This window comes from Deinococcus actinosclerus (genome assembly GCF_001507665.1).
Classification (GTDB): Bacteria; Deinococcota; Deinococci; order Deinococcales; family Deinococcaceae; genus Deinococcus; species Deinococcus actinosclerus.
On sequence record NZ_CP013910.1, the window covers coordinates 1,721,229 to 1,778,123 of the forward strand.

Below are 56,895 nucleotides of genomic sequence, written 5' to 3' on the forward strand. Positions count from 1 at the left end.
CGGTCTGCTGCAGGAGGCCCTGGCGCTGACGCGGGAGCGGTTGCCGGTGCGGGCGTCGAACGTCCTGTACTGGCTGGGGTACGGCGCGTACCGGACCGGTGAGTTCGCGGAGGCCGAGCGGGCCTACCGCCAGTCGGTGGAGGTCCTGCCGCCCGGCACCCTGTCGCGCGGGCGGGTGCTGAGCCTGTGGAAGGTGGGGGCGTGCCTGCGCCGCCTGGGTCAGCTCTGCGAGGCCGCACAGGCGCTGCGCGAGGCGGACGACAGTGCCCGCACCCTGAACGCGGGCTCTGTCCGGGGGCTGATCGTGGCCGAGCAGGCGGCACTGGCCTTCACGCAGGGAGAATGGGAGGTCGCTTCGGCGCTGGCGGCTGAGGCGCAGACCCTCCTGACCCCGGGGGGCGAGGAGGGCTGGGACGTCCTCAATCCGCTGCTGGCCGCGCTGGCCACCGGGCCGGTCACCGCGACGCACTGAACAGGCAGAGGCCGCCGCCGGGACAGTCCCGTGCGGCGGCCTCCGTTCCGGCCGGTCAGGCGACGTCGATCTCTTCGAGCACCGTCACTTCCGGGGCGCTGGCGAACCACTCGCCGGCCTTGGCGCGGTACGCCTGGTAGTGTTCGCTGTCGCGGTGGGCCTGGGTGGCCTCGCGGTCGCGGTAGCGTTCCTGCACGTGGAAGCGCACCGTGCCGTCCTTCTCCTCGCGCAGCAGGTCGTAGCGGAGGTTGCCTTCCTCCTGACGGCTGGCCCGGACCATGTTCAGCATCTCGGCCTGCACGTCGTTCACGTGTTCGGGTTTCGGGGTGATGATGGCGTGGACGGCGATGACGCTCATGCGTTCACCGCGTCGCCCTTCAGCGCGCCGAGCAGGGCGGTGACGAATTCCTCGTCGCTCATGGGGTTCTGCCCGGTGATGAGTTCACGGTCACGCACGACGTGGCTCTGGTACTTGCCGCCGTTCTGCACGTCCATGCCGGCGGCGCGCAGGGCGTCGGCGGGGTAGTACTGCATGGGGGCCTCGAAGGTCTTCTCGGCGTCCTGTTCCTCGGGGGTGCTGAACACGGTGGCCTTGTAGCCGTCGTAGATGAAGCCCTGCGCGGCGGGCGTCTCGCCGTGCCGGAGGGCTGTCTGGTAGGCGGCGGCGTCCTGCTGCGCGGCGAGCAGCGCGACGGGTGCGTGGCAGATGAGCGCGGTGGGCTGGCCCTTCTCGTGGAAGTGGCGCAGCACCCTGCCCAGGTCGGCGTCGCGCATGAGTTCGATCATGGGGGCGTGCCCGCCGGGCAGGAACACCGCGTCGAACTGGTCGAGGTTCGCGGCGGCGTCGCTCAGCTTGTGGATGGGACCGCTGAGGGTCTGCTCGACGAAGGCCTTGATCTGCGCGTGCTCGGCCTCGTCCTTGAAGAAGTCCTTGGTGTCGCTGCCGTGGTCCATGGGGGGACGGTTCCCCTTGGGCGTGGCGATGGTCAGCGCGTAGCCCTCCTGGGTCAGGCGGTGGGCGGGCACGCCGAATTCGTTGAGGTAGAAGCCGGTGGCGTGCGTCTGGCCGCCTTTCAGGGGGAGCTGGTCTTCGCTGGACATCACGACGAGGATGTTCTTGGTCATGGGCGACACCTTAAGCGCCGCCGCCGGGCTGGACTGTCGAACCCCTTACTTTGCTTTTCAAAGCATTCAGGTTGGGTAAAGAGGTTGGGCGGCGCTCCCCTGTCCAAGCACGTCCCATCGGGCGGTGCAGGCGGCGCGCTATCCTCTGCACAACCGCGCCTGCCGGGCGTGGTCATCCAGAACCGCCGGAGGGAATTTTCTGCCCTGTGATGGCGTGGCAACCGGCCCTCATTGCGGCACTCGGTGCTTTCAGAGAAGACCCGCGTGGGTGCGCCGACGATGGCGCGAGCGGGGACGATGGCCCAGAAGCGGCGCAGCAATCGCGCAAGGACTTTCGAGGCCGCCCAGGGGCGGCTTTCTGCTGTACAGGGGTAGACCATGAGTACCGATATCCGCGCCGAGGCGCGCAAGAGAATCCTGATCCTGGACGGCGCGTGGGGCACGCAACTCCAGGGGGCCGGACTGACCGAGGCCGACTTCCGCTGGGACGGCGCCGATCCCCTGCGGATGTACCGGGGCAACTTCGACCTGCTGCAACTGACCAGGCCCGATGTGATCCGCGCCGTGCACCGCGCGTACTTCGAGGCCGGGGCGGATATCGCCAGCACGAACACCTTCAACTCCACGACGATCAGTCAGGCGGACTACGGCACGGAAAGCATGGCGCGCGAGATGAACGTGCAGGGCGCCCGGCTGGCGCGCGAGGTCGCCGACGAGTTCACCGCCCGTGACGGCCGGCCGCGCTGGGTGGCGGGGAGCATCGGCCCGACGAACCGCACGGCGACCCTCTCGCCGGACGTGGAACGCCCGGAATTCCGCAACGTCACGCATGACGATCTGGTGGCCGCGTACACCGAGGCCGCCGAGGGCCTGATCGAGGGCGGCGCCGACCTGCTGCTGCTGGAGACGGTGTTCGACACCCTGAACGCCAAGGCGGCGCTGTTCGCCTGCGAGGAAGCGTTCGCCCGCACCGGGGTTCAGTTGCCGGTCATGCTGTCCGGCACGATCACGGACGCGTCGGGCCGCACGCTGAGCGGGCAGACGCCGGAAGCGTTCGCGATCAGCACCAGTCACGCGAACCTGTTCAGCCTGGGCCTGAACTGCGCGCTGGGCGCGGACCTGCTGCGCCCGCACCTGCGCGAGATCGCCGCGAACACGGACGCGCTGGTGTCCGTCCACCCGAACGCCGGTCTGCCGAACGCCTTCGGGGAGTACGACGAGACGCCCGAGCACACCGCGAGCGTGCTGGCCGACTTCGCCCGCGAGGGTCTCGTGAACATCGTGGGCGGCTGCTGCGGGACCACGCCCGAGCACATCCGCGCGGTTGCCGACGCGGTGCGCGAGATCACGCCGCGCACCGCGCCCGAACAGCCTGCCGTGCTGCGCCTGAGTGGCCTGGAACCGCTGAACGTCACGCCGGAACTGAACTTCGTGAACGTCGGCGAGCGCACCAACGTGACCGGCAGCCCCAAATTCGCCAAGGCGATCCTGGCGGGCGATTTCGACGCGGGCCTGAAGATCGCGCGGCAGCAGGTCGAGAACGGCGCTCAGATCGTGGACGTGAACTTCGACGAGGGCATGCTCGACGGCGAGGCCGCCATGGTCAAGTTCCTGAACCTGCTCGCCGGGGAACCCGACATCAGCCGCGTGCCGCTGATGCTCGACAGCTCCAAGTGGGAGATTCTGGAAGCGGGCCTCAAGCGCGTGCAGGGCAAGGCGGTCGTGAACTCGATCAGCCTCAAGGACGGCGAGGCGAAGTTCCTGGAACGCGCCCGCCTCCTGCGCCGCTACGGGGCGGCGGCGGTCGTCATGGCCTTCGACGAGCAGGGGCAGGCGGACAATCTGGAGCGGCGCAAGGAGATCACAGCCCGCGCCTACCGCCTGCTGACCGAGGAGGTGGGGTTCCCGGCGCAGGACATCATCTTCGACCCGAACGTGCTGACGGTCGCGACCGGCATCGAGGAGCACGACCGCTACGCCATCGACTTCATCGAGGCGACCCGCTGGATCAAGGCGAACCTGCCGGGCGCGCTCGTGTCGGGCGGGATCAGCAACGTGTCGTTCTCGTTCCGGGGCAACAACCACGTGCGCGAGGCGATGCACGCGGTGTTCCTGTACCACGGGGTCCGCGCGGGGCTGGACATGGGCATCGTGAACGCCGGGATGCTCGCCGTGTACGAGGACATCGAACCCGAACTGCGGGACGCGGTGGAGGACGTGATCCTGGCCCGCCGCCCCGACGCCACCGAGCGGCTGCTGGAACTCGCCGACCGCTACAAGGGCGTGAAGCGCGAGGTCGGCGCGGGCAGCCCGTGGCGGGACCTGCCGGTGCAGGAGCGCCTGAAGCACGCGCTCGTGCAGGGCATCGCGGACTTCGTCGATCAGGACGCCGAGGAGGCGTACCAGGAACTCGGGTCGCCGCTGAAGGTCATCGAGGGACCGCTGATGGACGGCATGAACGTCGTCGGCGACCTGTTCGGCGCCGGGAAGATGTTCCTCCCGCAGGTCGTGAAGTCCGCCCGCGTGATGAAACGCGCCGTGGCGTACCTCACGCCGTACATGGAGGCCGAGAAGCAGGAGGCCGGCGGCAAGGGGAAGGTACTGCTGGCGACCGTGAAGGGCGACGTGCACGACATCGGCAAGAACATCGTCGGGGTGGTGCTGGCCTGCAACGGGTATCAGGTCACCGACCTGGGCGTGATGGTCCCCACCGAGAAGATCCTCGACGAGGCCGAGCGGATCGGCGCGGACGTCATCGGCCTGAGCGGCCTGATCACCCCCAGTCTGGACGAGATGGTCACCGTGGCCCGCGAGATGACCCGCCGCGGCCTGACCCTGCCCCTCCTGATCGGCGGGGCGACCACCAGCCGCGCGCACACCGCCGTGAAGATCGACCCCGCCTACCCGGGGGCGGTGGTGCACGTGCTGGACGCCAGCCGCGCCGTGACGACCACCGCCGACCTGCTGGCCGACCCGGCGGGCATGCAGGACCGCGTCCGCGCCGAGTACGACGCGCTGCGCGAGCGGCACGGCGAGCGGCAGGTGCGCCTGATTCCCATCGAGGACGCCCGCGCCCGCGCGCCGCAGGTCTCCCCCATCCCCGCGCCCGCCCCGCGCGAACCGGGCCGTCAGGTCATCGAGCAGCCCGTCGCGGAGCTGCTGGACTTCATCGACTGGACGCCGTTCTTCATCGCCTGGGAGATGAAGGGCATCTACCCGAACATCCTCACCGACCCCCTGCGCGGCGAGGAAGCCCGCAAACTCTTCGCCGACGCGCAGGCCCTCCTGCGCCGGGTGATTGACGAGAAGCTCCTGACCGCGCGGGGCGTGATCGGCTTGTGGCCCGCCACGCGCGACGGCGACGACATCGCCGTGCAGGTCACCCCCGACGTGACCCCCGGCGATACCCTCGACCACCACACGCACGAACTGGCCGCCGGACGCGAGGAGCTGCCCGGCGTGGTGCATCTCCACACCCTGCGCCAGCAGCGCGACCAGACCACGCCGAACGCGGCGCTCGCAGACTTCATCCTGCCGGACGGGGATCACATCGGGGCGTTCGCGGTGGCGATTCACGGCGCAGAAGAACTCGCGGCCGCGTTTGAGGCGCAGCACGACGATTACAACGCCATTCTGGTCAAGGCGATCGCGGACCGGCTGGCCGAGGCCTTCGCCGAGAAACTCCACCGGGACGTCCGTGTGCGGCACTGGGGCTACGCGCCCGGGGAAACGCTGGGCAACGATGACCTGATCCGCGAACGCTACCAGGGCATCCGCCCCGCGCCCGGCTACCCCGCGCAGCCCGACCACACCGAGAAACGCACACTGTTCACCCTGCTGAACGCCGAGGAGGTCGGCCTGCATCTGACCGAGTCGTGCGCCATGACGCCCGCTGCCGCCGTGTCCGGGCTGTATTTCGCGCACCCGGAAGCGCGGTACCTCGCCGTGGGCCGCATCGGCCGCGACCAGGTGGAGGACTACGCCCGGCGCAAGGGCCAGAGCGTCGAGGAAACCGAACGCTGGCTCGGACCGATCCTCGCGTATGACGCGGGAGCGGCAGATGGCGGAAGGCAGATGGCAGATGGCAGGGCCGCGCCTTCGACCATCGACCTTCAGCCTTCTGCGGCGGCCGGTGGCCGCCCATGACCCGCGTCTCCGTCGAGCTGGTGCCCCGGTCCCGTTCCGGCCTGCGCGCGGAGATCGCGGAAGTCGCGGGCGCGCTGAGCGGTGTGGATACCGTGAACGTGCCGGACCTGACGCGGTACTCGCTGCGCTCCTGGGTGGGATGTGGGTTTGCCCGGCCGGGCTTCGCGGCGATTCCGCACCTGCGCGCCGTGGATTTCAACCCGCGTGAGCCGCTGCCGTTCCTGCCGCTGCTGGAGGAGCACGGCCTCCGTGAGGTGCTCGTCGTGACCGGGGACGCGCCGATCGACATGAGCGCGAAGGTGTACGACCAGGACGCCGTGGACCTGATCCGCCGCCTGAACCGCGACGCGCCGCACCTGCGCGTATATGCCGGGCTGGACCCGTACCGGCAGTCGTTCGTCCGCGAACGCGACTACCTGGAGCGCAAGCTGGACGCGGGCGCAAGCGGGTTCTTCACGCAGCCGTTCTTCGACCGGCGCCTGCTGGACACCTGGGCCGACCTCCTGCCGGACGGCACGGACGTGTGGTGGGGCGCGACGAGCATCCTCACGGAGGCCAGCTTCAACTACTGGCGCGCCCGGAACCACGCGGTGTTCCCCCGTACGTTCACGCCCACCCTGGACTGCAACCGCGCGTTCGCCCGTGACCTCCTGACCTTCGCCCGCGAACGGGAGCAGCACGCGTACTTCATGCCGGTGAAGGTGAACGTGCTGGAGTACCTGGGCGGCATTCTCTGAGCGAGTGAGCTATGAGCTCTGGCTGTGCGCAACCAATGACCACCCCAGACTTCCGCTGAAGCAAAGAGTCGATCAGCTGAGCGAAGCGTCCCACCGCCCACCTGACCGCCGACTGCCACCGGCCGTCGTGCGCGCAGCGCGCGGGCCTTGCGGGGGGCGGCAGGATGGCGTCGAGGCCGGACCCGTCACCGCCCGACACAAACACGCCGCGCAAGTCGAAACTCTTGCCCAGTGCAACGCTGCTCCCCCTGCCCCCCTGGGGGACTCGTATGAGCCGCTTGCGGAGGGGGCTGGGGGGTGGGGCGACAAACGAAATGAGCCTCCCAGGAAATCCTGAGAGGCCCACATCCGGCTGAAGCTTCAGCTGTTGTCGATCACGACCGTGAAGCTCTTGCTGACCTTGCCCTTGGCGGGCACGTCGACTTTCAGGTTCGCGGCGCCCTGGTTTTTGACGGGGGCCATGGTGTCAATGATGATGACGCGGCCGCCGATGCGTTCGGTGATCTCGGCGCGGATGGCGCGGTCCTTGCTGCTTTCGAAGGCGTAGGTGACCTTGTAGGTGGTCTTGGTGACGTTGCCCTGGGCGTTTTTGGTCTGGGCGGTCTGCTGGACGGTGCGGGTGTAGTTCAGGTCGGGGTCTTCGCCCAGGTTGAAGTCGACGGTGCCGCCCTGGCGGGTGTCGGGGATGCTGGTCTGGCCGACGATGCGGCCGTCCTCGCGGACAGTGATGGGGCCGGCGGGGAGGCGCTGGTCGGCTGTCAGGCGGTAGGAGCGGTTGAGGTTGCCGTCGCGGGTGCCGGTGTCGAAGTAGGTCTGGAGGCCGGCGTAGCGCTCGAAGGTGCTGAGTTTGGGGGTGATGAAGGGGAGGGTGGTGACACTGTTGGCGGGAAGCTGGAAGGGGGTGGTGAGGGCGTAGCGGTAGAGGCCGCGCAGTTCGCCCTGGCTTTCGATCTTGGGTGCGGGGGCGGCGGTGGGCATGGCGACGTCCATGGCGGCGCCGCGCATCATGTAGGCGGCCTCCTGCTGGTTCTGGATGGTGACGTCCCCGGCGTAGAGTTCGGTGTTCTGGACGTCGTAGGCCTGTTCGGTGGTGTTGCGGATGTCGGCCAGGGCGCTCAGCTGCGCGCCGCCGCTGCTGGCCTTGAGGGTGTAGCGGGGCGTCCAGGTGACGGCGCGGGTGAGGTAGCTCAGGGTGCCCTTGCCGGGCTGCGCGAGGGTGTAGGTGACGCTCTGGGTGGGGGCCTGTGGGTTGGCGGGGGGCGCAGCGTCGAACTGGAGGTCTTCGTAGCGGGCGGTGAAGTACCGGCCCTGGGCGTCCTTGACGAGCAGGTCGCGGGCGCGGATCAGGGTGACGGGTTCGGTCTTGCCGTCGCGGCGCAGGTAGACGGTCTGGCCTTCGAGGCTGCTGAGCCAGTTCGCTTCCTGTTTCTGGATGGCCTGCGTGAAGCTCAGGCCTTCGAGGTCGAGGCTGCCGGACAGGATGTTCTGCCAGGTGTCGAGGGGCAGGTTCAGGCGGAGGGTGGTCGTGTCGGCGGTGACGGGTTCACGGACCTCACTGAAGCTGGGGTAAATGCGCAAGTCGGCGGCGCTGGCGGTTCCGAGGGCGAGGGCGGCGGCGGTCGCGAGGGCGACTGACAGGCTGTTTTTCATGTCTGGATGGTGACCCGCCGCTCAATATGAGATGTGAGAGCGTGCGTCAGGAACGGGACAGAAAACCCGCCGCCCCGGGGTGGGACGGCGGGCTGTTCGTGCAGACCGGACGGCTTACAGGATGTCGTCGCGGATGCAGGCCTTGAAGTGGCCGGGGCTCACCTCGCGCAGTTCGGGGACGATGTTCGCGCAGTCGGCGATCGCGTAGCGGCAGCGGGTGCGGAACACGCACCCCGACGGCGGGTTGATCGGGCTGGGAATGTCGCCTTCCAGGATGATGCGCTGGCGCTTGACGGTGGGGTCGGGCACGGGCGCGGCCGAGAGGAGCGCCTCGGTGTAGGGGTGCTTGGGGTTGCGGTTCAGCTGGCGGCTAGGCGCGATCTCCATCACGCGGCCTAGGTACATCACGATGATGCGGTCGCAGATGTACTCGACAACTGCGAGGTCGTGCGCGATGAACAGCACGGTCAGGCCCAGTTCTTCCTGCAGGTCCTGCAGCAGGTTCACGACCTGCGCCTGGATGGACACGTCCAGCGCCGAGACGGGCTCGTCGGCGACGATGAACGCGGGGTCCACGGCCAGGGCGCGGGCGATCCCGATGCGCTGGCGCTGCCCGCCGGAGAACTCGTGCGGGTAGCGGCGCATGTGCTCGGGGCGCAGGCCGACTTTCTGCAGGAGTTCGGCGATGCGGTCGACGCGCTGCTTGCCGGGGTGCAAGTTGTGGATCTGCATGGCCTCCCCGATGATGTCGGACACCGTCATGCGGGGGTTCAGGCTCGCGAAGGGATCCTGGAAGATGATCTGCATCTCGCGGCGGTAGTCACGCATCTGCCCCTTGGACAGCTTGGTGATGTCGGTGCCGTTGAACAGCACCTGCCCGCCGGTGGGTTCGATCAGGCGCAGGATGGCGCGCCCGGCGGTGGTCTTGCCGGAGCCGGACTCGCCCACCAGGCCGACCACTTCGCCGCGACCGATCTTGAAGGACACGTCGTTGACGGCCTTGACGTTGCCGACGACGCGCGAGAGCAGGCCGCCGCGGATCGGGAAGAATTTTTCGAGGTTCTGAACGTCCAGCAGGGTGTCGCCCGTGGCGGGCATGCTGCGGCGGGTCTGGTTGCTGACGGCGGTCATGCGGTCACCTCGCGCTGCGCCTGCGCGAACTCGCGCCAGCGGATGCAGCGGGCCATGTGGCCGTGCCCGGTGTCTTCCAGCGCGGGCACCGCCTTGGAGCAGTCGGGAACGGCGAACTTGCAACGGGGCTCGAAGGCGCAGCCCGGGGGCAGGTTCAGGGGGTTGGGGACGTTGCCGGGAATGGCTTCCAGGCGGCCCTTGGGCTGTCCGGGCACGTGCTCCTGCTCACCGGGGCGGGGAATGCTGTTGAGCAGGCCCATGGTGTAGGGGTGGCGGGGCGCCTGGAAGATGTCCACGACGTCGCCTTCCTCGACCACGCGGCCGCCGTACATCACGACGACGCGGTCGGCCATCTCGGCCACGACCCCGAGGTTGTGGGTGATGAACAGGATGCTCATCCCGACCTCTTTTTGCAGGTTGCGCATCAGGTCGAGAATCTGCGCCTGGATGGTCACGTCGAGCGCGGTGGTGGGCTCGTCGGCGATCAGCAGGGCGGGCTTGCAGCTCAGCGCCATGGCGATCATGACGCGCTGGCGCATCCCGCCAGACATCTGGTGCGGGTACTCGTTGACGCGCTTCTCGGGGGCGGGGATGCCCACGAAGCGCAGCATGTCGGTGGCGACGCCCATGGCGTCTTTCTTGTTCTTGCCCTGGTGCAGCATGACGGCTTCAGCGATCTGATCCCCGACGGTGTACACGGGGTTCAGGCTGGTCATGGGCTCCTGGAAGATCATGGAGATGTCGTTCCCACGGATCTTGCGCATGTCCGCTTCGCTCAGCGTGACGATGTTCTTCTGAACGCCGTCCTTGCCGGTGAAGAGGATCTCGCCCTCGACGATCTTGCCGGGGGGGTCGGGATCAGGCGCATGACCGAGAGGCTAGTAACGCTCTTGCCGGAGCCGGATTCACCCACGACGGCGAGGGTCTCGCCCTTCTTGATGTGGAAGGTCACGCCGTCGACGCTCTTCACGACACCGTCGTCGGTACTGAAGTAAGTTTTCAGGCCGTTCACGGCCAGCAGGACTTCACCCTGGTGGGTCATTGTTCCTCCGTTATTAACACGTTGGCAATCATACTACGTGGTCTAGGCGATTCGGCGTGTCAGCGGCGTCTGCGTGGGTCGAACGCGTCGCGCAGACCGTCGCCGACGAACTGCCAGCCCAGGACGGCCAGCACGATGAACAGCCCCGGCAGCATCACCCAGGGGCGCGCGTCGAGCGTCTCGAACCCGCCGGCCTGGGCCAGCGACAGCAGGCTGCCCCACGAGGCGTAGGGTTCGACGATGCCGATCCCGATGAAGCTCAGGCCGCTTTCGGTGAGGATGTAACTGGGGATGGCCAGGGACATGGCCACGATGATGAACGTGGCGCTGTTGGGCAGCAGGTGCTGGCCGATGATGCGGCTGTCGGACGCGCCGAGGCCCCGCGCGGCCTGCACGTAGTCCTGCTCGCGGCCGGAGAGGATCTGGCCGCGCACGACGCGGGCGATCCCGCCCCACGAGACGAAGGCCAGCAGGAAGACCACGATGTAGAACACCACGATGGGGTTGGCGTTCACGGGGAACATGGCGCGCAGCAGGATCAGGAGGAAGAGTTCAGGGATGGCGTTGAGCACCTCGACCAGTCGCATGATGACCGTGTCGGTCACGCCGCCGAAATACCCGGACATCCCGCCCAGGACGAGGCCCAGGCCCAGCGACAGCACGGCGGCCAGGATGCCGATGGTCAGGCTGATCTGCGAGCCGTACATGATGCGCGAGAACTGGTCGCGGCCGTAGTTGTCGCTGCCCCACAGGTACAGCTTGCAGGGGGCGTCCACGCCGAAGAGTTTCAGGTTGCTGGGAATGAAGCCCAGGAACTTGTAGCTGCGGCCCTCAATATCGGGGTTCCGCACGAAGAACTTCACGGGGCAGACCGTGGCGGTGTCCTCGACGTACTTGTCCCGGAAGGTCTCCATGTCGATGTCGCGTTTCAGGCCGTACACGTAGGGACCGAACTTGCCGTTGGCGTCACGCCAGTGCACGGTGGTGGGCGGCGCCCAGGAGATGCGCTCGCTGGTGCTGTACTCGGCCAGGCCGTAGGGCGCGAGGAAGCCCGCGAACAGGGCCAGCAGGTACAGGAAGGCCAGCAGCCCCATGCCGACGCGCGCCAGGGGGTTACGGAAGAACTGGGTGCGGACGATGCTCCACTGGCTCTGACTTTTCTTGGGTTGCGGCGTGGCCGCGGGGGTGGTGGTGGTCAAGGCAGGCTCCTTACGAGTACCGGATGCGCGGATCCACAGTGGCCAGCAGCAGGTCGGCGAGCAGGTTGCCGACCATGTACAGGATCGTGGCGATGGCCGTGACGGCCATCAGGATGTAGAGATCCTGGTTGTTCAGGGCGGTCAGCTGCAGCGGGGTCAGGCCGGGCCAGTTGAACACGATTTCCAGGAAGCCGGCGCCCCCGATCAGGGCCGGGAGCAGGCCGCCCAGACCGGCGATGGTGGGAATGACAGCCAGACGGAAGGCGTGCTTGTACACGATCTTGCGGTCCGCGAGGCCCTTGGCGCGGGCGGTGCGGATGAAGTCCTGGTTGATGACTTCCAGCATCTGGCCGCGGATGAAGCGGCTTTCGCTGCTGATGCCGCGCAGCACCAGGATGATGCTGGGCACCAGCGCGTGCAGGAACACGTCCCAGAAGCGGCGCCACTCGCCGATATCGGGTGAGAGCACCGAGCTCGACTTGCCGCCCAGCGGGAGGTCCCAGCCGAAGCTCTGCTTGAGTTTCAGCATGGCGTAGATGGCCAGCAGGCCGAAGAAGAAGGACGGCACGCCCAGACCCAGGTAGGCCATGGTGGTGAAGAAGCGGTCTCCGAGGCTGTAGGGCCGCATGGCGCTGTAGACACCGATCGGAATGGACACCGCGAAGTGCAGGACAGTGCTGATCGCCACGAGGATCAGGCTGTTCAGGAAGGGGCCGGCGATGATCTCGGTCACGGGCCGGTGGTACTGGAAGGATTCACCGAGGTACCCGTTGAAGAGCATGTTCTTCAGCCAGTAGAAGTACTGCACGAGCACCGGTTGATCCAGGCCGAAGCGTTCACGCAGCCGGGCGATCGTCTCGGGGCGCACGCTGGGGTTCTCCTTCAGCGCCGACAGGAAGTCCCCTGGCGCAGCCTGCGTGATCAGAAACGCCAGCAGGGTCGCCAGGAGAAAGGTGGGAATGAATTGCAGCACTCGCCGCGTGATGTATTGAAGCACGGTGACCTCGTTCAGCGTGAGGGGCGCGGAGCCTGTGCTGCGGCTCCGCGCCCCGATATGTGGTGATCGTCAGCTCAGGATGCCGCTCAGCGGTTGATCCAGGTCATTTCCAGCAGGCGCGGCCCGAACAGGGTGCTGGCGTTCAGGGAGTTCACGGCGGCGCGGGGCAGTTCGCCCTGGGTGCGGTTCGTCCAGCTGAAGTGCACGGTCTGCGCGGCGAGCTGGATGTAGGGCTGGTTGTCGGCTTCGATCTTCTGGATCTGGCCGGCAATGGCCTTCCGGGCGGCCAGGTTGAACTCGGCGCGGCCCTTCCAGTACAGGTTGATGGTCTGGGTCTCGAAGGGGAAGCGGCACTTGCTGCTCTGGTTGAACATGTGCAGGTTGCCGCCTTCGGGCAGGTCCTTGCACTCGATGACGTTGGGGCCGGACACGGGGAAGACCTTGCCGCCGCCCGTCAGGCCGATGATGATCGCGTCGAAGTTCCGGCGACCGAAGTTGTCGCGGGCGTCGAGCAGGGCGGTCATCTGGTTGAAGGCGATGAAGCTGGTGTTGACCTTCACGCCGACCTTCTTGGCCTCGTCCTGGACGATCTTGGCGAAGCCCTGACGGCGGGTGTTCTCCGCGTTGGTGATCAGGGTGAATTCGGCCTTGTTGCCGGCCTTGTCGACCAGGATGCCGTCGGCGCCCTTCTTGGTGAAGCCGATTTCCGCGAGGAGCTTGGCGGCGGCGGTGGGGTTGAACTTGTACTTGTCCAGGCCGCTGGGGATCCAGTCCTTGTACACGGGGTACACACCGGTGTAGGTGGGCTGGCCCAGGCCGCCGAGGGTCAGGTCGACCATGGCGTCACGGTTGATGAGCATGCTCATGGCCTGGCGGAACTTGACGTTGCTGAACAGCTTGGTCTTGAAGGTGGCGCTGTCGTCCATGTTGAAGACCATGAAGTCGCTGCTGGCGCGGGCGCTGGCGTTGGCGATCAGGTTGGCGTCGATCTTCTTGCCGTCGATGGCGGCCTTCACCTGGGCGAGCTGGTCGCGGTTGCCGGGGCTGTACACGTCGGCGTTGCCGGCCAGGAACTGGGTCAGCTGGGCGTTGGCGTCGGCCACGATGTTGATCTGGACGCCGTCCATGTAGGGCAGGCTCTTGCCGGCGCTGTCCTTGTTCCACTCGCCGAAGTAGGGGTTCTTCTTCAGCAGGGCGCGTTCACCGCGGACGTAGCGGTCGAGCATGAAGGGCCCGCTGGTGACGATGTCGGAGGGGCTGGTGCTGATCGTCCACATGTCCTTGATGCCCTGGGCACCCTTGGCCTTGAAGACGGGCATGAACACGTGGGTGGGTTCGGGTTCGAAGCCGGTCAGGAATTCCAGCGCGGTGACGTCGGGCTTGGGGAACACCACGCGGATGGTGTTGTTGTCGACCTTGCTGACCTTGATGGGCTGGTCGTTGATGAAGAAGGAGTCGTAGCTGTTGCTGCCGATGTCCTTGTTGCTGTGCAGGGTGTAGCTGGTGATCCAGTCGTCAGCGGTGATCGGCTTGCCGTCGCTCCACTTCATGCCGCTGCGGATGTCGAAGGTAAAGGTGCGCTTGTCGGCCGACTGGGTGTACTTCTCCGCCATGTAGGGGATGTAGTCGTCGGTGATGGGGTCCTGGGTCAGGAGCGAGCCCGCGTTGAGGGTGCCGCCCGAGCCGACCAGGCTGGGGCTCTCGGCCGTGACGAAGGGGTTCAGGGTCTTGAAGTCCTGAAGGTTGACGGTGCGCAGCGTGCCGCCGGTCTTGACGTCGCTGGCCTTGTTGCTCGTCCAGCTGGCGGGGTACACGAAGGGCGCGGCAGACGCGGCCGAGGTCAGGGCCAGGGCGGTCATCAGGAACAGGGCTTTTTTCATGGGGTCCTCCAGGGTGCGTGAAAGGAAATACGACAAGCTCCGGCGCGCAGCCGGGGTGCTTGGTTCCAGATTTCGTTTTCCAGCGAGCTCAATATATGGATTGACTTAGCTTCGGTCAAGATTGCCAGAGCATTCTCATGAATTCAGCCCGCATAAGTATCCCACGCCTTACAATCGCCATCAAAATTCTATCGGATCGGAGCATCCGCCAAGCACCCTACAAACAGTCAAAGCGAGACTCATCACATTCTCTTGCTTCAGACATGCATGAAGAGTGCCGTTCCATATCGGAACGACACTGTGAATGACTCCACTTTCGCAGTTCTACGTTATTGGCCTGCACTACTGGAGACAGGTCACATCTCTACGGTACAGATGGCCCGGATTCAGCCCTCCGGTCCCGGGTGCCTGCACCAAGCAGCCGTAGAGAACTCTGCGCGCCCCTACCTGGAAACGAGGTTGATCAGCAGGGCCAGGAGCATGAAGAAGCCGCCCAGGACGCTGGTGATCCGGACGAGGCCGCCCTCGACCCCACGGCCGCCCAGCAGCGACCCGCCGGACGCCATGCTGGCCGACAGCCCCGCCTGCTTGGGCACCTGGAGGAGCACGAAGAAGATCAGGCCCACGCAGACCAGAGCGAACAGCACAATGAACAGGGTCAGAATCATGAAAACCTCTTTCGGGCGTCCGGCCCGCGCTGCATACCTGTATATTCATGCAGGGGCTCACCCGGCGCCGGGGCATTGTAGCGCGTCCGCGCCCGCATGTCAGCGGCCCCGGACCTTGCGGTACCCCTTGCGCAGTCCGTGATCCGGCCGCACCCCATCCGCGATCAGGTGCAGCCACTGGCTCAGGTAGTAGCCCAGCAGCAGGGGCGCCACCAGTTTCCAGGCCACCGGCTGCGGCACGCTGGGCAGCGGCGCATCGGGCGCGACGAAGCGGATCAGGCCCGCGACCAGCGCCACGATCAGCGCCACGTACAGCAGGCGCGTCAGCGGCCCGATCAGCCAGCTGTGAGACCAGCCCCGGTGACTGAACAGCATGCCGTACGGCACCCACAGCGCGCCCAGGACGCCCCAGTGCCGTTTACTGTCCACCCGTCCCTCGGCCAGATCCAGATCCGGCGAGAGCAGGAAGGTACCGGCGGCGTAGGCCAGCGTGAAATTCAGCGCCTGGGCCGGCGTGATGATGAGCAGTTCCTGCCGCGCGGCGTACAGCGCGCCCGCCGCCAGCACGCTGTAGGCGGCGATATTGATCAGGTTGTGAACGCGTCCACTCGGCACGGGCGACATTGTGCCACCCCGCGTCATCCTCTTCATGTGCGGTCAGCTTTCTTGCGGCATGCTGTAGGGCACATGACACACCTGTACCGCGCCGCCGGGCTTGTGGCCATCGCCCTCGCCCTCTCCGCCTGCGATCAGCTGAGTTCGAAGTCGCCCCCGGACTCGGGCGCCCTGCAGGACCGCACGCTGGGTCTCGGGCTCAGCACGCAGCAGAAGGTCAACGTGCCGTTCGGCGGCTCCTGGCGCGTCACGGACTACCCAGACTGGCTGAAGGTGTCGCAGCAGGGCGGCACGGGCGCGGTCAGCTTCACGCTGACGGCCGACCGGCAGCAGGCCACCCGGGTCACGGCCGATCAGGCCAGCCTGAGTGGCGTGATCAAGGTCAGCTGGACTTCGGGCGAGGGCAGCGCCGCACAGAACGGCACGGCCAGCTGGACGGTCACCGCGCAGCAGTACGAACTCACGGGCCGCGCGGCGCTGCCCGCGCAGGTGACCGGCACCGATCTGGTCACGTCGGCCGCGCGGCCGGCAGCCGGGACCGTAGCGCCGCGCGGCGTGATCGTGAAATACCGGTCCGGCGCGCTGGAGACGCAGGCCACGGGCACCTCGGCACGGACCGCGCCGGGGCAGGGGGGCGCCAGCCGCGCCGCGGCCCTGGGGGCCCAGCGGCTGACCGGCGCGGGGCTGACGGTCACCCGCCGCGCACCCCTGGGCGAGCGCAGCGCCGCACTGGACGTGCGTGACGTCCCGGCGGCACTGGCCGCCCTGCGCGCCGATCCGAACGTCGAGTACGCCGTCCCGAACGTCGTGCTGCACACGCAGGCGACCCTGGCGCAGCCGGTGACGCCCGCAGATCAGTTTGCCCCGCTCCAGTGGGCCTACCCGCTGCTGGGGTACGGCGCCGTGTGGCGTGACATGGAAGCCGGGGGGTACACCCGGGCGATCACGGTGGCCGTGGTGGACAGCGGCGTGCGGTTCGACCACCCCGACCTGCAGGGGCAGCTGTGGCAACCCGGCGAGGGCGCGCTGGACGTCCTGACCGATCCCCAGAACGGTGACGGGGACGGCGCCGACACCGACGCCACCGATCCCGCGACCCCCGGCCGCACCGGCGGCAGCCACGGCACGCACGTGAGCGGCATCATCGCCGCGCGCTGGGGAACGAACGCGGGCGTCTGCGCCGGATGCAGCCCGTCGGGCGTGGTGGGCGCCAGCTACAAGGCGAACGTGAAGGTGCTGCCCGTGCGCGTGATCGACTCCAGCGGGGATGCCACCAGCGAGGACGTGGCGCTGGGCATCCGCTACGCGGCGGGGCTGCCGGTCGTGATCGGCGGGACGACCTACCGGACGGCGCACGCCGCGCAGGTCATCAACCTCAGCCTGGGCGGGGAGGTCAGCGCGGACGAGGCCCGGCCCATGTGCGAGGCGATCGCGGACGCCCGCGCGGCCGGGGCCCTGGTCGTGGCCGCCGCCGGGAACGGCTACGGCACCGCGCCGTACTACCCGGCCGCCTGCGAGGGCGCGGTGTCGGTCGCCAGCGTCACCCTCTCCGGCGCCAGCGCCCCTATGCACTCGCCCTTCAGCAACGCGTACCCGCAGGTGCAGCTGGCTGCCCCCGGCGGCGCCGATCCCTACAGCGGCGCGAAGTTCAACGGCGGCACCTTCAATGGCGCCGCGTTCCCGGACGTGATCCTCTCGACCAGCTGGGACTACAGCAAGAACGTCCCCAACTACGAGGCGGAGGTCGGCACCAGTCAGGCCAGCCCGCAGGTGGCGGCCCTGGCGGCGCTGATGCTGAGTAAGGGCGTCACGACCGGCGCGGACGACACGCTGACCCGCCTGCGCGAGACCGCCACCGACCTGGGTGCCGCCGGGCGCGACAACCTGTTCGGCTTCGGCATGATCAACGCGGCGGCCGCCCTGAACGCCCCGGCGGTCAGCAACGCCTTCGGTCTGCGGGTGCAGAGCAGCCGCGGCCTGAGCTTCCAGCCGAAGCTGGACAGTACCGGCGCGTTCCGGGCCTACCTGGGGGACGGCACCTACCGCGTGACGGCGGGCACGGACGCGAACGGCAACGGCGTCTACGGCGAGAGTGGCGAGACCCGTGACGAGCGCAGCGCGGCCCTGGGCGAGGCGACCCCGAAGGTGGAGCTGGGCACCCTGATTCCTCGCTGAGCCAGACAGCGCCGGGACGCGAGCACCCAGTCAGGGTCATCGCGTCCCGGCGCTGTCTGCGTCATCCGATCTCGATCACTGTGCGGCCCCGCACGCGCCCCGCGAGGATCTCGGCCGCCAGGGCGGGCACGTCCGAGAGGGGGTGGGTCTGCGTGACAGCGGCCAGGCGAGTGGCGGGCAGGTCACGCGCCAGCCGCGCCCAGGCGGCCTCGCGCCGGGCTGGGGGGCAGGTAACCGAATCGATGCCCAGCAGGTTCACGCCCCGCAGGATCAGCGGGAACACGGTCGCGTTCAGGTCGTGCCCGCCCGCCAGGCCGCACACGGCGAGGCTGCCGTGCGTGCGGGTCGAGGCGTACGCTCCGGCCAGCGTGGCGCCCCCCACCGTGTCCACCACGCCCGCCCAGCGTTCCTTCTCCAGCGGGCGGCTCAGGGCGGGCAGCTCGTCGCGCCCGATGATCCGCGCCGCGCCCAGGTCACGCAGGTAGTCCTCCTCCTGCGGGCGGCCGGTGCTCGCCACGACCGTGTGCCCCGCCCGGGCCAGCAGGGCCACGGCGGTGCTGCCCACGCCGCCCGCCGCGCCGGTCACGAGCACCTCGCCGCTGCCGGGGGTCACGCCGTGCTCCTCCAGCGCCATGACGGCCAGCATGGCCGTGAACCCGGCCGTGCCGACGCTCATGGCCCAGTGGGCGTCCGTGCCGGCGGGCTGCGCGACCAGCCACCCGGGCCGCGCGCGCGCGTGCGTGGCATACCCGCCGTCCTGCCGCTCGCCGATACCCCAGCCGGTCAGGATGACCGCGTCGCCCGGCTGCCAGCGGCCCGAGGCGTCCTCCAGTACAGTGCCCGCCAGGTCGATGCCGGGCGTCATGGGATGGGTGCGCAGCACGCCGGGGCGGCCACTGACGGCCAGGCCGTCTTTGTAGTTCAGGCTGGAGTGCGTGACGCGGATCAGGACGTCCCCGTCTGGCAGGGCCGAGAGCGGCAGGGTCTGGAGTTCGGCGCGGACGCCCTGGTCGTCTTTCAGGACGCGCAGGGCGCGGTAGGTGTCGGGAATGGCCTGGGTCATGCGGGGTGCCTCCTGTGAATGTGGTGCCCCCAGCCTACCCTCCGGCCCGCGCCGCTGCGGGGCGCACACGAAAGGTGGGACAGGCGTCCCGGCGTAGAGCGGGGTGTGTTATCCTCCCAACTGCTATGGAGCCTCCCAGTTCCGGCTCACGTACCGCGCCCGGAGAACACCGCCCGAGGGCGGCGTTTTTGCCGTGGCACACAACCGACGGTCACCGACGCACCCGCCTGAACGATCCGGCGGGGCGGGCAGCTTGCGCCTTGCGGATGACCCTGACGCGACCCTGGAGCGCGTCCCTACATGAATGACCTGCTTGGTATCGTCGCCCTGTTCTTCCTGGTGCTCATGAACGGTTTCTTCGTCGCGGCGGAGTTTGCGCTGGTCAGCGTGCGCCGCACCCGCATCGACCAGCTGGCCGAGGAAGGCAACGCCACCGCCCGCGCCACGCAGCGGGCGCTACAGAATCTCGACCTGTACATCGCCGCCACGCAGCTCGGCATCACCATGGCCAGCCTCGCGATCGGCTTCGTGGCCGAGCCCGCCATCGAGCACCTGATCCACCCGCTGTTCCCCGAGGGCCGCTTCAGCGAGTCGCAGATCACGGCCATCTCCTTCGGGGTGGCGTTCGCGATCAGCACGATCCTGCACATCGTGTTCGGGGAACTCGCGCCGAAAAGCTGGGCGTTGCAGCGCAGCGAGCAGGTCAGTCTGGTCGTCATCCGGCCCCTGCTGATCTTCACGGCGATCTTCAAGTGGGCCATCAAGGGCCTGAACGCGCTGGGCAACGGCGTGGTGCGGCTGTTCGGCCTGCGCGGCGTCGCCGGTCATCACACGGCCTACTCGGAAGAGGAGATCCGCATGATCGTCAGCGCGTCGAGCCAGGAGGGCGTGCTGGAGGACGACGAGAAGGAACTCGTGTACAACGTGTTCGACCTCTCGGACACGACCGTGCGCGAGGTCATGACGCCCCGCATTGACATGGTGCTCGTGGACGGGGCCGCGCCGCTGCGCCGCCTGCTCGACCTGAACGCCGAGCACGGCTACTCGCGCGTGCCGGTCTTCCAGGACACCCCGGACAACATCGTGGGCATCGTGCACACCGGCGACATGCTGGCGCACCTCGACAGCCTGGACCACACCCTGATCGCGGACGTGATGCGCCCGGTGTACTTCGTGCCCGAGGGCATGAAGATCAAGGACCTGCTCGCCAAGATGCGCGACAAGAAGAGCCACATGAGCATCGTCGTGGACGAGTTCGGCGGCACGGCGGGCCTGGTCACGCTGGAGGACGCCCTGGAGGAGATCGTGGGCGAGATCTACGACGAGACCGACGAGGAGGAAGTCTCGATGATCGAGGTGATCGGCGAGGGCGTGTACCTGATGGACGCCAGCCTGACGGTCGGCGAGGTCGAGGAGCGGCTGGGAGCGAACATCGAGGACGGCGAGGGAGAATTTGATACCCTGAGCGGCTTCATGACCAGCCACTTCGGGGACATCCCGGAACCGGGGCAGAACTTCACCCACAACGGCTGGGCCTTCACCGTCGAGGACGCCGACCAGCGCCGCGTGACCCGCGTGCGCGTGGAACGCGCCCCGCAGGTGAACGAGCTGGAGACCGAGGACACCCATGAGTAACGCCAACGCACTGAACCTGACCCCCGACCCCCAGCTGCTCGAGGGCGCGAAAGCCGCCTTCAGGCAGGCGTACGCGCCGTACAGCAAGTTCCACGTGGGCTCGGCGCTGCGCACCCGTGACGGCCGCGTGTTCTTCGGCGCGAACGTCGAGAACGCCAGCTACGGCCTGGGCCGCTGCGCCGAGCAGAGCGCCGTGCAGGCCATGGCCACCGCCGGCGAACGCGACTTCACCGACATCGTCGTGTACTCCGAGGCGACCCCGCCCGCCAGCCCGTGCGGCGCGTGCCGGCAGGTGCTGTACGAGTTCGCGCCGGACGCCCGCGTGGTGTGCGTGAACCAGCACGGCGACATCGTCAGCGGGTACGTCCGCGACTTCCTGCCCCACGGCTTCCGCCTGGAGCAGCGCGACGACGGGCACGATGTCGGCACGGAATAAGGCCTGACAGAGCGGCGCGCCGGGGGAGTGTTCCCCGTCGCGCCGCCTCTATCTACGTCATGTCCACTCGGTCAGCCTTCAGCCTCTCCCCTGCCGCTTGTGCTCACCAGACAGCGATGTGGCCGTCGGTGCGGGTCTCGGTGCCGCCCTCCAGCACGCCGGTCACGGGGTCGCGGCGGATCATCTGCCCGCGCCCGAACGCGCCGGAATCGAGCTGCACACTGACCGAGTGGCCCATACGGGTCAGTTCGCGGGCCAGGGTGCCGCCCAGGCCGTGCTCGACCTCCACGCGGGTGCCGTCCAGCCACTGCCAGCGCGGGGCGTCCAGTGCCTGCTGCGGGTTCATGCCGTAGTACGCGGTGTTCAGCACGACCTGCAGGTGCCCCTGCGGCTGCATGAAGCCGCCCATCACGCCGAACGGCCCGACCGGGGTGCCGTCCGTGCGGCCCAGGAAGCCGGGGATGATGGTGTGGTACGGGCGCTTGCCAGGCGCCAGGGCGTTGGGGTGGGCGGGGTCGGTGTGGAAGTTGTGCCCGCGGTTGTGCAGGGCGATGCCGGTGCCGGGCACGACGACGCCGCTGCCGAAGCCCATGTAGTTGCTCTGGATCAGGCTGACCATCTGTCCCTGATCGTCGGCGGTGGCGAGGTACACGGTGCCGCCGGTGCTGGGGGCGCGGGTGCGGGGATCGTGCGCGCTCTGGCCCAGGTGGGTGCGGTGCGCGTCGGCGTTCGCGCCGGACAGCAGGTGCGCGACGTCCACCGGGGTGTGGCGCGGGTCGGCCACGAAGGCGTGCGCGTCGTGGAAGCCGCGTTTCATCGCCTCGATCTGCAGGTGTAGGCCACGCGGATCGTCGCGGCGCTCGGGCAGCGGCACGTCCCTCAGGACGTTCAGGGCGATCAGCGCGGCGATGCCCTGCCCGTTCGGCGGGATCTCGTACACGCGGTGCCCGTGCAGGTCGGTGTGGATGGGCGTGACCCACTCGCTGGCGTGCCCGGCGAGGTCCGCGCCGGTCAGCAGGCCGCCCTGTGCGCGGGCGTGCGCGTCGATCTGCCCGGCCAGCTGACCGGAGTAGAGCGCCTCGCCGTGCGTCGCGGCGATCTGCTCCAGGCTGCGGGCGTGGCCCTCGCTGCGCCACAGCGCGCCGGGCGCGGGCGTGAAGCCGTCCGGGGCGAAGGTGCGGAACCACTCGGCCATCTCGGGCAGGTTCAGGCGGCGGTAGATGCCGGTCGCCCGCGCCCAGTTCGCGGCGAGCACCGGGGACAGCGGGTAGCCGCCTCGCGCGTACGCGATGGCCGGGGCGAGCACCTGCGCGAAGTCCAGCTGCCCGAAGCGGGCGTGCAGGTCGGCCCAGCCGCGCACCGCGCCGGGCACCGTGACGGGCGTCCAGCCGTGGCGGGGCATCTCTCCGGCGTGGCGCTCACGCAGCGCGTCCAGGCTCAGGGCGGCGGGCGCCGCGCCGCTGGCGTTCAGGCCGTGCAGTTCCCCGCCCGCCCACACCAGCGCGAACAGGTCCCCGCCGATGCCGTTGCTGGTGGGTTCCACGACCGTCAGCGCGGCCGCCGTGGCGATCGCGGCGTCCACGGCGTTCCCGCCCTGCTGCAACACGTTCAGGCCCGCCTGCGCGGCGAGGGGCTGGCTGGTGGCGACCATGCCGCGCCGGGCGTACACGGGGCGGCGGACACTCGGGTAGTCAGGCTGGAAGGTCACGCGCGCAGCCTAGCGCGTGCCCGGCGCTGGCAGCGGGGGCTGGTCGGGTCAGCTGAACAGCGGGCCGAGGTCGGTCAGGCGCCCGGTGGGCTGCGCGGGCCCGAAGGTGTAGCTGCCGAACACGCTGAGGAACTCTCCGTGCGTGAGGTCGCGGGTCTGGCCGCTGGGACCGGTGGCCTGCACGGTCTCGCCGCGCGCGGTGAGCGAGTACTCGCCCAGTTCGCGCACGGCGGCCTTGCGGCCCCGCCCGGTGTGCAGCAGGGCCTGCACGCGGTATTCGCGGCCGCCGCGTTCGTTCAGGAAGGTGAGGAGGTCTGCGGGCGACAGCATGGGCGCGTCAGCATAGCGTACCCGGCCGTCCCCCACCCGCTGCGCGCGTCAGGAGACGACGGTCCCCTGACCGCCCAGCGCGGCGCTGACCGGCTGGCCGTGGCGGGCGTCGCCGAAGATGACGCGCCGGACGCCGCCCTGCACCGCCTCGGCCGCGCCCAAGACCTTCTTCTTCATGCGGTCCTGCGCGAACTCCAGGTAGTTCTCGACGTCGGCGGCAGGAATCTCGCGGATCAGGCTGCTCTCGTCGGGGTAGGCGCGCAACAGGCCCGGCACGTTGGACAGCAGCAGCAGCGCGTCGGCCTTCAGAGCCACCGCCAGGGCGGCGGCGGCGCGGTCGCCGTCCACGTTGATCGCCACGCCGTCGTAGGAGCTGGCGGGCGGCGTGAGGACCGGCAGGTACCCCCCGGCGAGCAGCAGGTCGATCAGGCCGGTGTTGACCTTCTCGACGGTGCCGGTGTGGTCGCCGCGCAGGACCTTGACCTTGCCGTTCTCGACGGCGCGCACGGAGTCCTTGTGTCTGCCCTCGAAGATGCGCCCGTCCAGGCCGCTGAGGCCGACGGCGTTCACGCCGAGCCGCTGGAGGCGTTCGACGATGCCCTTGTTCATCTTGCCGCAGTACACCATCTCGAAGATCTCCAGGGTCTGGCGGTCCGTGAAGCGGGAGGTGTAGCCGCTGGGGCTGGTGACGAACCTGGGGGGGTGTCCGAGGGCCTCGGCGACGCGGTTGGTCTCGCCGCTGCCGCCGTGGACGAGGATCAGGCGTTCCCCGTTCTTCCAGCGGGCGGCGATGTCGGCGCAGACGGCGTCGTAGTCGATTCCGGCGCTTCCGCCGACCTTCACAACAATCATACCCGGCATCCTAGCGCATGACAGGAAGACGGGTCAAACTCTTATCAATTGAAAATGGCGGGCAGGAGAATCAAGCCTGCCACGATCAGCACATCGGCCAGCGCCCACGCCAGCGCAATCCGGCGGAACACCCGCTGGTACGCGACCTTGCGGGTCTTGTGCCGGAAAGCCCGCTGCGCCAGCCACGACCCCAGCCAGCCGCCCCGCGCCTCCAGGGCGTGCAGCTCCCGCTCGGGGGTGCGGGTGCGGCCCTGCCCCTCGGCCGCCAGGCCCTTGTCCCGCCACATCGCCACGAAGGCGACCAGTCCCCACACGACCTGCCACGCCAGGATCAGGCGCAGCAGCAGCGCCACCACGCCCGGTAGATCGCCCGGCACCTACTGCATGGTGCGCGGCAGCGCCTGGGTGGGAAGGATCTTCCTCGGCTCGCGGAACTCGATGTTCTCCCACTCGCCCTCCTCGACGACCTCCAGGGCCGGGTTCAGCGCGCGGAAGTGCGCCACGACCTCCTGCACCAGATCGTCCGGGGTGCTCGCCGCACTCGTGATCCCCACAGAGCGCACGCCCGTGAAGTCCACGCCCGCGAGGTCCGCCGCCGTCTCCAGCCGCACCGAACGGCCGCACTCGGCCTGCGCGAGTTCCAGCAGCCTCATGCCGTTGCTGCTGTGCGTGCTCGTCAGGACCAGAAACAGGTCCACGTGCGGCGCGATAGCCTTCACAGCGTCCTGGCGGTTCTTCGTGGCGTAGCACAGGTCCTCGCTGGGCGGCACCACCAGCGCCGGGAAACGCCCCTTGAGGATCTCGATGGTGCGCCGGGTGTCGTCCACGCTGAGGGTCGTCTGGGTGAGTACCACCAGCCGCTCCGGGTCCGGCACCTGCACCGTGTGCGGATCGGCCAGCCCCTCGCCGGTCTTGCCGAGCACGCCCACCACGATGGTCGCCTCGGGCGCCTCGCCGCGCGTGCCGATGACCTCCTGATGGCGGGCGCTGTCGCCGATCAGCAGGATCGTGTAGCCCTCACGGGCGTACTTCTTCGCCTCGGTGTGCACCTTCGTGACGAGCGGGCAGGTCGCGTCGATGGTCGCCAGCCCCAGCGCCCGCGCCCGCTCGCGCACGGCGGGGCTGATGCCGTGCGCGCTGAACACCACGGTCTCGCCCCCCTGCGGCAGGGCCTCCACGCTGTCCAGATCCTCCACGAAGTGCACGCCGTAGCCGGATTCCAGCCGGTCCACGACCGTGTGGTTGTGCACGATGGAGTGGTACACCGTCACCGGTTTCGCTTCGGTCTGCGCGGCCTTCTCGACCGCCTGAATGGCCATCACGACCCCCGCGCAGAAGCCGCGGGGTTTGGCCAGATGAATCCGCTCGATCATGCCGCCCAGTGTAGAGCGCGTTCCAGCCGGGAACCGTGCGCCCGCGCGCCGGTTCAGGGGAAGCTGTCCGCCCTCGGGCAGCAGGTGGGGCGTCAAGCCGGTCTGGACCTCTCCGGGGGTGCTCTGCCCCTCAGCCGTGAAAAACCTTATCGGCATCTTCATGAGAGCGCTCCTACACTGACCCTCAGCCCATGACAGTCGCTGCCTTCGTGCATCCCTTCAACCCCTCCCAGTCAGTTCTCGTCTGTCGCGCCGCCCACCTCTCCCCCGCCATGCAGGTCAAACTCATTGCCCTCGCGCTCAGGGACGGGTATCAGGTCGTCGTGGTCGGCCAGCGCCACCCGGACCTGAGTCAGGCGCTGGGCACGCCCACGCCCGCCTGCACGCCCGACGCCATCCACGCCGATCTCGTCGAGGCCCCCAGCGCCCAGCACGCGCTGGCCCACGTGCGCTGCACGCCGCGCAACACCTTCATCCTGCACACGGCAGGCGACGTGATCGGGATGTACGCGGCAGTCCTGGTGCGCCCGGGGACGCCCGCCAGCGTGCCCGCCCCGCCCGATCCCCCCGCCCCGCCGCGCCGGTGGGATGGCCGCGTGGGCCGTCACGCCGCGTACTGACCGGACGATGGAACCACTGCCATCAGGAGTCAGGGCGCCGCGCGGGTGATGCGGGCCAGCCAGGACTCGGCCGGCACCGGGACACTGCTGGTCGTCCAGGCCTGCTCGAAACTGCGCTCCTGGGCCGCCACGGCGGCCGCGTTCCCGGTCGCCAGGGCCGCCTCGGCCAGCCCGGCGCTCCCCCACGCGCTGAAGTGGAAGTTCATGCTGCCCGCCACGACGAGCGCGTGATCCACGGTCATCACCTTGCTGTGCATCCTGAACGTGCTGTAGTGCGCCTCGAAGCGGTCCTCCAGGCCCCGGCGGCGCAGTTCGCGGCGCATCAAGGCCACGCCGGTGCGGTTGGCCGGTTTCCCGAACCCGTAATCCACGACCAGCAGCCGCACGTGCACGCCCCGCTCCATGGCCGACAGCAGGGCCGGGAAGTACACCGGTAGCCGATCCAGGGTGCAGGGATCAGGGTTCAGGTAGCCGAACCAGCAGTCCAGCCCCGGACTGAAATCCGCCTGCATCAGGTCGATGCTCTGGCGCGCCGCGCCGATCAGGGCGAGGTGCGCGCGATCCGCGAAATCCTCCCCGGCGGTGCGGCGGTACAGCACGAAGGCCCGGTCCGGTCCGGCCGTGACGGCGCGGGCGGCCGGTGCCGGGTGAGAGGGGGACTGCGGCGTCACGAGGGCGCAGCGCGCCGCCACGTCCCCGGGGGCCACCTCGTCCGGGCAGCGCAGTTCGTCACTGTGCCGCCACAGGTCGTCGAAGACCGCCACACCCTCCTGCGCAGCCGGGCCGCGCACCCGCAGGCCGGTGTCGTGCAGCGCCAGACCGCCGGGCTCGCCCAGCGGCAGGTGCCAGCCCGTGAAGTTGTAGCCGCTGACCGTCAGATCCTGCCCGTCGATCACGTGCAGTTTCACGTGACTGTGCGGCAGGTAGGCGTAGTTCAGGAGCGTGACCGTCCAGCCCACGCGGGCATCACCCAGGGGCACGCCTGCCGCCCGCAGGGCGCGGGCGAGCCCCAGCACCTGCGCGGTGCCCGCCGGATCGTTCAGCTGCGGGTAATTGCCCAGCAGCACGCGGACGGTCATGCCCTGCGGATACGCGGCGGGGTCGGCCTGCACGCGGCGGTACAGGTCGCGGGCCGCCTGCACGAAGGTGTCCCCGGGGCGCCCTGGGTCGCTTTCCCACTCCATGCTCGTGAGCAGCACCTCGGCCCGGGCGGACTGCATCTCGGCCGCGAGCACCTCATAGGCGTCCTGCGGGCTGTCCAGGTCGCGGGGGGTACGCACGAAGCCCAGCACCTCGTTCCCGCAGGACAGGTCGGGGCCACCGCGCGCGCGGTCCAGGGTCCACAGCACCCGCTCCAGCGGGGCGTCCGGCGGGGCGCAGATCTGCGGGGCGGGCGTGACGGGCGGCGCAGCCGGGCCGAGGAACAGCGGGAGGCGCGCGGCGTGCGCCCCGGCAGGCAGCAGCAGGGCAAGGAGCAGGAGGGCGGCGCGCATCTGCCCGGCAGGCTAGTGCCCGCACGCCGTGACCACCAGCGCATCTGCATGAGAGACCTGAACAGACTCTTGAGAGACCCGCCCCAGACCAGACAGAGGGGCGCCGTCACCGCGCGCCCCTCTGGATCCATTGCAGGCGGGTCAGTCCACGACCTTGAAGCCCAGTTTCTCGGCCTGCTCGACGAAGAAGTTGATGTTCTCCGTGAGGGTCTGCTGACCGAGGCTCTTGCGGTGGTGTTCGCCGGTCGCGGCGATGATCAGCGTCTCGGCGAGGCACGCCGGCACCTGTCCCTCCCCGAACTGCAGGTCGATGTTGCTCGTCATGCCGCCGGGGGGCCGCACCACGCCGCCGGGGATGACGCGCACGCCGGGGATGGCCTGCACGCTCTCGTCCACGTCGGCCGGGCGGCCCTCGTCGAAGATCCACGCGCCGGGCTTGACGTGCTGCGGGAAGATCACGGGGTTCGGGTCGCTGGTGGCCGTGAAGATCAGGTCGGCGTCCTTCAGGGTGTCGTAACTGGTGGTGGCGATGATCTCGGTGTCCTTCGCGGCGCGGCGCAGGGTGCCGGCGGTGCGTTCGAGCCGCTCGGCGTCACGGCCGATCATGATCAGTTTCGCCACCTGCGGCGCGATGGTCCGCGCGATCCCGAAGGCCACCACGCCGTTCGCGCCGACCACGGCGGCGGTCGCGTGCTTCAGGTCGCGGCCCTCGGCGGCGAAGTGCTCCAGGATGCCGGGAATGGCCGCCTTGATGGTCCCGGAGGTGTACGCCCCGCCGTTCGTGATCGTCAGGTCCGGCACGGCGGCCTGCACGTCGACGCCCTTGTTCCCCACCACACTCCAGAAGGCCCCCAGCCCGAAGACCTCGGCGCCGAGTTCCTGCGCGAGCCGCGCGCCCTCGATGGCGCGGCGGGTGGCGAGCTCGGGGTTGTCGCGGAACACGTCCGGCAGCAGCGGGCTGGAGAGCAGGTAGCAGCGGATGCTCTTGCCGTCCACCGTGCGGATCCCCTGGAGTTCCCCTATCTTCATGGGGCGCAGGCTGTCGGCCATCTGGCGCACGCTGCGCTCGCTGACGACGCCCTTTTCCACCAGTGGGCGCAGCCACGCGAAGCGCCGCGCGCTCCAGAAGTTCTCCAGGTTCATGGGATGGATCATGAACGCCGCCACGACCTCGTCGCTGCGCCGCCCGGCCAGCGGGACCGCCTCGCCCAGGCGCGGTTCGGTACCGTCCACCATGCGGCCCACGTTCTCTTTGAACCGCCACGCCGCGGCGATCAGCAGCGCCAGCGCCGCCAGTTTCGCGGCCGGGCCGAGTGGCTGCGCCGCGACGGCCAGCGTGAAGGCCAGCAGGGCCGCCAGGGTCGCGGCGCTCACGTAGCCCCAGAAGCCGGCCACGGCAGCGTAGATCAGGACCGGCAGCGCGCACACCCACAACGGGAGCGCGCCCGTGACCGCCAGACCCGCCAGCACGCCCAGCAGCACCAGATTCCCGCGCCCGCGCGGGGGCGTCTCGCCGTACAGGGCGCGCGGCGGGTTCAGGTGCCCCAGGTACGCGGCCAGCGCCGCCATGACCGTCACCTCCGGCAGGTTCAGGCTGGCGGCCATCAGCACCGCCAGGAAGCCCTTGGCCGCGTCGAGCAGGGCGGTCAGCGCGGCCAGCTGCGGGCCGACGCGGTACAGGACGTTCTCCACGCCCAGGTTGTGCGGGTTGTTGACGCGGACGTTCACGCCCGCGCGCGACAGGACAGCGTGCCCGAGGGGTGCGCTGCCGGTCAGGAACGCCACGAGCAGCAGCAGGGCCGAGAGAAACAGCATGCCGCGCATTCTACGGCACGGGGTGGCCCCGCCCCCGGCCGCCGGGTCAGGAGGCCGGCAGGTGCCGGTGTTCCCACACCAGGTCGCGCAGCACCCAGCCGCTGCCCGGGAAGCGCAGGCCCAGCCGCAGTTCGCCCAGCAGGTACTCGCGGACGTCGCGCACGCTGGTGCCCGCCTCCACCGCGTCACCCAGTGTCCGCTGGCCGTCGAGCAGCCGGGCGACCGGGTGGAGCGCGGCGCGCTGCCCGGCGGGCTGGAGTTTCAGCCGCGACCACTCGAAGCGGCCGGTGGGGGCCAGGCGCCCGTCCCGGACGGCCTGCGCGGCGGTCTGCGCCACCTCGAACAGCGGCAGCTCGACCTCGCGGGCCACGGCGCGCACCGAGCGGCCCTGCTCGCCGTCGAACATCGGCACGCGGCCCTGGAACACCTGACTGGGACTGCCGATGGCGGCGCAGACCAGATCCCACTCGTCGCTGATGCGCGCCCAGTCGGTCGAGAAGTGGCCGTACGGGGCCAGGGGCGCGCCGGTCACGCCACGCTGCTCGAACCGGAAGGTGCCGGACTCGGCCAGGATCGGGCTGGCGTGGATGGCCTCGCTGCCCACCCAGTCGAGGATGCCGCCGGAGATGATCTCGCCGTTCATGAACGCCACGGTGAAGGGCACGTCGGACTGCACCTCGAGGACGCCCGTCTGCCGGGTGGTGTGGACGAGTTCCAGGACGCCCATCAGGGGCACATCGCTGAGCAGACCTTGCATGAATGTCTGCACGCTACCACCTCTCTGTCAGGCGCCCCGCGGATCAGGCCATACACCCGGCAGGGGCGTGCCCGCCCGCACACCGGCCCGCCCACAGCGGTGAAGCCCAGACCGGCGGGCCGGGGCCACCGCTCAGGTCCCGCGCAGATCGGCCCAGGCCCCCCCGAGTTCGTGGGCGACGTCGGTGGCCCCCAGGCCGTAGCCGAAGCGGACGGCGGCGCGCTCGCCGGCCCGGGCGTGCAGGCGCACCCCGAGCCGGGCGGCGTCCCACGCCTCCAGGCCCTGCCCCAGCAGCGCCGCCAGGACGCCGCTGAGGGTATCTCCCATACCGGCGCTCGCCATGCCCGGGTGCCCGCCGCGCGAGACGCTCAGCTCCCCGGTGCGGGCCACGACGCTGGGGCCGCCCTTGAGGACGACCACCCCGCCCAGCCGGTCCTGCAACGCGCGGGCGGCGGCCAGCGGGTCGCGGGTGATCCCGGCGGCCGAGGTGCCCAGCAGCCGGGCGGCCTCGCCGGGGTGGGGCGTCCAGAGGCACGCCGCGTGCCCGCGCCCGGCCAGTTCGGGCTGGAGGGCGTCGGCGTCGAGGACGGTGGGGACCGCCCAGCCCAGCACCTCCAGGGCCAGGGCGGCGGCGTCCGGGCCCAGGCCCATGCCCAGGGCCACCGCGTCCGGGCGGCGCGCGGCGGGGGTATCGCGCAGGAACGCGGCGAGATCCGGGTGCCGCTGCGCCATGAGTTCCGGGGTGACGAGCGGCACCTCGGCCGCCGAGTGCAGCGTGACCAGCCCGGCCCCCGCGCGCAGCGCCCCCAGGCCGGCCAGGGCGGGGGCGCCGGTCGTGCCGGGGTGCCCCCCCACCACCCACACGCGCCCGGCCACGCCCTTGTGGGCGGCGGCGGTGCGCTGCAGCAGCAGGGGCGCCAGGTCCAGGTCGCCGGGCTGCTCGGCCACCTGAACGTCCGCCACCCAGGCGGGCGGGACACGCAGCGGCGCGAGCACCACCTCGCCGCTGCGTGCCGCCGCGTCCCCGAACAGCAGCGCGGCCTTCAACCCGGCGAAGGTGACGGTCACGTCCGCCTGCACGCTGGACTCCGCGCCGTTCGCCTCCGGCACCGTGGCCTGCGTGGCGTCCAGGCCGCTGGGCAGGTCGATGGCCAGCACGGGCGCGCCGCGCGAGCGGGCGGCGTTCAGCGCCGCCACCACCCCGGCCAGGGCGGGCCGCAGGGGGGACGGAACCCGGTGCCCAGCAGGCCGTCCACGACCAGCGCCGCGCCGCCCGCCTGCCGGGCCAGGGCAGCCGGGGTCAGGGGCCGGGTGTGGCCCCCCACCGCGTGCCAGCGCCGGCGGTTCAGTCGGGTCAGCGGGTGGGTGGAGGGGCGGGCCAGCACGCGCACGTCCCGCCCCAGTGCGAGGAGGTGCCGGGCGGCCACGAAGGCGTCCCCACCGTTGGCGCCCCCGCCGGCCAGCAGCAGCACGGGGCCCGCCGGGACGCGCCGCCCGGCCTCGTTGGCCACCGCGCGGCCCGCCTCCTCCATCGCCAGGTCGAGCAGGCCCGCCCGCTCCAGCCGGGCGTCCAGCGCGCGCACGCCCTCCGGGTCGAGGATCGCCGTCACGCGCCCGCCCCGCCTCAGCTGCCCGCGCCGCGCAGCGCCAGGAAGACGATCAGCGCCAGGACGGCCAGCACGGCGAACCGCAGGTACTTGAGGTTCGGGTTGCGGCTGAACTGCTCCTTCACCTCGGCCTGGGTGTCCTCGCGCGAGCGTTTCATGGCGAGCCGCTGCCCCTGCCGGATGTGCCGCACGCCCTCGGCGACGCGGCCCTGGCGGCGCACCGCCACGCCGAGGTTGTGGTGCCCGCCGTCGTACTCGGGCGCCAGGCGGATGACCTCGCGGTAGATGGTCTCCGCCTCCGCGAAGCGTCCGGCCTCCAGTTCGAGGTTGCCCAGGTTCGTCAGCGCGCGGTAGTGCCCGGGGTCGGCGGCGCGCGCGGCGTCCAGGGCCGCGCGCGCCTGCACCTCGTCGTCCAGCATCGCGTGCAGCACGCCCTGGGCGTTGAGCGCCTCGGCCCGCGTGAGGGGCTGCGCCAGCGCGCCCGCGAGCCGCTCGGCGAGCACCTGGGCGTCCGGTTCCTTCTGCGCGGCCTCCAGGGCGTTCAGGGCCTCCAGCACGGCGTCCGGATGGACATACAGCCGCAGTTCAGCCGCCAGCGGGTGGGCCAGCTCGCGCGAGACGCCCTGGTACGCCAGGAGCTGCTGCCGGGCCGCCGGGTAGCGCCGGGCGCGGATCTCGCCCTGCACCGAGCGCAGGATCTGCAGGGCGTCGATCAGCTCCGGGCTCTCGCCCTGCACGCTGGCGGTCGCGGCGGCCCGGCGCCAGTCCCCGGCGCGGATCAGGTCCGCCAGGGACGGCGGCGCGACCGGCGTGTCCGTCGTCACGGCGACACCCGCGCGGTCTGGGGGCGGGGCGGGGAGGGTGGCAGCAGCGGCCCGGAACGGAAACTCACCCCGTGAGTATACTGACGTGTTCCCGGCGCGCCCGCAGCGGCGCTCACCGTTGTCCCGCCCCCAGTTCCCCCCACTTCCTGGCCCCGGAGGGCCGTCGCCGCATGCCCAGAGACTCCCGCAGATCCCCCCGAACCGCCGCGCGCCCGGCCGAGCGCCGCGCCGGTGACCGCCGACCCGCCGCGCCCGACCACGAGGAGCGTGACCTGAGCGCCGCGCCGCTGTACTCCCCGGCGCGGGTGCGCGACCTGCTCGACCGGCACGGCCTGAAACCCACCAAGAGCCTCGGGCAGAACTTCCTGATCGACGGGAACATCCTGCGCGCCATCGCCCAGGCGGGCGGCGCCGGGGCCGGCGTGCCCGTGCTGGAGATCGGCCCCGGCCTGGGCGTCCTGACCCGCGAGATCGCCTCGCGCGGCGCGCAGGTCACGGCGCTGGAAAAGGACGAGCGGCTTCGCCCGGTGCTGGCCGAAACCCTGGACGGCCTGGACGTGCAGGTCGTGTGGGGCGACGCGCTGGACTTCGACTACGCGGCGCTGCCCCAGGGCACGCGGGTCATTGCCAACCTGCCCTACTACATCACGGGCCTGCTGCTGTCGCGCTTCATGCGCGCGCCCGGCATCGTCTCCGCGACGGTGCTCGTGCAGAAGGAGGTCGGGCAGCGCCTAGCCGCGCGGCCCGGCGAGGAGAACTACGGCTTCCTGAGCGCCATCGCCGCGCTGTACGGCAGCGTGCAGCACGTCCGGGACGTGCCCAAGGGCGCGTTCCTGCCCGCGCCGGACGTGACGAGCGCCGTGATCCGCCTGGACTTCGACCGCACCCGCGCGGCCCCCGAACCGGCATTCCTGTCGTTCGTGGAGACGGCGCTGCATCACCGCCGCAAGACGCTGCGCAACAACCTGCGCCTGACCGGCATGGAGGGAGAGGCGATCGACGCGGCCCTGGAGGCCGTGGGGCTGCGCCCGGACGTGCGCGCCGAGGACGTCAGCCTGGGTGACCTGCGTGACATGGCCGTCAAACTGGGCGTGATACGGTAGTCGCAGCACGCTGGATCACCCGTCCCACCCGCCATTCAGGAGCCGCCGACCCCGGCGTCCCGGAGGAAAATCCTGTGAAGTTCTACATCATCGGTGACGTGACCGTCGATCACCTCTATCACCTTGAGCGTCTGCCCGAACCCGGCGAGGAAGTCACGCCGACCCAGGCGAGCATGAAACCCGGCGGCGCCGGCGGCACCATGAGCGTCACCCTGGCCCGCCTGGGCCACGCCGTCACCCTGGCCGCCCGCGTGGGCGACGATCCCTTCGCGGAGTACGCCCTGAGCCGCGTGCGCGAGAGTGGCGTCAGCGAGGCGGCCATCCAGCGGGACGCCAGCCGCATCACCAGCACCATCACGGTCATGCAGACCAGCGGCGGCGAGCGCGCCATGATCAGCGACGGCGCGGCCAACCGCCAGCTCGACCCGGCCGGGCTGAAGAAGAAGGACGTGGAGGGCTCGGACGCGCTGATCATCAACGCCTACGCCCTGACCGAGGGGCCGCAGCGCGAGTTCAGCCTCGCGGCCATCGAGGCGGCGCGCGGCGCGAAGACGCCGGTCCCGGTATTCATCGACCTGGGGACCGGCGCCGTGAACAAGGCCGGCACCACCCTGCTGAGCGACGTGGTCGGCGCAGATTACCTGATGCTCAACCAGCACGAACTCCAGGCGCTGACCGGCACCAGTTCGATCAGCGCGGCGCTGGCGCAGCTGGGCAAGGCCGGCGCGCAGCGGGTCGTGGTGAAGGTCGGCAAGATGGGCTCGATCACCTGGACGCCCGACGACACCGAACTCGTGGACGCCTATCGGCCCGCCGGGAAGGTCGTGGACTCCACCGGGGCCGGGGACACCTTCACGGCCGTGTTCGCGCACGCCATCCTGGCCGGGGCGGGCATGGGCGGGGCGGCGCGCGCCGCGAACGCGGCCGGGGCCCTGGCCGCGACCGGGGTGGGCGCGCAGGAACGGCCCATCACCCACGAGGATCTGGCGGCCATCGTGCCGGAACTCGCCGCAGCGGCGCCCGCGCCCGCCCCGGCCCCTGCGAAGACCACGCGCAGCCGCAAGACACCGGCCAGCTGAGACACCGCTTAGGGCCGCAGAAGGGGGGGCCGGTAGGCTGTGACGCCACCGGCCCCCCTTCTCTGCTGCCGCTTAGACTTCCAGCGCCTTCTTGTTGATGAAGGGCATCTTGTCGCGCAGTTCCTTGCCCACGACCTCCAGGGTGTGGTCGCGCATCTTGCCGCGCTGCTCCTCCATGAAGGGGAAGCCGGCCTCGGCGTCGGCGATGAAGCGCTCGGCGAACTTGCCGGTCTGGATGTCGCTCAGCACGCGGCCCATCTCGGCTTTCGTCTCGGCGGTCACGACGCGGGGACCGGTGACGTAGTCGCCGAACTCGGCGGTGTTGCTGATGGAGTGGCGCATGCCCTCGAAGCCCTTCTCGTAGATCAGGTCGACGATCAGCTTGACCTCGTGCAGCGTCTCGAAGTACGCGATCTCGGGCTGGTACCCGGCTTCCACCAGGGTCTCGAAGCCCGCCTGGATCAGGTGGGTGACGCCGCCGCACAGGACGCTCTGCTCACCGAAGAGGTCGGTCTCGGTCTCTTCCTTGAAGGTGGTTTCCAGCACGCCGGCGCGGGTGCAGCCGATGCCGTTCGCGTACGCCAGGGCGATGTCGCGGGCGTGGCCGGTGGCGTCCTGCTGCACGGCGAAGATGCCGGGCATGCCCGCACCGTCGGTGTAGACGCGGCGCAGCATGTGGCCGGGGCCCTTGGGCGCCACGAGGAACACGTCCACGTCGGCGGGGGGCGTGATGCGGCCGAAGTGCACGTTGAAGCCGTGCCCGAAGGCCAGGGCCTTGCCGGCGCTCAGGTGCGGGGCGATGCTCTGCTCGTACACCTTGGGCTGCTGCTCGTCGGGGATGAGCAGCATGATCACGTCGGCTTCCTTCGTGGCGTCCTCGATGCTGGCGACGCGCAAGCCCGCCTGCTCGGCCTTGGCGCGGCTGGCGCTGCCCTCACGCAGGCCGACGACGACGTTGAAGCCGCTGTCACGCAGGTTCTGGGCGTGGGCGTGCGCCTGGCTGCCGTAGCCGATGATGGCGATCAGCTTGTTCTCGATGGGGGCGGTGCTGACGTCTCGGTCGTAGTACATTGTTGCAGCCATGTTCGGGATTCTCCTACAGAACGTGATTTGAGTGACTGGGCGGACTAGGCGGGTTCAGGAAGGTTGATGGGTTTTCTTTCGACCATCAACTGTCAACCATCTTCCTAGAACAGATTGGGGACGTGGCGGGCGCGTTCTTCGCGCGGCTGGACTTCCAGGGTGGGTTGCAGGGCCTGCGTCTCGCCCTCGTGGTAGACGTGCGTGGGGATGTCGGCGTTGCTGCCTCGGGTCAGGGCGATGCGGCCGGTGCGCATGGTCTCCAGGATGCCGAAGGGGCGCATCTGCTCGATGAAGGCGGTGATCTTGCCCTCGTCGCCGGTGACCTCGAAGGTCAGGGCGTGGCGGCCGACGTCCACGATGCGGCTGCGGAAGTCCTCGGCGATCTGGCGGACCTCCACGCGGCTCTCGGGGGTGATGGCGACCTTCACGAGCACCAGTTCGCGGTCCACGTACTTCTCGAGGCTGTGGTCGATGATGCGCACCACGTCGTGCAGTTTCTCCAGCTGGCGGATGGCCTGTTCGACCACGCCGCGGTCGCCGCTGACGACGATGGTCATGCGGGACACGCCGGGGTGTTCGGTGCTGCCGACCGAGAGGCTGCGGATGTTGTAGCCGCGGCGGCCGAACAGGGCGGTGATGCGGGTCAGGACGCGGGGTTCGTCGCGCACCAGGATGGACAGCAGGTGGTCTCGGGTGTCGGTCATGCTTCGCTGGCCTCCTCGGCGGCGTCCTGCATCTGCGCGGACAGGTCGGGGCTCCTGACGGGTTCGGTCTCGATCATCTCGTACAGCGCGGCCCCGGCGGGCACCATGGGGAACACGCCGTGCTCGTGCGGGACCACGACTTCCAGCAGCGCGCTCTTCGGGTCGCTCAGCCACGCGTCGATGGCGGCAGGCAGCTCCTCGGCGGTGGTGGCGCGGTAGCCGGGCACGTCGTAGGCGCCGGCGAGCTTGATGAAGTCGGGGTTGCTGTCGCCCAGCCAGACCTCGCTGTAGCGCTTCTCGTGGAAGAGTTCCTGCCACTGGCGGACCATGCCCAGGAACGAGTTGTTGATGATGCAGATCTTGACGTTGCGGACGTCGTACATCTTCAGCGTGGCAAGTTCCTGCGCGGTCATCTGGAAGCCGCCGTCCCCGGCGATGACCACGGAGCGCACGCCGGGCTCGGCCATGCCCGCGCCGATCGCGGCGGGCAGGCCGAAGCCCATGGTGCCCAGCCCGCCGGAGTTGATCCAGCGGCGGGGCTTCTCGAAGCGGGCGAGCTGCGCGGCGAGCATCTGATGCTGCCCCACGTCGCTGGACAGGATGTCGTCGGGGCGCAGGCGGTCCACGACGGCCTTCACGGCGTACCCGGCGCCGTAGGTTTCGGGGGTGACGGTGCGGCTCTTCCAGTCCTCAATCTGCGCCTTCCACTCGGGGCGTGGGGTGGGCTGGGCGCCCTCGGCGAGGAGCTGGGCGGCCTGCTTCGCGTCGCCGCGCACGGGGACGTGGGTGCGGATGATCTTGCCGATCTCGGCGGCGTCGAGTTCCACGTGGATGATCGCGGCGTTCGGCGCGAAGCCGCTGACGCGGCCCGTCACGCGGTCGTCGAAGCGCAGGCCGATGCCCAGCAGGACGTCCGCCTCGCTGATCGCGCGGTTCGCGGCGACGCTGCCGTGCATGCCGGGCATGCCCAGCCACAGCGGATCGCTGCTGGGGAACGCCCCCAGGCCCATCAGGGTGGTGATGACCGGGATGTCCCAGGCGCGGGCCAGGGCGGTGATCTCGGCGCTGGCGTCCAGGCTGCCGCCGCCCGCCATGATCACAGGTTTCTTCGCGCCGCGCAGCAGCTCCAGCGCGCGCTCGACGCTCTCGGGGCTGGGGGCGGGCGCCTCGGGGCGGGCGTGCGGGGCGGGAATCTCGCCGTGGAAGGCGGCCAGCTGGATGTCCTTGGGAATGTCCACGAGCACGGGGCCGGGGCGGCCCGAACGGGCGATGCGGATGGCTTCCGCCACGATGAGGGGCAGTTCCTCCACGTCGCGCACCACGTAGTTGTGTTTCGTGATGGGCAGGGTGATGCCGGTGATGTCGGCCTCCTGGAAGGCGTCGGTGCCCATCAGGTGCGACGCGACGTTCCCGGTGATCGCCAGCAGCGGCACGCTGTCGAGCATCGCGTCGGCCAGCCCGGTCACGAGGTTGGTGGCGCCGGGGCCGCTGGTGGCCATGCACACGCCGATCTCGCCGGTCGCCTTGGCCCAGCCTTCGGCGGCGTGCGCGGCGCCCTGCTCGTGGCGGGTCAGGACGTGCCGCACCTCGGGGTAGAAGGTCAGGGCGTCGTACACGGGCATGATCGCCCCGCCGGGGTACCCGAACACGGTGCTGATGCCGTGGTTCGCGAGGGTCGCCCACAGGGCCTTCGCGCCGGTCATATCGCCCCGGTGGGGGGCGTGCTGCTTGCCGTTGTCTGCCATGGTCTCCTCCGTGCCTGCGCTCGTATGAAAAACCCCCACCCGGGTGTGGGTGGGGGTGTGCGGGTCGGCGGTACGCCTAGCCTCGGACTCCCCCGATGCTAAGAAGTACCACCACGATCGCCGCGTTCATGGCCTCACCATAGGCCCCGGCCTGAACCGGGTGCAAGGCGCGTCTAGACCGCCGGGCGTTCCGGACCGGGGAACAAACGGGCGTTCGTACGTCAGGTGAAAGGTCAAAAGTCGGTGGCTGATGGAATCGAACTCCATCAACCACCGACCTTTCACTCTCAACCCCTGGGGCCGGTCTCGTACACCGCCTGCCAGGCCTTGTACACCGTGCTGACCTTGTCGGTGCGCACGCCGCTGGCGTCCTTGATGGTCCGGGTGATGTAGAGGCTGTAGCCGTCGGCGGCCCAGTCCACCTGACGCATGGTGCCGGGGCGCAGGTTCGGGTTCACCACGTACTTGGGGGCCGGGTGCGGCACGCGGGCGGTGATGACCGCCGGGCTGATGTTGACGGTCCGCTTGGGCTTCACGCCCCAGACCTCCACGGTCAGGGTGCTGCGGGCGTCGTCGTTGCGGGTCTTGATCAGGATGGGCGCCGTGGTGTCGTTCTTCATGCGCAGGTCGAGTCCAGGGTCGTACACGGCGGCCTCGAAGCCCACCTGCGGCTCGTAGTAGCCCACGCGGTAGGAGTGCTGGTTGCGCTCGACGATCGGCAGGCCCGCCTGGTACAGCGCGCGGAAGGTGGTGGTGCTCACCTGGCACACGCCGCCGCCCAGGCCGTCCACGGTGCGGCCACCGCTGATGATCAGGCCGCCCACGAACCCGTTCGACGCGTCGATACCCCCCAGGCTGTTCAGGAAGCTGAATACCTCACCGGCCGGGACCACCGAGCCGTTGATCTTCGCGGCGGCGTTGGCGACGTTCGTGCGGCGCGCGGCGCTGGAGTGGTAGTACGTGCTGGTCCCCACGGCGATCAGTTCGAGCTTGTCGGCGGCGGGAAGTTTGTCGACCGTCAGGGTAGGCTGGTCGGCTTTGCTGGGGAACACCACGGTCTTGACGGTGGGATCGAGCACGGCCTTGCGGAACAGCGCGTACGCGGCGGCGCGGTCGGTGACCAGCCCGGCCTTCTCCTTCGCCTTGACCAGCTTGCCGCCCTGGAGGACGTAGCGGGCGTTCAGGGCAGGCTGGTCGACGGCGTCGGTCAGGCGGCCGAACGCGGCCTTGAGGGTCGCGTCGTCGGGTTCGATGCCGCTGTCACGCACCCAGTACAGGTCGGCGACCTGGAGGGCGGTCAGGCCACCCTTGCGGGCCGTGCCGTTCAGCGTGACGGTGAAGGGGCGGGCCAGGGCGTTGCCCTGCGCCACGTACGTGTTCAGGGTGGCGGCCGTGAGCTTCGCGGGTGTGGCCTTCACCGTGACGGTCAGTGCGGTCAGGTCGGGGTTGGCGACGTAGGCGTTCACGGCGCCGGTCACGTCGGGGCTCAGGCCAGGCGCATCGGCTTTCACGGCGTAGCGCTTGCTGACCTTGTCGAAGTACACGCTGGCGTTTTTCGGGGCGGTGTTCAGCCCGGCCGTCAGGGCGGTCAGGGTAGCCTTCGCCCTGGCGGCGTCCACGGCGGCGGTCAGGGGGATGTCCTGGGTGGGGGCCTGACCGATCATGCCCTGGAGTTTCTGGAGGACGCCGCGCTCCTGCGTGATCTTCAGCGCGGCGTCCACACTGGTTGCCGCGTCGGCGTGCCAGCCGAGTTTCTCGGCACTCAGCGTCCAGGTGGTCTTGCCGGCGGTAACAGTGACCTGCGGGGGCGTCGCGGCGCGGCTGCCCACGGCGGCCAGGGCCTGCTCGCGGGTCATGCCGCTCACGTCCGTCCCGGCGATGCGCAGGCCGGGGGCGAGGGTGGTGGTGTTCTGCGTGGCGGCAACCGCGAGCGCTCCCCCCACGAGGAGAGCGACGGTTCCGGCGGTGATTCCTGCGGCCCAGACCTTCATCGCAGGCAGTGTAAGGAAGTTCACGCGTCCGTGATTGAGAATTGTGCACGTTCGCCAGACAGGTGCCTCTTCATGAAGCTTCCGTCAGGAACAGGGGCCCCATACGTCCCGCCAGTTCGGACGAAATGCGCAGGAGCCCCTCCAGCACATGGAGGAGCCCACCGCTCAATGCAGGCCCACGCCCCCCCGCTCGGGGAAGGCGTGGGCCTGGGGAGGCGACCTTAATACGGATTCCGTTTGTTTCGTGAACAGATCGGAAGACCACCGATCTGTCCACTCCACGTCCGGAACCCGCTTCGCTCCTCCTCGCATCCGCTCGGGTTGAAAGATTTTGCAAACCTTTCAACCGGAGTCCGCATTACTCGGTCTGGGTCTGTTCCTGCTGCGCGGCGGCCAGTTCCGCCTGCCGCTCGGCGCGGGGATTCACACCGTTCAGAACGCGCTCGAACGCGGCGACCACCGTGTCGATCTGCTCGCGGCTGATGGTCACGGGCGGCAGGAAGCGCACGACCAGCGGCGTCGCCTGGAGGGTCAGCACGCCCTCCTCATGTTCCAGCGCGTGGATGTACGGGGCGCTCTTCTCTTTGAGTTCCACGCCGATCATCAGGCCCAGGCCGCGCACCTCGCGGATCTTGGGGCTCTGGATCGCGCGGAGCTTCTCCATGAAGTACGCGCCCTTCTCGCGGGCCTGCTCGGCCATGCCCTCGCGCTTCATGGCGCGGATTGCGGCCACCCCGGCGGCCATCGCCAGCGGGTTCCCGCCGAACGTGCCGCCGTGCCCCCCGGCGGGCATGCGGTCGGCGACGTCGGCGGTCATCACGAACGCGCCGATGGGAACCCCACCCGCCATGGCCTTGGCTAGGGTCATGCCGTCGGGGATCACGCCGTAGTGCTCGGCGGCGAACATCTTCCCGGTGCGGCAGAAGCCGGTCTGGATCTCGTCGAGAATCAGCAGCGCGCCCTTCTCCTGCGTCAGGCGGCGGGCCTCCTGGATGAATTCGGGGCTGGCGGGGCGCACGCCGCCCTCGCCCTGCACGGGTTCGAGGATCACGGCGGCCGTATCAGAGGTGATCGCGGCGCGCAGTTCCTCAATGTTGCCGTACGTCACGAAGTCCACGTTGCGGTTGTCCACGGCCTCACCGAAGGGCTCGCGGTACTTGGGTTCCCAGGTGAACGCCAGCGCGCCCAGGCTGCGGCCCGAGAAGCCGCGCTTCATGCTCACGAACCGCTTGCGGCCCGTGGCGGTGATCGCGAACTTCTTCGCTGCCTCCATGGCCTCGGTGCCGCTGTTGCACAGGAACACGCGGTCCAGCCCGGCGGGCGTCACGCCGACCAGTTCGGTCAGGAACTCGGCGCGTTTGTCGTTCGGGAGGCTCTGGGGCATCACGAGCAGCCGCTCGGCCTGATCCCTGATGGCCTTCACGACGTCCGGGTGGCAGTGGCCGATGTTCGCCACGCCGTACCCGGCGACGCAGTCGATGTACGAGCGGCCGGCTTCGTCCCAGACGACGCTGCCCTGCCCGCGGGTCATGACGACCTCATGCTTGCCGACGACGCGGCTGTCGTACTTCAGTTCGGCTTCGAGCCACTTGCTCTGGGTTGAGGTCATGCGGGGAGTCCTCCGTGCGGGGGTGGAAAAGGGCGGGGTGAGCTGATCTGGCCGCGCCGGGGCGCAGGCGGGATGCGACAGTGTAGGCCCTGCTGGCCCTGTCAGGTGCCCGGGTGTCCAGGGGACACGATCATGGCACACGACAAGCAATCCAGTCATTCTTCCTGGCATGCGGAAAGCCAGGGGTGGGGGTAAGGAGTCTGCTGCGGAGTGGTCAGGCGTCGGTCCGCAGCGGGGTCGCCCCTGGTTTCGCGCGGGGCGGCAGGTTGATCAGGCCCAGGCCGCTGAGGACCACGAGTACGCCCAAGACGGACAGCGCCCCGACGGGCTCCCCGGCCAGCGCGGCCCAGCCCAGCCCCCAGACCGGCAGGGCGTACGTGACGGCGGTGACCTGGGTGGGGCTCACGCGGGCCAGCAGGCCGTAGTACAGCAGGTACGCCAGCCCGCTGCCGACCACGCCCAGGAAGAGGGCGGCACCCACGGCGGTCAGGGTGAGGGGAGCGGGGGCCGGGCCGATCAGCGCGACCGGGAGCAGCATGACGCTGCTCAGGCCCAGTTGCGTGGTCGCCAGCCCCACCGGGTTCAGGCCGCCCAGGGTGCGTTTGGCGATGGTGGTGGCGATGGCGTACCCCAGGCTGGCGAGCAGCAGGATGATCACGCCGTGCAGCGTGGCGTGCCCGCCGCCCAGTCCGCCGGAGACCGTGAGGGCCACGCCGCCCAGGCCCAGCAGCACGCCGCCCAGCGTCAGGCCACTCAGGCGGGTGTCGCGCAGGGTCAGGCCGATCAGCAGCGCGAACAGGGGCGTGGTCGCGTTGATGATCGCCGCGATGTTGCTGCTCACGGTCTGCTCGCCCCACGCGAAGAACGACCACGGGATCACGTTGTTGAACAGCGCCACCAGCAGCAGCGGTTTCCACAGCCGGGCGGGCGGCAGGGTGTGGCGGCCCAGCCGCAGCGCGAGCAGCAGCACCGCCGCGCCGAACACGGACCGCAGCAGCGCCACCCACACCGGCGGGAACACCTCGCCGCTCAGGCGGATCAGCAGGAACGACACGCCCCAGAACGCCGAGAGCAGGAACATATCCAGCGCGTCGCGGCGGGTCACGCGCGGCTCCCCGGCACGAACGGCGCGGCGAGGTGCGCGGGCAGCTCGGGCCAGCCGTCCTCCTGCGCGGCGCCGTCCGCCCAGTTCTCCTTGCCGCTCCAGCGCTCGATACTCAGGGCGTAGACGGCGGTGCGGGCCAGATCGGCGTCCGTGATGGGCCGGGTATGCGTGCCCACGCGCAGGCCAGGGAACACCCGCTCGCTGAGTGTGGTCAGGGCCGCGCGGGCGTCCTCGCCGCGCAGGACGCGGGCGGTGCCGAACACGATCACGGAGCGGTACTGCACGCTGAGTTCCAGCGGCGAGGTGCTGGGCAGCAGCGCGCCGGTCTCGGTGACCTCGAAGGTCGCGGGGTGCCCCTGTGCCTCTGCCTGTTCGGTGTTCGCGCGCAGGCGACCCACGACGTTCGTGTGGTACACGAGGTCCCGCGACCCGGGCCGGTACGCGAAGGCCAGCGGCGTCACGAAGGGCCACACCCGGTCGTCCTCGCCCCGGTACACGGTCGCCACGCGGCCCAGCGGCACGCGCAGCAGCAGATCCTCGATCCAGGCGTCGTCCCGGCGGTTCTGCGGGCGGCGGCTGACGCTGGGGTCGCGCTGTGCGGGGTCGTAGAAGCCGCTCACGGGGTCACCTCTTCCCGGAGGCCCCGCCCGGCCGGGCGGAATTCCATCTGGCGGGCGGTGCGTTCGGCCAGCGCGCGCGAGTGCAGCCGCTCCACGAGGTGCAGGGTCATGTCGATCCCCGCGCTGATGCCGCCCGACGTGACCACCGCGCCCGAGTCCACCCAGGCGACGTCCGGCACGACCGTCAGCGCCGGGAACTGCGCCTGGAGGTCCGCCTGATCCTCCCAGTGGGTGGTGACGCGCCGGCCGTCCAGCAGGCCCTCCGAGGCCAGCAGGAAGGCACCGGTGCAGATCGAGGCCAGAACCTCCACCCGCGCCGCCTGCCCCCGCACCCACGCACGCACGCGCGGGTCGGCCATTGGCGCGTCCATCACGCCGCCGGGCACGATCAGCACATGCAGTGGCGGGTGATCGTCCAGCGTGGCGTGCGGCAGGACCCGGAACCCCCCGCGTCCGACCGCCGGGGCGCCCGACGCGCCGATCAAGACCGGCTGGAATGGGACCGCCTCGCCGTCCCGCCCGGCCAGTCGCGTGGCGACACTCAGGACCTCGAAGGGCCCGCCCAGGTCGAGGACCTCGATGCCGTCGAAGATCAGGATGCCGACGGTGCGGGTCATAGCAACTCCGATTGAATGGTTTGCACAACCAGCTCAATCCGAGCGGAGGCGAGAAGGAGTAAAGCGGAGTCCGGGCGTGGAGTGAGCAACCCGGCGCCCTCCTGGGGTGTGAACGCAACAGACGGACTCCGCGTCATGCCGTCCCCCGACCCAGCGGGAGGCTGAAGTGGTGCGCGGTGACGTTCATTCCGGCGCGGTGGTACAGGCGGTGGGCGGCGTGGCGCGTCTCCCCCACCCCGGAGTCGAGGTGCAGCGCCGCGCAGTCCAGTTCGCGGGCGCGGCCCTTCAGCCAGTGCAGGAGCGCGCGGGCGTGACCGCGTCCACGGGCGCCGGGCAGGGTGCTCAGGTCGTCCACATACAGCGTGGGGCCGGCCCAGAGGAGGTGCATGACGCGGTATCCAGCGACGGCGGCGGCCTCCTCGCGGCCCGGTTCGAACGCGCCGACCAGCGCGTAGCCCTCGGGGCCGGTCGTGTTCAGAAAGGCGCGCAGGGCGTCGGGCGTGGCGGTGTGGGGCGAGTCGGGCCGCAGCGCGCGCAGGGCCGGGAGGGCCAGCTCGGCCTGCGCGGGCGGGATGGGGCGGAGGTCACGGGGCTCGGTCATGGGCGTACACTACGGGGCATGGTGGCCCCCCTGAAAGCTCCACTTCCTGCTGATACCCGGGGGCCACTGCCCGCCCGGACGGACGAGCTGCCCTTCCCGCTGGACCTGCGCCGCGACCAGACGGAGGCGCTGCACGCGCAGCTGGCCCGGCAGATCCGCGAGGCGGTCCTGTCGGGGCTGCTGCCGGGCGGCACGCCGCTGCCCGGCACGCGCACGCTGGCCCGCACGCTGGGCGTCACGCGCGGCGTCGTGGAGACGGCGTACGCGGAACTGCTCGCGGACGGCACCGCGCAATCTCTGGTGGGGCGCGGCACCCGCGTGCGCGACGAGACGCCCGCCCCCGCCCCGGAGGTCCCGGTGGGCGCGTCGGGCGTTCCGGCGTGGCTGCCGGTCATGCCACCGCTGCCGGTGGACGGGCCGGGCGGGCGGCCGGGGCTGGACTTCCGGGTGGGCGTGACCGGCACCGCCACCCTGGACCGCCGCGCGTGGCGGCAGGCCTGGGCGGACGCGGCCCGCGAGGAGGTCAGCGGCGACTACGCCGACCCGGCGGGCGAGCCCCCCCTGCGCGCGGCCCTGGCGGCGTTCGTGGGGCGCCAGCGCGGGCTGGGCGCGCAGGCCGAGGACGTGCTCGTGACGGGCGGGACGCTGCACGCCCTGAACCTGATCGTGCGCGCGCTGCTGCCCCCGGGGTCACGGGTCCTGATCGAGAACCCGGGGTACCGCGCGGCGCGGCAGGTGTTGCTCAACGCCGGGCACGAGGTCGTTCCCGTGCCGGTGGACGCCGACGGCCTGATCGTGAACGCGGACACGCCCGCCGCGCGGCTGGTGTACGTGACGCCCAGCCACCAGTTCCCACTGGGGAGCCGCATGTGCCTGCCCCGGCGGCTGGCGCTGCTGGAGTGGGCGGCGCGGCATGACGCGCTGATCGTCGAGGACGACTACGACGGCGAGTTCCGCTACGGCGCTCCCCCGCTGCCACCACTGGCCGCGCTGGCGGCGCAGACGGGCGCGGGTGGGCGGGTGCTGTACCTGGGCACGCTGAGCAAGGTGCTGACTCCCTCGGTGCGCACCGGGTTCGTGGTGGCCGCACCGCCCCTGCTCTCGCGGCTGGTGCGGGCGCGGACGCTGCTGGACTTCGGGCCGCCCGTGCAGGTGCAGGCGGCCCTGACGCACCTGCTGACCGGCGGGCACGTGGACCGGCACATCCGCCGCTCGCGCCGCTGGCACGCGCAGGTCCGCGCGGCGCTGACGGGGGCGCTGAACGGTCTGGACGGACTGGCGCACCTGGGTGGCATCGAGGCGGGGCTGCACGTCTGCCTGCACCTCCACCCGGCGCTCCCGGCGCGGGACGTGGCGGCCCAATTGACCGCGCAGGGCGTGCAGGTCACCACGCTGGACACCTACACGCTGGGCGAGGCCCCGAACGCGCTGCTGCTGGGGCACGGGGGCCTCAGCGCGGCGCAGGCGGCGGCGGGTGGGCGGGTGATCGCGGGCGCCGTGCGAAGTTGTGCAACCCGCGCGGGACTCGCGCCGTACTCTGACGCATGAGCAAGTCCTTCACCCTGCCACTGCTGGCGGCGCTGCCCGCCCTGCTGGCCTCCTGCGGGAACGATCTGGACCGGTATTCCCGCACCACGTACAGCAGCTACGAGCAGTGCCTGATCGCCAACCGCGTCCTGATCGACCGGGGCCTGAGCAACCCCTGCGTGTACCGCACGGGCGGCGGCTACTACGGCCCGTACGTGCGGGTCGTGAGCGGCACCACCCGCTACGTCGGCTACGACCGCCTGGGCAAGGTGTCCGGCGCGGGCCTGACCTACGACAGCAAGCGCGGCTCGTACGGCAACTTCAAGGCGCCCGTCAGCCGGGGGGGCTTCATGTCCGGCAGCCGCTCGGGCAGCTTCGGCGGCTGAATCTCCGTCCACCCGTCCCACTCGTTCTTTGCGCGCTCCTCTGCCGGCGCGCGCCGGAGCCCCCATGCCCAGAGAATTCAGCCTGCCCCTGATGACCGCTGTCCTTCCCGCCCTGATCGCGTCGTGCGCGAACCAGCCCGCGCAGGCGGTGAACCAGCCCTACGCGCAGTACGGCGCACTCGGCTCGACCGGTGCCCCCGCGCAGACCGTTCAGGCTCAGACCGTCCCGGACGGCTGTGAACTCGAACTCGACGGCGAGATCGACTGCGACCACGACAGCGTCAAACTGAAGTCCGGGAAGAAGAGCGCGACCAGCAGGGTGGCCGGGGCAGTCGTGGCGGGCGTCGCGGCCCGGGCGGCCACCCGCTCCACATCCACCTCCTCCAGCCGTCCAGTCGCCCGGGCAACGTCGGCCCGGACTTCCATGAATGCGGCGTCCAGCGTGTCGCGGGGTGGGTTCACCACCTCGGCCCGCGCGAGCAGCACCGGCAGCGGGTCCGGCGGATGATCCGGCGCACCGTCACCCCGCGCCCGGACTGGGAGGCGCGGCTGCGCGAGGTGGGCTTCACGTGGTTCGCCCCCACACCCGAACATCCGGTGCCGTACTGGAGCGAGGACGGGTACTACGCCTTCACGCCCGCGCAGATCGAGCACCTGCGCGCAGCCAGTCAGGACCTCACGAATCTGGTGCTGGAGGCGACCGGGCACGCCATCGAGCACGGGCGGCTGTCGGAACTCGGCATCCCCGCGTTCCTGCACAGCGCCGTGCGGGACTCCTGGGAGGGGGACGACCCGACGGTGTACATGCGCCTGGACCTCGCCTACGACGGGCGCGGGGGCGTGAAGCTGCTGGAGGTGAACGCGCAGACGCCCACCAGTCTGCTGGAGGCGGCGGTCAGTCAGTGGCAGTGGCTCGAAGATCAGCAGGCGCGTGGTGAGCTGCCGGCCGGAGCGACGCAGTGGAACACCATTCACGAGGGGCTGACCGAGCAGTGGGCGCACCTGAAGGCTGCGCGGGGCCTGACCGAGGTGGCCTTCAGCAGCGCCCGCGTGGACGAGGACGCCGCGACCATCACGTACCTGCGGGAACTCGCCGGGGCGGCGGGACTGCGCACGTCGTTCATCTTCACCGAGGAGTTGGGGACCAGCCCGACGGAACCGTACCTGCTGGACAGCTGGAGTCTGCCCATCCGGCAGCTGATGTGGTTGTGGCCGTTCGAGTTCGCGTGGGAGTCCCGCGACTCGGCGTTCCTGGCGAGCACCGGCACGCGCTTCATCGAGCCGCTGTGGAAGGCCGCCACCGGCAGCAAGGGCCTGCTGGCGCTGCTGCACGAACTGAACCCCGGGCACCCGAACCTGCTGCCCGCGACCCTCACGCCCGGCGCGCTGGGGGCGGACGTGGTGCGCAAGCCGCTGTACTCCCGCGAGGGCCAGAACGTGCAGCTGCCCGGCCAGGAGAGCACGCCCGGCGCGTACGCGGACCTGCCCGTGGTCGAGCAGGCGTACACCGAACTGCCCACCGCGCACGCCCCGGACGGCCCGCGTTACCCGGTGCTGGGCGTGTGGATCGCCGGGAGTGAGGTGTGCGGCCTGGGCATCCGCGAGGGCCGCTCGCGCGTGACCGACAACCGCGCCACGTTCGCCCCGCACGTGGTGCTGCCGGGATGAGCGCGCCAGCCTCCTTCCGGGAGAAACTGCACTCGTTCCTGGACCCCAGTGACGGCGCGGGCCCTGCCGAACGGGCCTTCAATGCGCTGCTCGTCACGCTGATCCTGCTCACCATCGCCGTGACCATCGCGGGCACGGTGCCCGAGGTGCAGCGCGAGTACGGCCGGGCCATCCGCCTCTTCGACTACGTGTGCGCCTTCGTGTTCGGCCTGGAGTACCTGGGGCGGCTGTACGTCACGCCGCTGCGCCCCGGCGCGGACGGCAGCGTCCGGTCGTACCTGCGCTACGCGACCTCGCCGCTGCCGCTGATCGACCTGCTGGTGCTGATCTCACTCATGGTGCCCGCCACGACCGCCCTGGCCAGTCTACGCGGCCTGCGCCTCCTGAAACTCCTGAGCCTGCTCAAGCTGGGCCGCTACTCGGACTCGCTGCAACTCATCGGGCGGGTCATCCGCCAGCGCGCCGGGGAACTGCTCTCCACCGTGCTGATCGTGCTGGTGCTCGTGTTCATCGCCGCCAGCCTGCTGTATCAGGTGGAGTCCAGCGCGGGCACCAGGGGCTTCGAGAGCATTCCGCAGGCGCTGTGGTGGGCGGTCGTGACCCTGACCACCACCGGGTACGGGGACGTGTACCCCGCCACGCCGCTGGGTAAGGCCGCCGCTGGGCTGATCATGCTGTTCGGGGTGGGCATGGTGGCCCTCCCGGCGGGCATGATCGCCAGCGGCTTCGCCGAGGAACTCTCCCGCCTGCGCCAGCAGGAAACGGCGGCGGCCTGCTGCCCGCACTGCGGCAAGGCGCTGGAGTAACCGCGTGACGAAGGGGGCGACGCCCGTATCCGTCGCCCCCCTCGGTCCGTCACTCGCTCAGCGGCGGCCCTTGACCAGCCAGGCGTGTTCCCCGATCCCGGCGGCCTGGTTCGCGGCGCGGGCCATCACGAACAGCAGGTCCGACAGGCGGTTCAGGTACACCTGCACGTGCGCGTTGGCGTCCTCCTCGTGCAGCAGGCGGATGACCTCGCGTTCGGCGCGGCGGGCGACCGTGCGGGCCACATGCAGGCTCGCCGCGACCGGGGTGCCGCCGGGGTGAATGAAGCCCGTGAAGGGCGGGGCACTCTCCTGGTAGCGGTCGATCATCGCCTCGAGGAACGTCACGTCCTGCTCGTCCATGCGGCTGAGCTTGCGCTCGTAGGTGGTGCCGCTGCGGGTGGCGAGGTCGGCGCCGACATCGAAGAGCGCGTTCTGGAGGTACTCCAGGTCGGCGTCCATCTCGGGACTCGGGCCGTGCGCGCGGGCCAGGCCGATGGCGCTGTTCAGTTCGTCGACGGTGCCGTACGCTTCCACGCGGATGTTCGCCTTGCTGACGCGGTCCGCGCCGTACAGGCCGGTCGTGCCGCCGTCCCCGGTCTTGGTGTAGAGCTTCATGCCCCACAGGGTAGTGGATGGTGAACGGTCGATGGCTGATAGAGGGTCGCCGGACCGCCTATCAACCATCGACCGTCAGCGCCTGACGGTGTTTACCGGCCGGTCGCCTCGGTCAACTCGCGGACCTTCTGCGCGAGGTCGGGGCGCAGGTCGGCGGCGAGGTACCGCCATGTCCAGTTGTGGTCGCCGGTGGTGCCGGGCAGGTTCATGCGGGCCTCGGTCCCGAGGTTCATGACGTCCTGGAGGGGCACGACGGCGAGGTTCGCGCGGCTCTCAAAGGCCATGCGGGTCAGCTGCCACGCGAACGTCTCCTCGGTGGGGTCGCTGCTGGTGTACACGCGGAAGTTGTGCCGTTCGAGTTCGTCGGCGTTCCGCCACCAGCCGCGCGTGGTGTCGTTGTCGTGCGTGCCGGTGTACACGACCTGATTCTCGCGCAGGTTGTGCGGCAGGAAGTCGTTCACGCTGAAGTCCCCGCCGCCGAACGCGAACTGCAGGACGGCCATGCCGGGGAAGCCGAAGTCGTCGCGGAGTTTCTCCACGTCGGGCGTGATGACGCCCAGGTCCTCGGCGATGATCGGCAGGGTGCCCAGGGCCTTGCGCACGGCCTCGAACATCTCGTGGCCCTTGGCGGGCACCCACTGGCCGTGGATGGCGGTCTCGGCGGGGAACGGGATCTCCCAGGAAGCCGCGAAGCCCCGGAAGTGGTCGATGCGGATCACGTCGAACAGTTTCAGGCTGCCCTGGAAGCGCTTGATCCACCACTGGTAGCCGTCCTTGTCCATGACGTCCCAGTTGTACAGGGGGTTGCCCCACAGCTGGCCGGTCTCGCTGAAGTAGTCCGGCGGGACGCCCGCGACGACGGTGGGCTGACCCTGGTCGTCGAAGTAGAACTGGTCGCGGTTGGCCCAGGCGTCGCTGCTGTCCATGGCGACGAAGATCGGGATGTCGCCGATGATCTGGATGCCCTTCTCGGCGGCGTAGCGGCGCAGGACCGTCCACTGGCGGAAGAACAGGAACTGGATGAACTTGACCCGTTCGATGTCTTCCTTCAGGCGGGTGCGGGCGCTGGCCAGCGCCTTGGGGTCCCGGTCGCGGGTGCCGGCTTCCCAGGCGTTCCAGGGGAGGCCGCCGTGGGCGTTCTTCAGGGCCATGAACAGCGCGTAGTCGTCCAGCCAGTCGGCTTCCTCGGCCTTGAAGGCGTCGAAGTCGGGTGTGAGGTGCTGGGCGTCCCCGAAGGCGTAGCGGGCGTAGGCGCGTTCGAGCATCTGGTTGCGCCACACGTACTGCTGGCCGAAGTCGACCTTGCCGGGGTTGAATTCGGGCAGGACGTTGAATTCGGTGTCGCTCAGCAGGCCGTGTTCGCGCAGGGCGTTCAGGTCGATCAGGTAGGGGTTGCCCGCGAAGGCGCTGAAGGCCTGATAGGGGCTGTCACCGTAGCCGGTGGGGCCCAGGGGCATGACCTGCCAGTATGTCTGGCCGGCCAGGGCGAGCCAGTCGACGAAGGCGCGGGCGGAGGCGCCCAGTTCGCCGATACCGAACGGGCCGGGGAGGCTGGTGGGGTGCAGCAGGATGCCGCTGGAGCGTGGGATGGTCATGAAAGGGGACTCCTCCGGTGGAACGGTCGTGGAACGAGAGTGGAAGTGATTCCAGTTAACAGGTCAAATAGTACAGTCCCACACCGTTCCCGGCATAGCCGCGCGCCCCTCATGGCCCTCATGTGCCCAGACAGGCCGGACACCCCCGTACCCTCCACCCGGGCCCCGCCGCCGCTGCACCTCAGCCGGGCAGCGGCTGGGACGTCGTGCATCCTCCCCCAGACAGGTCTTGGGGCGACGAGGTGACAGCACAGCTGAACGCGGCGGCCCCACCACTGGAGCAGCCGCGTTCACCCGGCCCTGTTGCCGGACGCCTTACTGACCCTGCGCGTCCTCCCGCTGCGCCGCCGCCGCCAGGTCGAAGGCCTTCAGGGTGACCTTCACGTCCCGTGACTGCCCGTCCCGGACGACCGTGAGGGTGACGGTCTCGCCGATCTTGCGGCTGATGATCTGCTGCGGCAGCTGCTCCGCGCCCGTGATGGGCTGGCCGTCCACGGCGGTGATCACGTCCCCGGGCTGGGTGGTGCGCTGCCCGGTGGACTCGTCGATCAGGGTGCGGCTGCCTCTCAGTCCGGCGGCGGCGGCGGGGCTGCCCTGGTACACCCGGCCGATCAGGACGCCCTGCTCGGGCAGTTTCGCCTGTTTGCGCTCGGCGGCGCTGAGGCTGGCCACGTCGTTGATACCCACGCCCAGGCTGGGCGTCTGGATCACGCCGCCCTTCCCGGCCTGCAACTCCGGCAGGAGCTTCTTGACGGTGTTCACGGGAATCGCGAAGCCCACCCCGGCGCTCTGCCCGATCCCGCCCGTGAGGATCTGGGTGTTCACGCCGATGACCTGCCCGGCGCTGTTCAGCAGCGGGCCGCCGCTGTTGCCGGGGTTGATGGCCGCGTCGGTCTGGATGACGTTCTGATTCACGCCCTTCGTCCCGACGGCGACCTGACGTTCCAGGCTGCTGATGATGCCCTCCGAGACGCTGAAGTCCAGCCCGAACGGCGCGCCCATGGCGATGGCCTTGAGGCCCACGTCGAGCTGGTCGCTGTTGCCCAGCGGCAGGGGCCTGATCTCGCTGGCGGGCACGCCCTCGACCCGGATGAGCGCCAGGTCGAAGTCGGGCGCGCGGGCCACGACCCGGGCCTTGTACCCCTTGGTGTTGCCGTGCAGGTGCACGGTGATCTCGCTGGCTCCCTCGACCACGTGGTTGTTCGTGATGATGTCCCCGCCGGACGTCACGAAGAAACCGCTGCCGGTGGCCGTCGCGCCCTGATCCTGCCCGCCGCCGTCCGGCAGCCCGAAATCGAAGGGCAGCTGCTGCTGGAGCCGCTGACGCAGCTGCGCCTGGGCGCTGCTGTTGTCGCCCTCCTTCACCGTGATGAGGACCAGACCGTCGCGGCGGTCCTTGACGACCTGCACGGTGTTCGCCTCGGATTCCGTGCGGGCGCGGCCGTCACTGTACCGCTGCGCGAGCGTCTGCACCATCTGTCCCTGCGCGCCGGTCGCCGTGGTCCCGGCCGGCTGCGCCCCGGCAGTCTGGGCCGTCTGGGTGGACGGCGCGGCTGCTCCGGCGTCGGCGCTGCGTTCGCGGATGTCGTAGCCGACCAGACCGCCGAGAACCAGGGAGCCCGTCAGGGCCAGAATGGAGAGGGTCTTGTTCATGCGCGCAGTCTGGTGCGCCCGGGTTACACGTCGGTTAAAAAGTGCGGAGCGGGCCTTGAGGGGCGCTCTCCCCCGTTCCCGCGCGGGCAGGACGAGGGGGGCGGCTCTCCCACCGGAAAACCGCCCCCCACCTGCCCGGCCGGACCTTACTGGCCGAGCACCTCGATGGCCTTCTTCAGGATGGCGTCGCCCTGCACGTCCACGACGGCCTCGCCCTGCTGGGCGCTGCGGGTGGGGCGCTTGACCTCGCCGGTGTAGCTGAACTTGCCGTCCTTGTCGGCCGTGACGGTCACGGGCTTGCCCTCGACGGTCAGGGTGAGTTTCTCGCCGGGCTTCACGCCGCTGCCGCTGAAGTTCACGGGCGTGGTGTAGCGGGTGTCCTTGACCTCGATGTCGGGCGTGACGCCCTTCTTGTGGATCTGGCGGCCCTTGGGGGTCAGCCACTCGTTACTGACAATGGCGACCTTGCCGCCGTCGGGCAGGGTGATGGGGGTCTGCGCGACGCCCTTGCCGAAGGTCTGCTCGCCGATGATCTGCGCGCGGCCGGTGTCCTGCAGCGCGCCGGAGACGACCTCGCTGGCGCTGGCGCTGTTCTTGTTGACGAGCACGACCAGCTTGCCGGTGTAGTCGCTGGCACTGTTGGTGGCGCGGCCGAACACCTGGGTGTTCTTGGCGCGGTCCCGCAGGCTGACGATCGGGCCGCTCTGGAGGAACTGGTCGGCCACGTCCACGCCGGCATTCAGCAGGCCGCCGCCGTTGTCGCGCAGGTCCAGAATCAGTTTCTGGACGTTCTTCTTCTTCATGTCGGCCACGGCGGCGCGGAACTGCTCGCTGGCCTTCTCGTTGTAGAAGGTGTTCAGCGCGATGTAGCCCACGTTGCCGGGCAGCACGGTCTGTTCCACGCTGACGATCTGCACGGGCTGACGCTCCATCTTCGCGGTGTAGGGCTTGCCGTCGCGGGCGAAGGTCACGGTCACCTGGGTGCCCTTCTCGCCGCGCACGAGCCGCACGATCTCGTTCAGTTTGGCGCCGGTCACGTCCTTGTCGCCGATCTTCAGGAACACGTCCCCGATCTGCACGCCGGCGGTGGAGGCCGCGCCGGTCTTGAACACGTTGTCGATCTTGCCGCCGGTGCCGTCGGCGTTCGCGGCGACCAGCGTCACGCCGATCCCGTAGAACTCGCCCTGGAGGTTCGCGGCGTCGATGGCGTTGTCCTCGGGTTCGCTGTAGTACGTGAATTCGTCTCCCAGGCTGCCCAGCGCGCCGGTGATGGCGCCGCGCAGCACCTTGTCCTGATCGACCGGGTGCAGGTAGTAGCGGTTGAGGTCGTTCAGCACCTGTATGAGGCTCTTGCCCTCGGCGCTGCTGCTCAGGTTCACCGGGGTGTACCCGCCCAGCTGCGCGTAGGCGACGGCGGCGGTCGCGGCCAGCGCGGCCCCCACGACAGTCATGCGTTTGGCGTTCACGCGCTCAGGATAGTGCGCCGTGGTGAAACGAACGTAAGCGTGCTCCGGGTCGAGGGCCCGCTGGGCAGGCAGGCGTTCATGGGCTGGGTGCGCCCCTGGGCTATCCTGGGCGGCAAGCATGACCAAGCGCATCCACTTACCGCCTCTTCACCTGTCGGGGGAAGCGGCGTGATCGATTTCAAGCACGTGACCCTGGAGTACCCCGTGACCCGCACCCTCGCCCTGGACGACGTGTCGCTGAACATCGGCAAGGGCGAGTTCGTGTACCTCGTGGGCCATTCCGGTGCAGGCAAGAGCTCCTTCATGAATCTGGTGCTCAAGCGGGCGCTGCCCAGCCGGGGCGAGGTGCGCGTGGCGGGCGAGCCGCTCTCGGCGTACCGGGGCCGGCGCACGTCGATCCTGCGCCGCCGCATGGGCACCGTCTTTCAGGACAACCTGCTGCTGCCGCACCTGAACGCCTTCGACAACGTGGCCTTCGCGCTGCGCGTGACCGGGGTGCCGCAGCGCGAGTGGCCGCAGCGGGTCACGGCGGCGCTGCGCACCGTGGGCCTGGAACACAAGAAATACGCGCTGCCGCTGCACCTCTCGCTGGGCGAGCAGCAGCGCGTGGCGATCGCGCGGGCCATCGTGGGCAACCCGCCGCTGCTGCTGGCGGACGAACCCACCGGGAACCTCGACCCGGACAACAGCCGCGAGGTCCTGAAGGTCCTGCAGAACGTGAACCTGCGCGGCACGACCGTGATCGTCGCCACGCACGCCCGTGACCTCGTGGAGACCTTCCGGCACCGTACCCTCACGCTGCGTAAGGGCAAACTCGTGCGTGACGACCCGTACGGCGGGTACGCGCTGTGAGGTACCACCTGAGGCAGGCGCTGCTGGCCATGCGCGGCAACGTCACGGCGACCCTGGCCACGCTGATGACCATGACCCTGACCCTGCTGATGCTGGGGTTCGTGCTCCTGCTGACCCTGAACGTGAACCGCACCATCGCGCAGCTCGAATCGCAGGTGGAGGTCGCGGCGTTCCTGCGCGAGGACGCGCAGGACGAGGCGCTGCTGGCGCAGGTGCGCACCATCCCGCAGGTGCGCGAGGCGCGGCTCGTGAGCCGCGAGGCCGTGCTCACCGAGATGACGCAGGACTCCCCGTTCGCGCGGGACGCGGCCGGACTGGTCGGGAACCCCTACCCGGACACGCTGCGCATGCGCGTGGCCCGCGTGGAGGACACCCGCACGGTGGCGGCGCAGGTCTCGGCCCTGCCGGGCGTGGAGGACGTGGAGTACGGCGCCGGGTACGTAGACCCCACCGTCAAGACCCTCAGCGCGGTGCGGCTGGCCGGGTACGTACTGGTGGGCCTGCTGCTGCTGGGCACCCTGTTCAACATCCTGAACGCCGTGCGGGTCGCCATGTACGCCCGCCGCGACGAGATCAGCGTGATGCGCCTGCTGGGCGCCACGCGCGGCTTCATCCGCATGCCGCATGTCCTGGAGGGCCTGCTGGTGGGCGCCGTGGCCGCCGCGCTGGCCGTGGCGATCCTGACGCCCGCCTACCTGAGCCTCACCGACCGGGTGCAGCAGCTCGCGCCGGTGTTCCCGGTCGTGCGCGACGCGGGCACGCTGGCCCCCCTGCTGGGCGGCGTGGCCTGCCTGGGCATCCTGGTGGGCCTGCTGGGCAGCGTGTTCGCCACGCGCCGTTACCTCCAGGAGCTGGAATGACCCTCCGCCCGGCCCGCGCGGCGCTGCTGGTCCTGGTGCTGGGCGCAGGCGCCGCGCAGGAGAGCGGGGGCACGCCGGACACGGGCGCCCGCCTGCAACAGCTGCAGCGGCAGTTGCAGGAGCAGCGGCAGCTGAGCGCCCAGAAGGCGCAGGAACTCCAGACGCTGCGCGCGCGCATCCAGAACCTCACGGCGCAGCAGCGGCAGACGCTGGCGCAGCTTGACGCACTGGCGCAGCGCACCGCCACGCTGGAGAACGAACTGGCGACCGTCACCGCCCGCGTGGCGCTGGCCGAGCGGCAGCTGGCCGACACCGGCGAGCAGCTCAAGGTCACGCGCGCCCGGGTGACCCGCCTGCAGGGCGACGTGCGCGAGGTCATGCAGCTGATGTACCGGCAGCGCAGCGGCCAGTACCTGGAGCTGCTCTCGCAGGCGCGCAGCCTCTCGGACCTGCTCATCCGCCTGCGGTACGCGAACATGGCGGGCGCGTACCAGACCGAGGTGCTCGCCGGCCTGCGCGGACAGGTCGCGGCATTGCGCGAGCAGGAGGGCGCGCAGCGGGCGCAGGCCGCGCAGCTCAAGGCCCTGCAGGCCCAGCGGGGCAGCAAGCTCAGGGCGCTACAGGCGCAGCGCACGCAGCAGAACACGCTGCTGGCGCAGCTGCGGGCCAGCGAGCAGGGGCAGCGCACCCTCGCCACCCGCAAGGCGGCCGAGCAGGCCCTGGCCGCGCAGCAGGTCGATCAGCTCGTCGGGCAGGTCGTCGCGGAGCGCGCCCGCCTGGAAGCCGAGCGGCAGCGCCGCCTGGAAGAGGAGCGCCGCCGCCGCGAGGAGGAGGCCCGGCGTATCCGCGAGGCGCAGGAG

At 70.1% G+C, this 56,895-nt stretch carries 50 protein-coding genes and 2 pseudogenes (2 of these 52 running past the window's edge); 17 read left to right on the forward strand and 35 right to left on the reverse strand.

Annotated features, from left to right (window positions below):
* Positions 1-472 carry the 3' portion of an ATP-binding protein gene (locus AUC44_RS08425; RefSeq protein WP_062158223.1) on the forward strand. 2,249 nt of this gene lie to the left of the window's left edge, so the window shows 472 of its 2,721 coding nt (coding positions 2,250-2,721); its start codon lies off the left edge, out of view; its stop codon occupies positions 470-472.
* Between the two features lie 55 nt (positions 473-527).
* Here AUC44_RS08425 and AUC44_RS08430 read toward each other — a convergent pair whose 3' ends face one another.
* Complete coding sequence (locus tag AUC44_RS08430) at positions 528-830, reverse strand: putative quinol monooxygenase (protein ID WP_062158224.1); 303 nt, start codon at positions 828-830, stop codon at positions 528-530.
* A complete protein-coding gene (locus AUC44_RS08435; RefSeq protein WP_062158225.1) occupies positions 827-1,597 on the reverse strand; it encodes a type 1 glutamine amidotransferase domain-containing protein in 771 nt (256 codons plus the stop codon). The genes AUC44_RS08430 and AUC44_RS08435 overlap by 4 nt, the downstream gene beginning before the upstream one ends.
* 378 nt (positions 1,598-1,975) lie before the next feature.
* Between AUC44_RS08435 and metH the strand changes: the two genes are divergently transcribed.
* Complete coding sequence (metH, locus tag AUC44_RS08440) at positions 1,976-5,743, forward strand: methionine synthase (RefSeq protein ID WP_062158226.1); 3,768 nt, start codon at positions 1,976-1,978, stop codon at positions 5,741-5,743.
* Complete coding sequence (locus AUC44_RS08445; protein ID WP_062158227.1) at positions 5,740-6,480, forward strand: methylenetetrahydrofolate reductase; 741 nt, start codon at positions 5,740-5,742, stop codon at positions 6,478-6,480. Before metH ends, AUC44_RS08445 begins: the two co-directional genes overlap by 4 nt.
* 360 nt (positions 6,481-6,840) lie before the next feature.
* Here AUC44_RS08445 and AUC44_RS08450 read toward each other — a convergent pair whose 3' ends face one another.
* The 8 genes and pseudogenes from AUC44_RS08450 to AUC44_RS08485 form a co-directional block, all read right to left on the reverse strand.
* Positions 6,841-8,130 (reverse strand): DUF4139 domain-containing protein, encoded by a 1,290-nt coding sequence (locus tag AUC44_RS08450; RefSeq protein ID WP_062158228.1) that lies wholly within the window; start codon positions 8,128-8,130, stop codon positions 6,841-6,843.
* Between the two features lie 114 nt (positions 8,131-8,244).
* Positions 8,245-9,261: an ABC transporter ATP-binding protein gene (locus AUC44_RS08455; RefSeq protein WP_062158229.1), complete on the reverse strand. Its 1,017-nt coding sequence runs from the start codon at positions 9,259-9,261 to the stop codon at positions 8,245-8,247.
* A pseudogene (locus AUC44_RS08460) lies at positions 9,258-10,303 on the reverse strand (ABC transporter ATP-binding protein). The gene AUC44_RS08455 and the pseudogene AUC44_RS08460 overlap by 4 nt, the downstream one beginning before the upstream one ends.
* Positions 10,304-10,362: 59 nt before the next feature.
* On the reverse strand, positions 10,363-11,502 hold the full coding sequence (locus tag AUC44_RS08465; RefSeq protein WP_062158230.1) for an ABC transporter permease: 1,140 nt from the start codon (positions 11,500-11,502) through the stop codon (positions 10,363-10,365).
* Positions 11,503-11,512: 10 nt separating this feature from the next.
* Complete coding sequence (locus AUC44_RS08470; protein WP_062158231.1) at positions 11,513-12,499, reverse strand: ABC transporter permease; 987 nt, start codon at positions 12,497-12,499, stop codon at positions 11,513-11,515.
* A gap of 86 nt (positions 12,500-12,585) precedes the next feature.
* On the reverse strand, positions 12,586-14,379 hold the full coding sequence (locus tag AUC44_RS08475) for an ABC transporter substrate-binding protein (RefSeq protein WP_062158232.1): 1,794 nt from the start codon (positions 14,377-14,379) through the stop codon (positions 12,586-12,588).
* Positions 14,380-14,822: 443 nt separating this feature from the next.
* Positions 14,823-15,047 carry a preprotein translocase subunit SecG gene (gene secG / locus AUC44_RS08480; protein ID WP_046842343.1) on the reverse strand — a complete coding sequence of 75 codons (225 nt, stop codon included), beginning with the start codon at positions 15,045-15,047 and terminating at the stop codon, positions 14,823-14,825.
* Positions 15,048-15,146: 99 nt separating this feature from the next.
* Entirely contained in the window at positions 15,147-15,662 is a 516-nt protein-coding gene (locus AUC44_RS08485) for a metal-binding protein (protein WP_189062446.1), read from the reverse strand.
* A 72-nt stretch (positions 15,663-15,734) separates the two neighbouring features.
* On the opposite strand from AUC44_RS08485, the gene AUC44_RS08490 reads away from it, so the two are divergent.
* Positions 15,735-17,837: a S8 family serine peptidase gene (locus tag AUC44_RS08490; protein ID WP_062158234.1), complete on the forward strand. Its 2,103-nt coding sequence runs from the start codon at positions 15,735-15,737 to the stop codon at positions 17,835-17,837.
* A gap of 61 nt (positions 17,838-17,898) precedes the next feature.
* Here the strand turns inward: AUC44_RS08490 and AUC44_RS08495 are convergent, their stop codons facing one another.
* On the reverse strand, positions 17,899-18,900 hold the full coding sequence (locus AUC44_RS08495; RefSeq protein WP_062158235.1) for an MDR family oxidoreductase: 1,002 nt from the start codon (positions 18,898-18,900) through the stop codon (positions 17,899-17,901).
* Between the two features lie 300 nt (positions 18,901-19,200).
* Here AUC44_RS08495 and AUC44_RS08500 point away from each other — a divergent pair, with 300 nt between their 5' ends.
* A complete protein-coding gene (locus tag AUC44_RS08500; RefSeq protein WP_062158236.1) occupies positions 19,201-20,535 on the forward strand; it encodes a hemolysin family protein in 1,335 nt (444 codons plus the stop codon).
* The gene (gene cdd, locus AUC44_RS08505) at positions 20,528-20,971 is read left to right on the forward strand and encodes a cytidine deaminase (protein ID WP_062158237.1); all 444 of its coding nucleotides are present in this window, start codon (positions 20,528-20,530) and stop codon (positions 20,969-20,971) included. Before AUC44_RS08500 ends, cdd begins: the two co-directional genes overlap by 8 nt.
* Before the next feature lie 103 nt (positions 20,972-21,074).
* Here the strand turns inward: cdd and AUC44_RS08510 are convergent, their stop codons facing one another.
* The 5 genes from AUC44_RS08510 to ispH form a co-directional block, all read right to left on the reverse strand.
* Positions 21,075-22,622 (reverse strand): gamma-glutamyltransferase family protein, encoded by a 1,548-nt coding sequence (locus AUC44_RS08510; RefSeq protein ID WP_082689168.1) that lies wholly within the window; start codon positions 22,620-22,622, stop codon positions 21,075-21,077.
* A 105-nt stretch (positions 22,623-22,727) separates the two neighbouring features.
* Complete coding sequence (locus AUC44_RS08515) at positions 22,728-23,009, reverse strand: hypothetical protein (RefSeq protein ID WP_062158239.1); 282 nt, start codon at positions 23,007-23,009, stop codon at positions 22,728-22,730.
* A 48-nt stretch (positions 23,010-23,057) separates the two neighbouring features.
* The gene (locus AUC44_RS08520) at positions 23,058-23,861 is read right to left on the reverse strand and encodes a [LysW]-aminoadipate kinase (protein ID WP_062158240.1); all 804 of its coding nucleotides are present in this window, start codon (positions 23,859-23,861) and stop codon (positions 23,058-23,060) included.
* A gap of 44 nt (positions 23,862-23,905) precedes the next feature.
* A complete protein-coding gene (locus AUC44_RS08525; RefSeq protein ID WP_062158241.1) occupies positions 23,906-24,238 on the reverse strand; it encodes a DUF1294 domain-containing protein in 333 nt (110 codons plus the stop codon).
* On the reverse strand, positions 24,239-25,234 hold the full coding sequence (gene ispH, locus AUC44_RS08530) for a 4-hydroxy-3-methylbut-2-enyl diphosphate reductase (protein WP_062158242.1): 996 nt from the start codon (positions 25,232-25,234) through the stop codon (positions 24,239-24,241).
* Positions 25,235-25,425: 191 nt separating this feature from the next.
* Between ispH and AUC44_RS08535 the strand changes: the two genes are divergently transcribed.
* Positions 25,426-25,854 (forward strand): hypothetical protein, encoded by a 429-nt coding sequence (locus AUC44_RS08535; protein WP_157445245.1) that lies wholly within the window; start codon positions 25,426-25,428, stop codon positions 25,852-25,854.
* A 29-nt stretch (positions 25,855-25,883) separates the two neighbouring features.
* Here AUC44_RS08535 and AUC44_RS08540 read toward each other — a convergent pair whose 3' ends face one another.
* The 6 genes and pseudogenes from AUC44_RS08540 to AUC44_RS16820 form a co-directional block, all read right to left on the reverse strand.
* A complete protein-coding gene (locus tag AUC44_RS08540; protein WP_062158244.1) occupies positions 25,884-27,347 on the reverse strand; it encodes a phospholipase D-like domain-containing protein in 1,464 nt (487 codons plus the stop codon).
* A 141-nt stretch (positions 27,348-27,488) separates the two neighbouring features.
* Entirely contained in the window at positions 27,489-29,162 is a 1,674-nt protein-coding gene (locus AUC44_RS08545) for a glycerol-3-phosphate acyltransferase (RefSeq protein WP_062158245.1), read from the reverse strand.
* Between the two features lie 46 nt (positions 29,163-29,208).
* Positions 29,209-29,919 carry a DUF4388 domain-containing protein gene (locus tag AUC44_RS08550; protein WP_062158246.1) on the reverse strand — a complete coding sequence of 237 codons (711 nt, stop codon included), beginning with the start codon at positions 29,917-29,919 and terminating at the stop codon, positions 29,209-29,211.
* A gap of 132 nt (positions 29,920-30,051) precedes the next feature.
* Positions 30,052-31,029 carry an NAD(P)H-hydrate dehydratase gene (locus tag AUC44_RS08555; protein WP_417926371.1) on the reverse strand — a complete coding sequence of 326 codons (978 nt, stop codon included), beginning with the start codon at positions 31,027-31,029 and terminating at the stop codon, positions 30,052-30,054.
* A pseudogene (locus tag AUC44_RS17305) lies at positions 31,018-31,451 on the reverse strand (NAD(P)H-hydrate epimerase); the annotation flags it as partial. The pseudogene AUC44_RS17305 and the gene AUC44_RS08555, both read right to left, overlap by 12 nt.
* 92 nt (positions 31,452-31,543) lie before the next feature.
* A complete protein-coding gene (locus tag AUC44_RS16820; protein WP_062158247.1) occupies positions 31,544-32,350 on the reverse strand; it encodes a tetratricopeptide repeat protein in 807 nt (268 codons plus the stop codon).
* A gap of 170 nt (positions 32,351-32,520) precedes the next feature.
* On the opposite strand from AUC44_RS16820, the gene rsmA reads away from it, so the two are divergent.
* Positions 32,521-33,453 carry a 16S rRNA (adenine(1518)-N(6)/adenine(1519)-N(6))-dimethyltransferase RsmA gene (gene rsmA / locus AUC44_RS08565; protein ID WP_082688999.1) on the forward strand — a complete coding sequence of 311 codons (933 nt, stop codon included), beginning with the start codon at positions 32,521-32,523 and terminating at the stop codon, positions 33,451-33,453.
* A 74-nt stretch (positions 33,454-33,527) separates the two neighbouring features.
* Complete coding sequence (locus AUC44_RS08570) at positions 33,528-34,532, forward strand: carbohydrate kinase family protein (protein ID WP_082689000.1); 1,005 nt, start codon at positions 33,528-33,530, stop codon at positions 34,530-34,532.
* Between the two features lie 72 nt (positions 34,533-34,604).
* Here the strand turns inward: AUC44_RS08570 and ilvC are convergent, their stop codons facing one another.
* The 9 genes from ilvC to AUC44_RS08615 form a co-directional block, all read right to left on the reverse strand.
* Positions 34,605-35,615 (reverse strand): ketol-acid reductoisomerase, encoded by a 1,011-nt coding sequence (gene ilvC, locus AUC44_RS08575; protein WP_062158248.1) that lies wholly within the window; start codon positions 35,613-35,615, stop codon positions 34,605-34,607.
* Positions 35,616-35,719: 104 nt separating this feature from the next.
* The gene (ilvN, locus tag AUC44_RS08580; protein ID WP_062158249.1) at positions 35,720-36,319 is read right to left on the reverse strand and encodes an acetolactate synthase small subunit; all 600 of its coding nucleotides are present in this window, start codon (positions 36,317-36,319) and stop codon (positions 35,720-35,722) included.
* Positions 36,316-38,064 (reverse strand): biosynthetic-type acetolactate synthase large subunit, encoded by a 1,749-nt coding sequence (gene ilvB / locus AUC44_RS08585; RefSeq protein ID WP_062158250.1) that lies wholly within the window; start codon positions 38,062-38,064, stop codon positions 36,316-36,318. Before ilvB ends, ilvN begins: the two co-directional genes overlap by 4 nt.
* 287 nt (positions 38,065-38,351) lie before the next feature.
* Entirely contained in the window at positions 38,352-40,055 is a 1,704-nt protein-coding gene (locus AUC44_RS08590; RefSeq protein ID WP_062158251.1) for a VanW family protein, read from the reverse strand.
* Positions 40,056-40,413: 358 nt separating this feature from the next.
* The gene (locus tag AUC44_RS08595) at positions 40,414-41,664 is read right to left on the reverse strand and encodes an acetylornithine/succinylornithine family transaminase (protein ID WP_062158252.1); all 1,251 of its coding nucleotides are present in this window, start codon (positions 41,662-41,664) and stop codon (positions 40,414-40,416) included.
* 214 nt (positions 41,665-41,878) lie between these two features.
* Complete coding sequence (locus AUC44_RS08600; RefSeq protein WP_062158253.1) at positions 41,879-42,769, reverse strand: DMT family transporter; 891 nt, start codon at positions 42,767-42,769, stop codon at positions 41,879-41,881.
* Complete coding sequence (locus AUC44_RS08605; protein ID WP_062158254.1) at positions 42,766-43,389, reverse strand: pyridoxamine 5'-phosphate oxidase family protein; 624 nt, start codon at positions 43,387-43,389, stop codon at positions 42,766-42,768. The genes AUC44_RS08600 and AUC44_RS08605 overlap by 4 nt, the downstream gene beginning before the upstream one ends.
* Positions 43,386-44,006 carry a DJ-1/PfpI family protein gene (locus tag AUC44_RS08610; RefSeq protein WP_062158255.1) on the reverse strand — a complete coding sequence of 207 codons (621 nt, stop codon included), beginning with the start codon at positions 44,004-44,006 and terminating at the stop codon, positions 43,386-43,388. The genes AUC44_RS08605 and AUC44_RS08610 overlap by 4 nt, the downstream gene beginning before the upstream one ends.
* 133 nt (positions 44,007-44,139) lie before the next feature.
* Positions 44,140-44,607 carry a GNAT family N-acetyltransferase gene (locus tag AUC44_RS08615; RefSeq protein WP_062158256.1) on the reverse strand — a complete coding sequence of 156 codons (468 nt, stop codon included), beginning with the start codon at positions 44,605-44,607 and terminating at the stop codon, positions 44,140-44,142.
* A gap of 18 nt (positions 44,608-44,625) precedes the next feature.
* Here AUC44_RS08615 and pdxR point away from each other — a divergent pair, with 18 nt between their 5' ends.
* The 5 genes from pdxR to AUC44_RS08640 all read left to right on the forward strand — a co-directional run bounded on the left by pdxR (position 44,626) and on the right by AUC44_RS08640 (position 48,994).
* The gene (gene pdxR / locus AUC44_RS08620) at positions 44,626-46,155 is read left to right on the forward strand and encodes a MocR-like pyridoxine biosynthesis transcription factor PdxR (RefSeq protein WP_082689001.1); all 1,530 of its coding nucleotides are present in this window, start codon (positions 44,626-44,628) and stop codon (positions 46,153-46,155) included.
* Entirely contained in the window at positions 46,152-46,520 is a 369-nt protein-coding gene (locus AUC44_RS08625) for a hypothetical protein (protein WP_058976584.1), read from the forward strand. The genes pdxR and AUC44_RS08625 overlap by 4 nt, the downstream gene beginning before the upstream one ends.
* A gap of 91 nt (positions 46,521-46,611) precedes the next feature.
* Positions 46,612-47,028, forward strand: coding sequence for a hypothetical protein (locus AUC44_RS08630; protein WP_062158257.1), 417 nt, complete (start codon positions 46,612-46,614; stop codon positions 47,026-47,028).
* Positions 47,025-48,188: a glutathionylspermidine synthase family protein gene (locus AUC44_RS08635; RefSeq protein ID WP_062158258.1), complete on the forward strand. Its 1,164-nt coding sequence runs from the start codon at positions 47,025-47,027 to the stop codon at positions 48,186-48,188. The genes AUC44_RS08630 and AUC44_RS08635 overlap by 4 nt, the downstream gene beginning before the upstream one ends.
* A complete protein-coding gene (locus AUC44_RS08640; protein ID WP_062158259.1) occupies positions 48,185-48,994 on the forward strand; it encodes an ion transporter in 810 nt (269 codons plus the stop codon). The genes AUC44_RS08635 and AUC44_RS08640 overlap by 4 nt, the downstream gene beginning before the upstream one ends.
* A gap of 57 nt (positions 48,995-49,051) precedes the next feature.
* Here the strand turns inward: AUC44_RS08640 and AUC44_RS08645 are convergent, their stop codons facing one another.
* From AUC44_RS08645 to AUC44_RS08660, 4 genes are all read right to left on the reverse strand, one after another.
* Positions 49,052-49,609, reverse strand: a complete 558-nt coding sequence (locus AUC44_RS08645; protein WP_062158260.1) for a cob(I)yrinic acid a,c-diamide adenosyltransferase — start codon at positions 49,607-49,609, stop codon at positions 49,052-49,054.
* A 92-nt stretch (positions 49,610-49,701) separates the two neighbouring features.
* Positions 49,702-51,204 (reverse strand): 4-alpha-glucanotransferase, encoded by a 1,503-nt coding sequence (gene malQ, locus AUC44_RS08650; protein WP_062158261.1) that lies wholly within the window; start codon positions 51,202-51,204, stop codon positions 49,702-49,704.
* A 315-nt stretch (positions 51,205-51,519) separates the two neighbouring features.
* Positions 51,520-52,857, reverse strand: coding sequence for a S1C family serine protease (locus AUC44_RS08655; RefSeq protein WP_062158262.1), 1,338 nt, complete (start codon positions 52,855-52,857; stop codon positions 51,520-51,522).
* A gap of 146 nt (positions 52,858-53,003) precedes the next feature.
* Positions 53,004-54,308, reverse strand: a complete 1,305-nt coding sequence (locus tag AUC44_RS08660) for a S41 family peptidase (RefSeq protein WP_082689171.1) — start codon at positions 54,306-54,308, stop codon at positions 53,004-53,006.
* A gap of 183 nt (positions 54,309-54,491) precedes the next feature.
* On the opposite strand from AUC44_RS08660, the gene ftsE reads away from it, so the two are divergent.
* The 3 genes in view from ftsE to AUC44_RS08675 are tightly spaced (each overlapping or abutting the next) and all read left to right on the forward strand, a layout consistent with a single transcriptional unit that may run on beyond the window.
* Entirely contained in the window at positions 54,492-55,175 is a 684-nt protein-coding gene (gene ftsE / locus AUC44_RS08665; RefSeq protein WP_062158264.1) for a cell division ATP-binding protein FtsE, read from the forward strand.
* Complete coding sequence (locus AUC44_RS08670) at positions 55,172-56,035, forward strand: cell division protein FtsX (protein WP_229781032.1); 864 nt, start codon at positions 55,172-55,174, stop codon at positions 56,033-56,035. Before ftsE ends, AUC44_RS08670 begins: the two co-directional genes overlap by 4 nt.
* Positions 56,032-56,895: the 5' portion of a murein hydrolase activator EnvC family protein gene (locus AUC44_RS08675; RefSeq protein WP_062158265.1), read on the forward strand. The gene runs 600 nt beyond the window's last position; the window shows 864 of its 1,464 coding nt (coding positions 1-864); its start codon is at positions 56,032-56,034; its stop codon lies beyond the right edge, outside the window. The genes AUC44_RS08670 and AUC44_RS08675 overlap by 4 nt, the downstream gene beginning before the upstream one ends.

Bases quoted from the DNA above. Each gene is read 5' to 3' on its own strand.
- AUC44_RS08435 (WP_062158225.1), bottom strand. From the start codon at position 1,597: ATGACCAAGAACATCCTCGTCGTGATGTCCAGCGAAGACCAGCTCCCC.
- ilvN (WP_062158249.1), bottom strand. From the start codon at position 36,319: ATGACCGACACCCGAGACCACCTGCTGTCCATCCTGGTGCGCGACGAA.
- AUC44_RS08520 (WP_062158240.1), bottom strand. From the start codon at position 23,861: ATGATTGTTGTGAAGGTCGGCGGAAGCGCCGGAATCGACTACGACGCC.
- AUC44_RS08455 (WP_062158229.1), bottom strand. From the start codon at position 9,261: ATGACCGCCGTCAGCAACCAGACCCGCCGCAGCATGCCCGCCACGGGC.
- AUC44_RS08590 (WP_062158251.1), bottom strand. From the start codon at position 40,055: ATGAAGGTCTGGGCCGCAGGAATCACCGCCGGAACCGTCGCTCTCCTC.
- AUC44_RS08635 (WP_062158258.1), top strand. From the start codon at position 47,025: ATGATCCGGCGCACCGTCACCCCGCGCCCGGACTGGGAGGCGCGGCTG.
- AUC44_RS08645 (WP_062158260.1), bottom strand. From the start codon at position 49,609: ATGAAGCTCTACACCAAGACCGGGGACGGCGGCACGACCGGCCTGTAC.
- AUC44_RS08625 (WP_058976584.1), top strand. From the start codon at position 46,152: ATGAGCAAGTCCTTCACCCTGCCACTGCTGGCGGCGCTGCCCGCCCTG.
- AUC44_RS08545 (WP_062158245.1), bottom strand. From the start codon at position 29,162: ATGCTGTTTCTCTCGGCCCTGCTGCTGCTCGTGGCGTTCCTGACCGGC.
- AUC44_RS08475 (WP_062158232.1), bottom strand. From the start codon at position 14,379: ATGAAAAAAGCCCTGTTCCTGATGACCGCCCTGGCCCTGACCTCGGCC.
- AUC44_RS08450 (WP_062158228.1), bottom strand. From the start codon at position 8,130: ATGAAAAACAGCCTGTCAGTCGCCCTCGCGACCGCCGCCGCCCTCGCC.
- AUC44_RS08430 (WP_062158224.1), bottom strand. From the start codon at position 830: ATGAGCGTCATCGCCGTCCACGCCATCATCACCCCGAAACCCGAACAC.
- AUC44_RS08490 (WP_062158234.1), top strand. From the start codon at position 15,735: ATGACACACCTGTACCGCGCCGCCGGGCTTGTGGCCATCGCCCTCGCC.
- AUC44_RS08550 (WP_062158246.1), bottom strand. From the start codon at position 29,919: ATGCAAGGTCTGCTCAGCGATGTGCCCCTGATGGGCGTCCTGGAACTC.
- AUC44_RS08655 (WP_062158262.1), bottom strand. From the start codon at position 52,857: ATGAACAAGACCCTCTCCATTCTGGCCCTGACGGGCTCCCTGGTTCTC.
- secG (WP_046842343.1), bottom strand. From the start codon at position 15,047: ATGATTCTGACCCTGTTCATTGTGCTGTTCGCTCTGGTCTGCGTGGGC.
- AUC44_RS08630 (WP_062158257.1), top strand. From the start codon at position 46,612: ATGACCGCTGTCCTTCCCGCCCTGATCGCGTCGTGCGCGAACCAGCCC.
- AUC44_RS08595 (WP_062158252.1), bottom strand. From the start codon at position 41,664: ATGACCTCAACCCAGAGCAAGTGGCTCGAAGCCGAACTGAAGTACGAC.
- ispH (WP_062158242.1), bottom strand. From the start codon at position 25,234: ATGATCGAGCGGATTCATCTGGCCAAACCCCGCGGCTTCTGCGCGGGG.
- AUC44_RS08535 (WP_157445245.1), top strand. From the start codon at position 25,426: ATGACAGTCGCTGCCTTCGTGCATCCCTTCAACCCCTCCCAGTCAGTT.
- AUC44_RS08445 (WP_062158227.1), top strand. From the start codon at position 5,740: ATGACCCGCGTCTCCGTCGAGCTGGTGCCCCGGTCCCGTTCCGGCCTG.
- malQ (WP_062158261.1), bottom strand. From the start codon at position 51,204: ATGACCATCCCACGCTCCAGCGGCATCCTGCTGCACCCCACCAGCCTC.
- AUC44_RS08610 (WP_062158255.1), bottom strand. From the start codon at position 44,006: ATGACCCGCACCGTCGGCATCCTGATCTTCGACGGCATCGAGGTCCTC.
- AUC44_RS08640 (WP_062158259.1), top strand. From the start codon at position 48,185: ATGAGCGCGCCAGCCTCCTTCCGGGAGAAACTGCACTCGTTCCTGGAC.
- AUC44_RS08515 (WP_062158239.1), bottom strand. From the start codon at position 23,009: ATGCTGTCGCCCGCAGACCTCCTCACCTTCCTGAACGAACGCGGCGGC.
- rsmA (WP_082688999.1), top strand. From the start codon at position 32,521: ATGCCCAGAGACTCCCGCAGATCCCCCCGAACCGCCGCGCGCCCGGCC.
- AUC44_RS08660 (WP_082689171.1), bottom strand. From the start codon at position 54,308: ATGACTGTCGTGGGGGCCGCGCTGGCCGCGACCGCCGCCGTCGCCTAC.
- pdxR (WP_082689001.1), top strand. From the start codon at position 44,626: ATGGTGGCCCCCCTGAAAGCTCCACTTCCTGCTGATACCCGGGGGCCA.
- metH (WP_062158226.1), top strand. From the start codon at position 1,976: ATGAGTACCGATATCCGCGCCGAGGCGCGCAAGAGAATCCTGATCCTG.
- ilvB (WP_062158250.1), bottom strand. From the start codon at position 38,064: ATGGCAGACAACGGCAAGCAGCACGCCCCCCACCGGGGCGATATGACC.
- AUC44_RS08615 (WP_062158256.1), bottom strand. From the start codon at position 44,607: ATGACCGAGCCCCGTGACCTCCGCCCCATCCCGCCCGCGCAGGCCGAG.
- ilvC (WP_062158248.1), bottom strand. From the start codon at position 35,615: ATGGCTGCAACAATGTACTACGACCGAGACGTCAGCACCGCCCCCATC.
- AUC44_RS08500 (WP_062158236.1), top strand. From the start codon at position 19,201: ATGAATGACCTGCTTGGTATCGTCGCCCTGTTCTTCCTGGTGCTCATG.
- cdd (WP_062158237.1), top strand. From the start codon at position 20,528: ATGAGTAACGCCAACGCACTGAACCTGACCCCCGACCCCCAGCTGCTC.
- AUC44_RS08510 (WP_082689168.1), bottom strand. From the start codon at position 22,622: ATGGTCGCCACCAGCCAGCCCCTCGCCGCGCAGGCGGGCCTGAACGTG.
- AUC44_RS08540 (WP_062158244.1), bottom strand. From the start codon at position 27,347: ATGCGCGCCGCCCTCCTGCTCCTTGCCCTGCTGCTGCCTGCCGGGGCG.
- AUC44_RS08495 (WP_062158235.1), bottom strand. From the start codon at position 18,900: ATGACCCAGGCCATTCCCGACACCTACCGCGCCCTGCGCGTCCTGAAA.